Origin of the sequence: Nitrospirillum amazonense (assembly GCF_007828035.1) — a bacterium.
GTDB classification, from domain to species: Bacteria; Pseudomonadota; Alphaproteobacteria; order Azospirillales; family Azospirillaceae; genus Nitrospirillum; species Nitrospirillum amazonense.
In genome coordinates, this window is sequence record NZ_VITV01000007.1 from 113,406 (window position 1) to 170,093 (window position 56,688).

The 56,688-nt window shown below is 67.6% G+C and carries 50 protein-coding genes (2 of these 50 running past the window's edge); 25 read left to right on the forward strand and 25 right to left on the reverse strand.

What is annotated here, in order from left to right:
* On the reverse strand, positions 1-1,484 hold the 5' portion of the coding sequence (locus FBZ87_RS19480) for a glycoside hydrolase family 3 protein (protein WP_145612261.1). It extends 490 nt beyond the left edge of the window; only the first 1,484 of its 1,974 coding nucleotides appear in the window; it begins with the start codon at positions 1,482-1,484; the stop codon falls past the left edge of the window.
* A 101-nt stretch (positions 1,485-1,585) separates the two neighbouring features.
* Entirely contained in the window at positions 1,586-3,931 is a 2,346-nt protein-coding gene (locus FBZ87_RS19485; protein ID WP_186454847.1) for a TonB-dependent receptor, read from the reverse strand.
* A gap of 237 nt (positions 3,932-4,168) precedes the next feature.
* On the opposite strand from FBZ87_RS19485, the gene FBZ87_RS19490 reads away from it, so the two are divergent.
* Positions 4,169-5,086 carry a LysR family transcriptional regulator gene (locus FBZ87_RS19490; protein ID WP_145612263.1) on the forward strand — a complete coding sequence of 306 codons (918 nt, stop codon included), beginning with the start codon at positions 4,169-4,171 and terminating at the stop codon, positions 5,084-5,086.
* A 35-nt stretch (positions 5,087-5,121) separates the two neighbouring features.
* Here the strand turns inward: FBZ87_RS19490 and FBZ87_RS19495 are convergent, their stop codons facing one another.
* The 3 genes from FBZ87_RS19495 to madL are packed head-to-tail and all read right to left on the reverse strand — an operon-like array spanning position 5,122 to position 7,024.
* A complete protein-coding gene (locus FBZ87_RS19495; protein WP_040846232.1) occupies positions 5,122-5,814 on the reverse strand; it encodes a GntR family transcriptional regulator in 693 nt (230 codons plus the stop codon).
* 6 nt (positions 5,815-5,820) lie between these two features.
* Complete coding sequence (gene madM / locus FBZ87_RS19500; RefSeq protein ID WP_145612264.1) at positions 5,821-6,585, reverse strand: malonate transporter subunit MadM; 765 nt, start codon at positions 6,583-6,585, stop codon at positions 5,821-5,823.
* A gap of 13 nt (positions 6,586-6,598) precedes the next feature.
* Positions 6,599-7,024: a malonate transporter subunit MadL gene (madL, locus tag FBZ87_RS19505; protein WP_040846234.1), complete on the reverse strand. Its 426-nt coding sequence runs from the start codon at positions 7,022-7,024 to the stop codon at positions 6,599-6,601.
* A 171-nt stretch (positions 7,025-7,195) separates the two neighbouring features.
* On the opposite strand from madL, the gene mdcA reads away from it, so the two are divergent.
* The 9 genes from mdcA (at position 7,196) to FBZ87_RS19550 (ending at position 15,356) form a co-directional block, all read left to right on the forward strand.
* Positions 7,196-8,842 carry a malonate decarboxylase subunit alpha gene (gene mdcA, locus FBZ87_RS19510; protein ID WP_145612265.1) on the forward strand — a complete coding sequence of 549 codons (1,647 nt, stop codon included), beginning with the start codon at positions 7,196-7,198 and terminating at the stop codon, positions 8,840-8,842.
* An 11-nt stretch (positions 8,843-8,853) separates the two neighbouring features.
* The gene (mdcC, locus tag FBZ87_RS19515; RefSeq protein WP_145612266.1) at positions 8,854-9,168 is read left to right on the forward strand and encodes a malonate decarboxylase acyl carrier protein; all 315 of its coding nucleotides are present in this window, start codon (positions 8,854-8,856) and stop codon (positions 9,166-9,168) included.
* Positions 9,165-10,076 carry a biotin-independent malonate decarboxylase subunit beta gene (locus FBZ87_RS19520; RefSeq protein WP_145612267.1) on the forward strand — a complete coding sequence of 304 codons (912 nt, stop codon included), beginning with the start codon at positions 9,165-9,167 and terminating at the stop codon, positions 10,074-10,076. Before mdcC ends, FBZ87_RS19520 begins: the two co-directional genes overlap by 4 nt.
* Positions 10,063-10,785 (forward strand): biotin-independent malonate decarboxylase subunit gamma, encoded by a 723-nt coding sequence (locus tag FBZ87_RS19525; protein ID WP_145612268.1) that lies wholly within the window; start codon positions 10,063-10,065, stop codon positions 10,783-10,785. The genes FBZ87_RS19520 and FBZ87_RS19525 overlap by 14 nt, the downstream gene beginning before the upstream one ends.
* Positions 10,778-11,404 carry a malonate decarboxylase holo-[acyl-carrier-protein] synthase gene (gene mdcG / locus FBZ87_RS19530; RefSeq protein WP_145612269.1) on the forward strand — a complete coding sequence of 209 codons (627 nt, stop codon included), beginning with the start codon at positions 10,778-10,780 and terminating at the stop codon, positions 11,402-11,404. The genes FBZ87_RS19525 and mdcG overlap by 8 nt, the downstream gene beginning before the upstream one ends.
* The gene (gene mdcB, locus FBZ87_RS19535; protein WP_246134492.1) at positions 11,401-12,270 is read left to right on the forward strand and encodes a triphosphoribosyl-dephospho-CoA synthase MdcB; all 870 of its coding nucleotides are present in this window, start codon (positions 11,401-11,403) and stop codon (positions 12,268-12,270) included. Before mdcG ends, mdcB begins: the two co-directional genes overlap by 4 nt.
* A complete protein-coding gene (locus FBZ87_RS19540; RefSeq protein ID WP_145612270.1) occupies positions 12,267-13,217 on the forward strand; it encodes an acyltransferase domain-containing protein in 951 nt (316 codons plus the stop codon). Before mdcB ends, FBZ87_RS19540 begins: the two co-directional genes overlap by 4 nt.
* A gap of 42 nt (positions 13,218-13,259) precedes the next feature.
* The gene (locus tag FBZ87_RS19545; RefSeq protein ID WP_145612271.1) at positions 13,260-13,856 is read left to right on the forward strand and encodes a nitroreductase family protein; all 597 of its coding nucleotides are present in this window, start codon (positions 13,260-13,262) and stop codon (positions 13,854-13,856) included.
* A gap of 234 nt (positions 13,857-14,090) precedes the next feature.
* Positions 14,091-15,356, forward strand: a complete 1,266-nt coding sequence (locus FBZ87_RS19550; protein ID WP_186454848.1) for an MFS transporter — start codon at positions 14,091-14,093, stop codon at positions 15,354-15,356.
* A gap of 66 nt (positions 15,357-15,422) precedes the next feature.
* Here the strand turns inward: FBZ87_RS19550 and wrbA are convergent, their stop codons facing one another.
* Complete coding sequence (gene wrbA, locus FBZ87_RS19555) at positions 15,423-16,025, reverse strand: NAD(P)H:quinone oxidoreductase (protein ID WP_088874388.1); 603 nt, start codon at positions 16,023-16,025, stop codon at positions 15,423-15,425.
* Positions 16,026-16,240: 215 nt separating this feature from the next.
* On the opposite strand from wrbA, the gene FBZ87_RS19560 reads away from it, so the two are divergent.
* The gene (locus tag FBZ87_RS19560; protein ID WP_246134493.1) at positions 16,241-17,098 is read left to right on the forward strand and encodes a TauD/TfdA dioxygenase family protein; all 858 of its coding nucleotides are present in this window, start codon (positions 16,241-16,243) and stop codon (positions 17,096-17,098) included.
* A 171-nt stretch (positions 17,099-17,269) separates the two neighbouring features.
* On the forward strand, positions 17,270-18,148 hold the full coding sequence (locus FBZ87_RS19565) for an oxidoreductase (protein ID WP_145612274.1): 879 nt from the start codon (positions 17,270-17,272) through the stop codon (positions 18,146-18,148).
* A gap of 72 nt (positions 18,149-18,220) precedes the next feature.
* On the opposite strand, the gene FBZ87_RS19570 is transcribed toward FBZ87_RS19565, so the two are convergent.
* The 7 genes from FBZ87_RS19570 to FBZ87_RS19600 all read right to left on the reverse strand — a co-directional run bounded on the left by FBZ87_RS19570 (position 18,221) and on the right by FBZ87_RS19600 (position 27,612).
* The gene (locus tag FBZ87_RS19570) at positions 18,221-18,934 is read right to left on the reverse strand and encodes a cysteine hydrolase family protein (RefSeq protein WP_145612275.1); all 714 of its coding nucleotides are present in this window, start codon (positions 18,932-18,934) and stop codon (positions 18,221-18,223) included.
* Positions 18,934-19,764, reverse strand: a complete 831-nt coding sequence (locus FBZ87_RS19575; protein ID WP_145612276.1) for a TauD/TfdA dioxygenase family protein — start codon at positions 19,762-19,764, stop codon at positions 18,934-18,936. Before FBZ87_RS19575 ends, FBZ87_RS19570 begins: the two co-directional genes overlap by 1 nt.
* Positions 19,765-19,770: 6 nt before the next feature.
* Positions 19,771-20,880, reverse strand: coding sequence for an LLM class flavin-dependent oxidoreductase (locus FBZ87_RS19580; RefSeq protein ID WP_145612277.1), 1,110 nt, complete (start codon positions 20,878-20,880; stop codon positions 19,771-19,773).
* Between the two features lie 18 nt (positions 20,881-20,898).
* Complete coding sequence (locus tag FBZ87_RS19585) at positions 20,899-23,202, reverse strand: TonB-dependent receptor (RefSeq protein ID WP_246134494.1); 2,304 nt, start codon at positions 23,200-23,202, stop codon at positions 20,899-20,901.
* Between the two features lie 252 nt (positions 23,203-23,454).
* Positions 23,455-24,735: an MFS transporter gene (locus tag FBZ87_RS19590; protein ID WP_186454849.1), complete on the reverse strand. Its 1,281-nt coding sequence runs from the start codon at positions 24,733-24,735 to the stop codon at positions 23,455-23,457.
* Positions 24,736-24,922: 187 nt separating this feature from the next.
* Complete coding sequence (locus tag FBZ87_RS19595) at positions 24,923-26,296, reverse strand: amidohydrolase family protein (protein ID WP_145612279.1); 1,374 nt, start codon at positions 26,294-26,296, stop codon at positions 24,923-24,925.
* Positions 26,297-26,310: 14 nt separating this feature from the next.
* Positions 26,311-27,612, reverse strand: a complete 1,302-nt coding sequence (locus tag FBZ87_RS19600) for a zinc-binding metallopeptidase family protein (RefSeq protein WP_145612280.1) — start codon at positions 27,610-27,612, stop codon at positions 26,311-26,313.
* Positions 27,613-27,886: 274 nt separating this feature from the next.
* Between FBZ87_RS19600 and FBZ87_RS19605 the strand changes: the two genes are divergently transcribed.
* From FBZ87_RS19605 to FBZ87_RS19620, 4 genes are all read left to right on the forward strand, one after another.
* Positions 27,887-28,966, forward strand: a complete 1,080-nt coding sequence (locus FBZ87_RS19605; protein ID WP_145612281.1) for an acetamidase/formamidase family protein — start codon at positions 27,887-27,889, stop codon at positions 28,964-28,966.
* Positions 28,967-29,014: 48 nt separating this feature from the next.
* Positions 29,015-30,202, forward strand: coding sequence for an aromatic ring-hydroxylating oxygenase subunit alpha (locus FBZ87_RS19610; RefSeq protein WP_145612282.1), 1,188 nt, complete (start codon positions 29,015-29,017; stop codon positions 30,200-30,202).
* 146 nt (positions 30,203-30,348) lie between these two features.
* Complete coding sequence (gene ygiD / locus FBZ87_RS19615) at positions 30,349-31,140, forward strand: 4,5-DOPA-extradiol-dioxygenase (protein ID WP_145612283.1); 792 nt, start codon at positions 30,349-30,351, stop codon at positions 31,138-31,140.
* Between the two features lie 14 nt (positions 31,141-31,154).
* Entirely contained in the window at positions 31,155-32,135 is a 981-nt protein-coding gene (locus tag FBZ87_RS19620) for a PDR/VanB family oxidoreductase (RefSeq protein WP_145612284.1), read from the forward strand.
* Positions 32,136-32,214: 79 nt separating this feature from the next.
* On the opposite strand, the gene FBZ87_RS19625 is transcribed toward FBZ87_RS19620, so the two are convergent.
* Both FBZ87_RS19625 and FBZ87_RS19630 read right to left on the reverse strand, forming a co-directional pair.
* Positions 32,215-33,240: an AraC family transcriptional regulator gene (locus FBZ87_RS19625; protein ID WP_145612285.1), complete on the reverse strand. Its 1,026-nt coding sequence runs from the start codon at positions 33,238-33,240 to the stop codon at positions 32,215-32,217.
* A 157-nt stretch (positions 33,241-33,397) separates the two neighbouring features.
* Complete coding sequence (locus FBZ87_RS19630) at positions 33,398-34,354, reverse strand: helix-turn-helix domain-containing protein (protein WP_145612286.1); 957 nt, start codon at positions 34,352-34,354, stop codon at positions 33,398-33,400.
* Between the two features lie 259 nt (positions 34,355-34,613).
* Here FBZ87_RS19630 and FBZ87_RS19635 point away from each other — a divergent pair, with 259 nt between their 5' ends.
* The 6 genes from FBZ87_RS19635 to FBZ87_RS19660 all read left to right on the forward strand — a co-directional run bounded on the left by FBZ87_RS19635 (position 34,614) and on the right by FBZ87_RS19660 (position 42,011).
* On the forward strand, positions 34,614-35,807 hold the full coding sequence (locus FBZ87_RS19635; protein ID WP_186454850.1) for a 4-hydroxybenzoate 3-monooxygenase: 1,194 nt from the start codon (positions 34,614-34,616) through the stop codon (positions 35,805-35,807).
* A gap of 88 nt (positions 35,808-35,895) precedes the next feature.
* Positions 35,896-36,399, forward strand: coding sequence for a MarR family winged helix-turn-helix transcriptional regulator (locus tag FBZ87_RS19640; RefSeq protein WP_246134495.1), 504 nt, complete (start codon positions 35,896-35,898; stop codon positions 36,397-36,399).
* A gap of 31 nt (positions 36,400-36,430) precedes the next feature.
* Positions 36,431-37,147 (forward strand): DUF899 family protein, encoded by a 717-nt coding sequence (locus FBZ87_RS19645; RefSeq protein WP_145612287.1) that lies wholly within the window; start codon positions 36,431-36,433, stop codon positions 37,145-37,147.
* 266 nt (positions 37,148-37,413) lie between these two features.
* On the forward strand, positions 37,414-38,148 hold the full coding sequence (locus tag FBZ87_RS19650; protein ID WP_145612288.1) for a pentapeptide repeat-containing protein: 735 nt from the start codon (positions 37,414-37,416) through the stop codon (positions 38,146-38,148).
* A 118-nt stretch (positions 38,149-38,266) separates the two neighbouring features.
* Complete coding sequence (locus FBZ87_RS19655; RefSeq protein WP_145612289.1) at positions 38,267-41,596, forward strand: nSTAND1 domain-containing NTPase; 3,330 nt, start codon at positions 38,267-38,269, stop codon at positions 41,594-41,596.
* Positions 41,597-41,606: 10 nt separating this feature from the next.
* Positions 41,607-42,011, forward strand: coding sequence for a DP-EP family protein (locus FBZ87_RS19660; RefSeq protein WP_145612290.1), 405 nt, complete (start codon positions 41,607-41,609; stop codon positions 42,009-42,011).
* A gap of 129 nt (positions 42,012-42,140) precedes the next feature.
* Here FBZ87_RS19660 and FBZ87_RS19665 read toward each other — a convergent pair whose 3' ends face one another.
* The 4 genes from FBZ87_RS19665 to pcaH all read right to left on the reverse strand — a co-directional run bounded on the left by FBZ87_RS19665 (position 42,141) and on the right by pcaH (position 46,663).
* Positions 42,141-43,064 carry a hypothetical protein gene (locus FBZ87_RS19665; RefSeq protein WP_145612291.1) on the reverse strand — a complete coding sequence of 308 codons (924 nt, stop codon included), beginning with the start codon at positions 43,062-43,064 and terminating at the stop codon, positions 42,141-42,143.
* An 11-nt stretch (positions 43,065-43,075) separates the two neighbouring features.
* Entirely contained in the window at positions 43,076-45,118 is a 2,043-nt protein-coding gene (locus FBZ87_RS19670) for a Kelch repeat-containing protein (RefSeq protein ID WP_145612292.1), read from the reverse strand.
* A 207-nt stretch (positions 45,119-45,325) separates the two neighbouring features.
* A complete protein-coding gene (gene pcaG, locus FBZ87_RS19675; RefSeq protein ID WP_145612293.1) occupies positions 45,326-45,928 on the reverse strand; it encodes a protocatechuate 3,4-dioxygenase subunit alpha in 603 nt (200 codons plus the stop codon).
* A gap of 3 nt (positions 45,929-45,931) precedes the next feature.
* The gene (pcaH, locus tag FBZ87_RS19680) at positions 45,932-46,663 is read right to left on the reverse strand and encodes a protocatechuate 3,4-dioxygenase subunit beta (RefSeq protein ID WP_145612294.1); all 732 of its coding nucleotides are present in this window, start codon (positions 46,661-46,663) and stop codon (positions 45,932-45,934) included.
* Between the two features lie 154 nt (positions 46,664-46,817).
* On the opposite strand from pcaH, the gene FBZ87_RS19685 reads away from it, so the two are divergent.
* Positions 46,818-47,750: a LysR family transcriptional regulator gene (locus tag FBZ87_RS19685; protein ID WP_145612295.1), complete on the forward strand. Its 933-nt coding sequence runs from the start codon at positions 46,818-46,820 to the stop codon at positions 47,748-47,750.
* Here FBZ87_RS19685 and pcaC read toward each other — a convergent pair.
* Genes pcaC through FBZ87_RS19700 form a run of 3 tightly spaced genes read right to left on the reverse strand, consistent with a single transcriptional unit; the run spans position 47,747 to position 50,292 of the window.
* Complete coding sequence (gene pcaC / locus FBZ87_RS19690) at positions 47,747-48,136, reverse strand: 4-carboxymuconolactone decarboxylase (RefSeq protein WP_145612296.1); 390 nt, start codon at positions 48,134-48,136, stop codon at positions 47,747-47,749. The genes FBZ87_RS19685 and pcaC overlap by 4 nt on opposite strands.
* Positions 48,137-48,147: 11 nt before the next feature.
* A complete protein-coding gene (gene pcaD / locus FBZ87_RS19695) occupies positions 48,148-48,927 on the reverse strand; it encodes a 3-oxoadipate enol-lactonase (protein WP_145612297.1) in 780 nt (259 codons plus the stop codon).
* A 12-nt stretch (positions 48,928-48,939) separates the two neighbouring features.
* Positions 48,940-50,292: a 3-carboxy-cis,cis-muconate cycloisomerase gene (locus tag FBZ87_RS19700; RefSeq protein ID WP_145612298.1), complete on the reverse strand. Its 1,353-nt coding sequence runs from the start codon at positions 50,290-50,292 to the stop codon at positions 48,940-48,942.
* Between the two features lie 283 nt (positions 50,293-50,575).
* On the opposite strand from FBZ87_RS19700, the gene FBZ87_RS19705 reads away from it, so the two are divergent.
* Both FBZ87_RS19705 and FBZ87_RS19710 read left to right on the forward strand, forming a co-directional pair.
* A complete protein-coding gene (locus tag FBZ87_RS19705) occupies positions 50,576-51,598 on the forward strand; it encodes a rhamnan synthesis F family protein (protein ID WP_145612299.1) in 1,023 nt (340 codons plus the stop codon).
* A 134-nt stretch (positions 51,599-51,732) separates the two neighbouring features.
* Entirely contained in the window at positions 51,733-52,803 is a 1,071-nt protein-coding gene (locus tag FBZ87_RS19710; protein ID WP_186454852.1) for a rhamnan synthesis F family protein, read from the forward strand.
* A gap of 36 nt (positions 52,804-52,839) precedes the next feature.
* On the opposite strand, the gene FBZ87_RS30115 is transcribed toward FBZ87_RS19710, so the two are convergent.
* The 3 genes from FBZ87_RS30115 to FBZ87_RS19725 form a co-directional block, all read right to left on the reverse strand.
* Positions 52,840-54,444: a tetratricopeptide repeat protein gene (locus tag FBZ87_RS30115; protein ID WP_186454853.1), complete on the reverse strand. Its 1,605-nt coding sequence runs from the start codon at positions 54,442-54,444 to the stop codon at positions 52,840-52,842.
* A 133-nt stretch (positions 54,445-54,577) separates the two neighbouring features.
* On the reverse strand, positions 54,578-55,945 hold the full coding sequence (locus tag FBZ87_RS19720; RefSeq protein WP_246134497.1) for an HlyD family type I secretion periplasmic adaptor subunit: 1,368 nt from the start codon (positions 55,943-55,945) through the stop codon (positions 54,578-54,580).
* Positions 55,905-56,688 carry the final stretch of a peptidase domain-containing ABC transporter gene (locus FBZ87_RS19725; RefSeq protein WP_246134498.1) on the reverse strand. 1,394 nt of this gene lie beyond the right edge of the window, so the window shows 784 of its 2,178 coding nt (coding positions 1,395-2,178); the start codon falls outside the window, past its right edge; it ends in the stop codon at positions 55,905-55,907. The genes FBZ87_RS19720 and FBZ87_RS19725 overlap by 41 nt, the downstream gene beginning before the upstream one ends.

Consider the following 56,688-nt stretch of genomic DNA (forward strand, 5'->3'; position numbering starts at 1 on the left):
AGTGGCGCAGGGCCGTTGCCCGCCTCCAGCAGCACCATGGCGCGGGCCTGGGCCGCCAAGCCCTCGCCCTTGAAGGCCGGGGCACCCACGACTTTGGCGGCGGCCGCGGCATCCACATAGGGATTCTCGAACAGGCCCTGCTGGAACTTCAGGGCCAGGACGCGGCGTACCGACTGGTCCAGCCGTGACGGCGCCACCAGGCCCTGCCTCACGGCCGCCAGCAGTGGGGCGGGATCATCCACGCCGCCGAACTGGTCCAGCCCGGCCAGCAGGCCCTTGGCGAAGCGCGCCGGGGCGGACAGGTCCTCCACGCCCCAGGCGGTGGAGAACCCATCGAAGGTGGGTTTGGTCCCCGGCGGGAAGCCGCCGCGGCAGGCCTGGTCGCAATCGTTGGCGATGGCCCAGTCGGACAGGACGATGCCCTGGAAACCATAGGTGTCGCGCAACAGGTCGGTCAGCAGCCATCGGCTGAAGCCGGCACCCACCGGTTCCGCCGGCCGGCCCTCCACCACCATGTCCTTCAGGATGGAATAGGTGGGCATGACGCCGGCCACATGGGCCGCGAAGGCGCCCTTGAAGGGCAGGACATGCAGGTCGAACTGCGCCGGCCGCACCACGGAATAGCGGCCATAGCTGTTGTGGCTGTCGAAGCCATCCTGCGCGGCGCCATAGCCCACCCAGTGTTTCACGATCGCCGAAACGCCGGTGGCGCCGGGCCCGTCGTCCCCACCCTGGAAGCCCTCGACATAGGCCTGCACCAGACGGCGATCCAGGTCTGGATCCTCGCCGAAGGTGCCGTTGATGCGGGGCCAGCGCGGCTCCGTCGCCACATCCGCCATGGGCGACAGGGTTTGGTGTATGCCCACCGCCCGGTATTCCTGGCGCGCAATGTCGCCGAAGCGGCGGACCAGCGCCGCGTCACCGATGGCGCCCAGGCCCAAGGCCTCCGGCCATTGCGAGAAGCCGGCGGACGCGATGCTGGCACCGGCGGTCATCTGGAAGTGATGGCGCGGGTCGCTGCTGAGGGTCAGCGGTATGCCCAGGCGTCCACCCTCCGCGATTTCCTGCAACTGATTGTTCTGCTCCGCCAATGCCTGGGGCTTGGCGATCTGCCGGGTCGTCATGGTGGTGACCGCCAGGTCGCGGATCAGGTGCGCGGCGGCGGCGAAATCATAGGGCCCGCGCATGGTCGCGAAGGCGAAGCCGCCCTCCGGCGGCGCCGTGCCGTGCAACAGGGTGCCGGCCTTCTCCTCGACCGTCATGCGGCCCAGCAGGTCGGCCACACGCGCGGTCACCGGCAGGCGCCAATCCTCGTAGGGGTCCAGCACGCCGTTGCCGTTCAGGTCGCGAAAGGCCAGGCCATCCACTTCCAGCAGGGGCTTCACCCGGCTGCCCAGCGCCGGCTGTGGCGGGCCGCCGGCGGCGGGAACGGCCAACAGCAGGGCCAAGGTCACGGCAGCGCTCAGGCGGATGGTGGGTCGCATGGCCCTGGGGCCCCCTGTGACATTGGGAAAAGGGGGCGTGCCGCCCGGAAGGGCAAAGGGCGGCACGCCCAGGGGAAGCGAGGCACAGCCTCGGAGGAAGGTCAGAACCCGGCCTTGACCCGGACGCCCATGTAGCGTTCCCAGTCCCGCGACAGGCCGGCGATGATGACGTGGCCGCTCCAGAACTGGCTGTCGACCAGGCTGCGGTAGTTATGCTTGTCAAAGACGTTGTTGACGAAGAACTCGGCCGACCAGTCGCTGTCGCGGCCGTGGATGCCGGTGCTGAGGTTCAGGATGCCGAAGCCGCCCTGCACCGTCAGCGGGTTGCCCAGCGGGTCGTATTGCACCCGGCTTTGGTATTTGTAGAAGGCCCCGAGGTCGGCATCGAACGGCAGGCTGGGCAGCGGCACGATGTAGTTGGCCGACAGGTTGAACTTCCACTTGGGCGAATAGGGCAGCTGGGAACCGGCCAGGTTCTTCTGCACGCTGCTGCCGCCGCTGCCGACGACACAGCCCTGGGCCACGGTCTGCCCCTTGTAGCAGGGGGCGTTGGGCAGGTCGTCGATGGTGGCGTTGATGTAGGCGACGTTGGCGCCCAGCCGCAGGTCCTTGATCGGCACCGCCGTGACGTTCAGCTCCACACCCTCGGTCTTCACCTTGCCGGCCGCCAGCGTCTTGAACACGGGTGCCGCCGTGGGGTCGTTGGGCGGCAGATAGATGGTCTGGACGGGGAAGTTGTCGTAGTCGGCATGGAACAGGTCCACATCCACCATCAGGCGGCGGTTGAACCATTCGCTCTTGGCGCCGATTTCCACATTGTTGACCACCTCGCTGGCCAGGGGCACCAGCTTCGCCCCGGTGGCGGCGGTGACGTTGTCCTCGGTATCGTAGGATTTGCCGGATTCCGCGTGGGCGTATGTCACATAGGACATGACGTTTTCCACAAAGCGGTGCTGCAGGCTGGCCTCCCCCGACAGGAAGGAATAGGAGGTGTCGCCGACGTTATCGAGGCTGACCTTGGTGTAGGTGGGCCGGAACAGCCAGTTGTAGTCCAGCTTGTCCGACTGGTACCGCAGGCCGCCGGTCAGCGAGGTGTCGGGCAGGAACTGCCAAGTGGCGCGCGCATAGCCGGCCGTGCTTTGCGTTCCCGACGTGCGGTACCAGTCGGTGGGCGCGATGGCGCGGCGGTAGTCGTACTTCACCTCCAGGTCGCTGTAGATGAAGCCCACCAGGTACTTCACCGGCCCCGTGTCGTCGGAGCTGAAGCGCACCTCCTGCACCGTGTTGTCGCTGTTGCCCCGCTGATGGAAAAAGCGATCGGCCGGCGCCACCGGCACGTTGATGGCGACGAAGTCACCCGTGACGTTCTGGTCGCTGCTGGCGAAGGAGGTGAGGGAGCTGAGGGTGCCGAAGTCGAAGTCATAATCCAGACGCAGGGTGCCGCCGCTGTCACGCGCCGCCGCCGTGGAATAGCGCGAGGAGGCGTAGGCGTTGTTGTCCGGGCCGATGGTGACGCCCGGTTCCAGCTGGCCGATGGTCAGCTGCGATGCCGCCGGGGTGGTGTCGAACCGGGACAGCACCTTGGACGACGCGTCGGCATAGACGATGGCGCCGGACGAGGCGGCACCCGTGGTCGACTGCCCGCCAACGAAGTCCGCCTGGGTCAGCTGGTTGAAATAGCTGGCATTGACCGTCAGCTTGTCCGTCGCCTGCCACTTCACCTTCACCCGGGCGCCCCGGGTGTCCTGGCCACCCAGCTTCTTGCCCAAGGTGACGTTGTGGACGTTGCCGTCCCACTTGTCCTCGAAGGCGGACAGGCTGAAGGCCAGGTCATCCGCCAGCGGGCCGGACAGGAAGGCGCTGACCTTGGTCTGGCTGTCGTCCGTCTGCTCCGCGCTGACCGTACCGGTCCAGCGGGTCATGGACGGGCTGCGGGTGACGATATTCACCAGGCCCGCCGCCGCGTTGCGGCCCGAGAGGGTGGACTGCGGCCCGGGCAGCACCTCGATGCGCTCCACATCGCTCAGCTCGTTGGCCAGCGAGGCCCAGGTCGGCTGGGGCACGTCGTCGAGCACGATGCCCACCTGGGCGGGCAGGTTCTGGGAAATCGGCAGGGTGGAGATGCCGCGCATGGCCAGCGAGCGCTGGCCCGGGAGGTTGCCGGTGACGCCGCCCTGCAGCGACGGGGCGATGGCCGACAGGTCGGACAGCTGGCTCACACCCGCCTGGCTCAGCGCCTCCGGCGTCACCACGTTGACGGTCTTGGGAATGTCCTGGACGTTTTCCGAGCGCTTCTGCGCCGTGACGATGATTTCCTGCAGCCCGAGGTCGTCGTCGACCGTACCGCCGGCCGCCTGGCCCGCCGCCCACGCCGTCCCCGACAGCATCAGGGCACCCGCCGCCGCGGACGCCAAAAGCGCCATACCATGCCCGTGATGGCTACGCATCTCTCGATCCTCCCTGAATTTCTTTTTGCCCGCCCCGCTGGGAAGCCCGTGTCCCGGATAAGGCGGTTGATGCCGGTCGCCGGCTGGCCGGTGCCCCTTAGGGGTAGCCCGGACGCCAGTCAGCGGCTGGATGTCCGCATTACAATCGGCTGCTGAATTGTTGTCTAATAATAAGATTGGCATATCTTATAACCTGGAGTTTGAACTTACCCTCCACCTGCCCCGGCCCCTTCCCCCATGAAGATCGATCCCCGCCGCCTGATGGAATTCCTGGCCGTGGCCCGCCACGGTTCCTTCAACAGCGCCGCCGCCGCCTCCCGCGTGTCGCAGCCGGCGCTGTCCAAGAACATCGCGTTGCTGGAACGCGAGACGGGTGTGCGTCTGCTGGACCGGGACCGCACCGGCGCCCGCCTGAATTCCTTCGGCGAAAGCCTGGTGCACTATGCCCAGGCGCTGGAAACGCTGCTGGAGCGGGCCGCAGAGGAATTGTCGCTGAAGCAGCAGGGGATCGAGGGGCCCCTGGCCATCGGCGTGACGCCCGTGGCCGCCGCCGCCCTGGTGCCCCGCGCGCTGGAGGTGATGACCCGGCAGACGCCGCGCGTCATGGTCTCGGTGGTGGAGGGGCTGGACGATGAACTGTCCCTGCATTTGCGGCAGGGACAGCTGGACCTGATCGTCGGCCCCCTGGGCGTGGGTCCCCACTATGAGGATTTGATCGAGGAGCCGCTGTTCATGGACAGGGCGGAACTGATCATGAGGCCGGACCATCCCTTGGCGACGGCCGCCACCCTCAACCTGCGCGATCTGCAGTCGGCGTCCTGGGTGCTGCCCAGCGCGGGCAGCGTGTTCCGTCGTCAGCTGGAAACCTTGTTCGTCACCGCCGGCACCCGCTGGCCCACCGGCGGCATCACCACCAATTCCATCCTGGCCATCAAGTCCATCGTCATGACCACGGACAGCGTCGCCCTGATGTCGCCCCAGCTGACGGCCGTGGAAAGGGCGGCCGGCCGGCTGCGGAGCATTCCCCTGGCCGACGCCCAGGCGGTGCGGCCCGTCGGACTGATCCTGAACGCCAAGGCGCCCCGCAGCCCGCTGGCGGCGCGCTTTATCGCGATCATGCGCGACATCATCCTCAGGGACCTGCATCCGGCCTGAGGTGACGGCGCTGCGGACGGGGGGCCGCCCGGGGCCTATTCGGACGCGGTGTGGTCGGCGATGTAGCGTTCCAGCGCCGTGGCCGCGTTCAGCATGTGGGCGCGCATGCGGCGGGCGGCCGTCTCGCCATCCCCCTCGGCGATGGCGGCCATCACGCTGTCGTGTTCCTGGCGGGAATGGGCCATGCGGTCGCCGTGGCGCAGCTGGGTCCGGCGGAAGGCGTTCAGCCGCTTGCGCACCGCCATCGCCTGTTCCGCCATGAAGCTGTTGTGGGTGGCCCGGTAGAGGGTTTCGTGGAATTCCCGGTTGAAGGCGTCATAGGCGTCGACGTCGCCCCGCTGCACCATCTCCAGGGAATCCCCGTGCAGCCGCATCAGGCGGCTGCGTTCCAGTGGCGTCATGCGATGCGTGGCGAGGCGCACGCACATGGCCTCGATCTCCGCCGTGGCCTCGAACATGTCCATGATGCGTTCCGGGGTCAGCCGCGTCACGACCACGCCCCGCCGGGGGCGCATCTCCACCAGCCCACTGACGGCCAGCTGGCGCAACGCCTCACGCACCGGGGTGCGCGAGGCGCCGAACCGGTCCGCCAGATCCTGCTCGTCCAATTGCATTCCGGCGGGCAGGTCGCCCCGGGCGATCTCGTCCGTCAGCGCGTCACGGATGCGGTCCGAGAGCAGCGCCCGCTCCTCGGACAGGCCTTCCGTCAGGTCGACGACCGCGCTCATGATGTCTCAGCCCCCCACGATGCCCCGGACGATAAGATAAAGGATCGACGGGGCGACAAGGCAACCTAGACCTGTATGGAACGTGGCCGTCAAGGCGCCGTAGGGCACCAGCCGCCGATCGGTCGCCGCCAGCCCGCCGGAAACGCCGCTGACCGTTCCCATCAGGCCGCCGAAGACCATGGCGCTGCGCGGATTGTCCAGGCCGATGGCCTTGGCCACGATCGGCGTGCCCACCATGACCAGCACCGCCTTGAAGACGCCGGTGGCGATGGACAAGGCTATGACCGCCGAACTGGCACCCAGGGCCGCACCGGTCACCGGGCCGACGATGTAGGTGACGGCGCCGGCGCCGATGGTGGTGATCGACACCGCGTCGGTGTACCCGAAGGCGACCGCGATCAGGGAGCCGACGATGAAGGGCAGGATGGTGCCCAGCGCCAGGGCCAGCGCGCCGACCGCGCCCGCCTTGCGCGCCTGGACCACGTCCACCTCGAAGGCCGTGGCGACGATCGCGAAGTCGCGCAGCATGGCGCCACCCATGAGGCCGATGCCGGCGAAGACCGGGATGTCCACGACCCCCTTGTCCCCACCCGTCCACAGGCCGGCGGCGAAGGCGGCCGCCAGCCCGATGACGATGGCGATGGCCGAGCCGTGGACCCGGCCGAACAGAAGATGCTTTGAAATCGCGTTCGACAGCCACATCACCAGGCCGACGATGGCGAACGCGGTCAGCAGGGCATTGGCGGACAGGGCGTGTTTCAGGATTTCCATGACCCGTCCCCCGTCAGACCGTAGGCTCGCCGGCGGACGGCGTGCGCGCCCTGGCCTTGGCTTCGATCTCATCCATGGTCTCACCCTTCTTGCCGATGCGGCTGATCAGGGCGACGGTGGCGAAGCAGACCAGCACGGCGGCCACGCCGGCGATGAGCACCAGCGGCCCGCTGCGCGCCGCCACCAGCACGTTCTGCTGGGCCGCCATGGCCACCACGATGGGAATGTAGAGGGCGCCCCAGAACTCGACCCCGAACTTGACGCCGGCGGTCATCAGCCCCCGGCGGGTGAGCCACAGGCGCGCCGCGATCAGCAACAACATGGCGATGCCGACACCGCCGACATTCGCCTTGACACCCAGGGCCGACCCCAGCAGGTCGCCCAGGAAGCCGCCCAGAAGGGTGCAAATGGCAAGCAAGGCCACACCGGAGATGGTCATGGGAGACCTCCCCCGCGCACCGGTCGATCAAAACGCAAAGCCGCCATCGTATCCCTCCCGTGCATGCAGACTCTGCCGGTCCGCAGATTTAAAAATACACGACATTGAATTTTACGCAATTGAGGATACACTGTCGGCGACAAATCCACCTTGCGCATACGAAGGTCGATCATGCGGGATTGGAACACCAAGGGCCGGGACAGGCAGGCGCGGCTGGAGGCGGGCCTGCGCTTTGCCACGGGCAAGATCGTCGCCGCCCAGGACCTCGTCGCCTTCCTGGAAGCGACCCTGCGCCCCGGCGACCGGGTCTGCCTGGAAGGGGACAACCAGAAGCAGGCGGACGTGCTGGCCAAGGCGCTGGCGAAGGTGGACCCGGCCAAGGTCAACGGCCTGCACATGGTGCAGTCGGGCGTGGTCCTGCCGGAACATTTGGACATCTTCGAAACCGGAATCGCCCGGCGGCTGGACTTCTCATACTCCGGCCCGCAGTCGGCGCGGATCGCGCGCATGATGTTCGGCGGCCAGATCGAACTGGGCGCCGTCCACACCTATCTGGAGCTTTTCGCCCGCTACTTCATCGACCTGACGCCCCAGGTGGCGCTGATCGCGGCGGTCAGCGCCGACAAGGATGGCAACCTCTATACCGGCCCCAACACCGAGGACACACCCACCGTCGTGGAGGCGACCAGCTTCGGCAAGGGCCTGGTCATCGCCCAGGTGGGCGAGATCGTCGACCGGGTCCCGCGCGTCGACATTCCAGCCGACCAGGTTCATTTCGTGGTCGATGCCGGCCGTCCCTTTTATGTCGAGCCCCTGTTCACCCGCGACCCGGCGGCCATCACCGAAACCCAGATCCTGACGGCCATGCTGGCCATCAAGGGACTGTACGCCCCTTACGGTGTGCGCCGGTTGAACCACGGCATCGGCTTCAACACCGCCGCCATCGAACTGCTGTTGCCGACCTATGGCGAGCGGCTGGGCCTGAAGGGCAAGGTCTGCACCCATTGGGCGCTGAACCCCCACCCCACCCTGATCCCCGCCATTGAAAGCGGATGGGTGGAGCAGATCCATTGCTTCGGTTCCGAAGTGGGCATGGAAGACTACATGCGTGCCCGGCCGGACATCTTCTTCACCGGTCCCGACGGGTCGCTGCGGTCCAACCGGGCCTTCTGCCAGACCGCCGGCCTGTACGCCTGCGACATGTTCATCGGCTCCACCCTGCAGATCGACTTGGCGGGCAACAGCTCCACCGTCACCGGCGGCCGGGTCGCCGGATTCGGCGGCGCGCCGAACATGGGGTCGGACGCCCGCGGCCGCCGCCACCCCAGCGCCCCCTGGCTGCGCGCCGGCCAGGAGGCGGACCCGGACGGTCCGCCGCCCCTGCGGCGCGGCCGCAAGCTGGTGGTGCAGATCGGGGAAACCTTCGGCGACGGCAACGCACCCATGTTCGTGGAGCGCCTGGGCGCGCTGGACCTGGCCGACAAGCTGGACCTGGACCTGGCACCGGTCATGGTCTACGGCGACGACGTCACCCACATCGTCACCGAGGAAGGCATCGCCAACCTGCTGCTATGCCGTGACAAGGATGAACGGGAACAGGCCATCCGGGGCGTCGCGGGCTATACCGAGGTCGGGCGCGCCCGTGACCGCACGATGGTGGACCGGCTGCGCGAACGCAAAGTCATCCAGCGGCCCGAGGATCTGGGCATCGATCCCTTGGACGCCGACCGGGGCCTGCTGGTCGCCCATTCCATCAAGGACCTGATGATCGCCTCGGGCGGGCTCTACCGGCCGCCCAGCCGCTTTCGCAATTGGTGAGGCCCCGCCCCATGGAAAACCTGCGCTACGAACTCAGCACCACCAAGCCCGCCGGCGGCACCCGCGCCGTCGGCCTGGTGGGCGTCGTCGCCTCCGGCAATCTGGAAGTGCTGCTGGAACGGGGGGAGGCGCCCGACCGGTGCGTTATCGACATCGCCACCCCGGCCCATGGCTTCGCCGCCCTCTGGCAGGCGGTGACGGCTGACTTCGCCGTCCGCATGGCGGCGGGCGGATTGCGCATCACGATCAACGACGGCGGCGCGCGGCCTGACACGGTGGCGCTGCGCCTGGCCCAGGGGGTGCACCTGATGGAGAAGCCGGAATGACCAGTCCCTCCCCCACCCGCCATAGCTGGTATGAGGAGTCGGCCCGGGGCCGCCTGGCCCACCTGCTCGACCCCGGCAGCTTCACGGAATTCCTGGGCCCCGAGCGGCGGGAGTTCAGCCCGCACCTGGGGCTGTTCAACCTGCCGCACCAGCTGGACGACGGCATCATCGTCGGCACCGGCAGGCTGGATGGGCGGCCCGTCCTGGTGGCCGCGCAGGAAGGCCGCTTCATGGGCGGCGCCATCGGCGAAGTGCACGGCGCCAAGCTGACCGGGCTGCTGCGCGCCGCCCGCCAGATGAAGCGCGACGTGGTCATCCTGTTCGACACCGGCGGCGTGCGTTTGCAGGAGGCCAACGCCGGTGAACTTGCCATCTCGGAAATCATCCGCGCCACGCTGGACGCCCGGGCCGAAGGCGTGCGGGTGGTGGGACTGCTGGGCGGCCGCGCCGGCTGTTATGGGGGCGGCAGCCTGATCGCCGGCTGCTGCTCCGCCCTGGTCATTTCCGAACAGGGCCGGCTGTCCGTCTCAGGCCCGGAGGTCATCGAGACCAACAAGGGCGTGGAGGAGTTCGATTCCCGCGACCGGGCGCTGGTCTGGCGCACCATGGGGGGCAAGCATCGCTATCTGATCGGCGGGGTCGACCTGTTCGTCGATGACGATGTCGCGGCCTTCCGCGCCGGCGCGGTGGCGGCCCTGGAACGACCAGCCACCCTCGACCAGGCGGTGCTAACGGCCGAACAGGCGCGGCTAGAGCGCCGGCTGGCGCGCTTCGGCGACGCCGCTGACGGCACGGAGGTCTGGGCCCGGCTGGGCGTTGCCCATCCCGCCGGGGTCCCGGACCTGGACACAAGCGCCTTCCTGACCATCGCGACCAGAAAACGGGAGGGCGCCGATGCGGCCCGCTAACATCCTTTCCTCGCTTTTCCCGGCCGGTCATGACGTCACGGAGGCGGGCGGTCTTCTCGGCGGCAGCGGCCGGCTTGATCCGCAGACCCCGGTGGACGTCGTCGGCATCAGCGGCAAGACCTACCCCGGCGTCGATGAGGCCCTGGCGCTGGCCGGCCGCATCCTGTCCATCGCCGATCGGCCGGACGCCGCCCCCCTGCTGTTCCTGGTCGATTCCGGCAGCCAGCGGATGAGCCGCCGCGATGAGCTGATGGGCCTCAGCGAAACCCTGGCCCACCTGGCCAAGGCGTTGTGGCGGGCGGAGCAGGCGGGCCACCGCACCATCGGGCTGCTGTACGGCGGCAGCGCCGCCGGCGCCTTCATCGCCACCGCCCTCGCCTGCGGCTCGCTGGTGGCCCTGCCCGGCGCCTGGCCCGAGGTCATGGACCTGCCGTCCATGGCGCGCGTGACCAAGCTGTCGCTCGACGTGTTGACGGAAAAGGCGGCCGGCACCCCCGTTTTCGCGCCGGGCCTGGACAACCTGTTCGCCACCGGCGCCATCGCGGAGATATGGGACCCGGACCAACCGCTGTGCGATCAGCTGAAGGCGCTGCTGGCCACCACCCGAGATGATGACGGACGGGCGGGGTGGGGCCTGGAACGAGGCGGCCGGGTGAAGGCCGCCGCGATCGCGCGGGAAGTGCAACGGTTGGCGCTGGCCCATGGTTGACCTCGCCACCCTGCGCCGCCATGACCTGGTCCACCTGTCCCCCGAGGCGTGGCGTGGCCAGGTGACCGGCCTGGTGGAGGAGGTTGCCGACTGGGCGGATTTGGGCCGCCCCGCCATTTTCCGGCAGCGTGTCTGCGCCGACCCCGATGGCGCCGTCCCGCTGGGCCTGCCCCTGCCGCCGGGCATGGGGCGCAAGCGGCTGGCCCTGTCCTGTCCCCCCGCCGCCGTGGCCCGGGTGGCGCCGCCGCCGCTGCTGCGCGACGCCCGGTCTTCGGCACCCGCCGCCTGGCGGCCGGTGATCGAGGCTTTGTTGGGCGCGGATACGTCCTGGCGCTGTTTCGGCAGCCTGGCGTGGCAGCACCTGACCGGCCTGCCCTACCTGACCGACGCGTCCGACCTGGACCTGCTGATCCCCTGCGCCAGCGGCGCCGACGCAGCACGGATCACGGCGGCGCTGGGCGGAATCGCCGCCTGGGCCCCCATGCGCCTGGACGCGGAACTGGTATCCTTGGATGGCGGCGCCGTGCAATGGCGGGAGTGGCTGTCGGATGCCCCCCACCTGCTGGTCAAGACCCGATCCGGGCCGGCCCTGGTCGCGCGGGAGGCGCTGTTCCCATGACGATGCCGCAGACAGCATTGGCCCAGCCACCCCTCCCCGTCCTGGCTCCTGATCACCGAACCAGCCCGGACTGGATCGGCCGGCAGGCGGTGCAGGCCCTGATCCTGGAGGTGGAAACCTGGCCCAAACCCGGCCTGGTCAGCCATATCGACACCGGCGCGCACCGGGACATGGACGCGGCCCTGTTGCGCCTCAGCGCCCGAACGCTGGAGCCATACTTCGTCGCCCTGGCCGAGGCCGGTGCCGCCGACGCCGGCATGGACCGCCTGCGCCTGATCGGGCTGGAGGCGGAGGCGGCGATGCGCCAGGCCACCGGCAACGTGAACACCCATCGCGGGGCGATTTTCGGCCTGGGCCTGCTGGCGGCGGGAGCGGGGCTGGCCGGGGCCTGCGCCTGGCGGCAGCCCTTGGGAATTCTGGTCGCCGCGCGCTGGGGCCGCGAAATCACCGCCAAACCGCAGGAAGCCGCCAGCCACGGCGGCATCGTGGCGCGCCGCTACCGCGCCGGCGGCGCCCGTGAAGAGGCCGCCGCCGGCATGCCGTCGGTCTACGATGTCGCGCGCCCGGCCCTGCGCGAGGGGCGCCGCCTGGCGGCGGGCGATGAGGAGGCAGCGCGCGTCCACGCCTGCATGGCGCTGATCGCCACCGTGGGCGACAGCAACCTGCTGTATCGCGGCGGGGTCGACGGGCTGGCCTTCGCGCAGGCGGCGGCCCTGCGCTTCCTGCGGGACGGTGGCGTCGGGTGCCGGCACTGGCGCTGGGCGGCCAAGACCATCCATGACGACTTCGTCGCCCGCAATCTCAGTCCCGGCGGCTGCGCCGACCTGCTGGCCATGGCACTGTTCACGGAGGCGCTGGAATCGTGAGTCTGGCCCTGCTCTGCTCCGGCCAAGGCCGGCAGGATCGTGGCACCTTCGCCTTGCTGCCGGATGAGCCGGCGGCGCGTCCCATCCTCGACGCCGCCACTGCTCTGCTGGGCGCGCATCCCGCCGAATTCTGCCGGACGGCGCCGGAGGAGGCCCTGCACGCCAACCGGGAGGGGCAACTGCTGTGCGTGGCCCGCGCCCTGGCCGCCGCGGCCACCCTGTTCCCGCACGGGGCTTCACCGGAAACCATCGTCGCGGGCTACAGCGTCGGCGAAATGGCCGCCTGGGGCATTGCCGGCGTGTGGCCGGCCGCCGACACCCTGGCGCTGGTCGACCGGCGGGCGAAGGCCATGGACATGGCCGGCGGCCCGGACGACCAGCTTGCCCATGTGCGGGGATTGTCGCGCGAGGCGGTGGAGCGGCTGGCCCGGCGGTTCGACTGCGCCATCGCCATCGTGAATCCCGGCCGGCTGTTCATCGTCGGCGGGACCCGGGCGGCGACGGAGGCCTTCTGCGCCGCCGCCCTGGACGCCGGCGCCGCGCGCGCCGGCCCCATGAACGTGCACGTCGCCTCCCACACGCCGCGCCTGGCCGACGCGGTGGTGCCCTTTGCCACGGCCCTGGCGGCGGTGCCAGCCAAAAGCCCCGCCCTGCGCCTGATGACCGCCAGCGGCGCCACGCTGGTGGCGCGGCCGGACCGGGCACTGGCCGGGTTGGCCGGGCAACTGGCTGAAACCATAGACTGGGCGGCCGTGCTGGAGGCCCTGGCCGAACGTGGCGTGACAACGGTCCTGGAACTGGGGCCAGGCCGCGCCCTGGCGGACATGGCGGCGGCGGCCCTGCCCACCGCCGAGGTCCGCGCCCTGGACGATTTCCATAGCCTGGCCGGTGCGCGGGCGTGGCTGAAGGATCGTCTGGGCCGGTGTACGGCCGGTGTCGGGGAATGATATGTCTCCATGGTTCAGCGATTGATTGGAGGCTTCCCAGACATGACGACGGACGTTCCCCAGCGCACCGCCGACCATCCCATCGACCCGGACATCCTGGCGCGCTGGTCGCCCCGCGCCTTTGACGGGTCCACGCTGGACGACGCGACGCTGGCCACCCTGTTCGAGGCGGCGCGCTGGGCGCCATCGGCCTTCAACGCCCAGCCCTGGCGCTTCGTTTACGCCCACCGCGGCACCACGGAATGGGAGTCGCTGCTGTCCGCCCTGGTGCCGCGCAATGCCGCCTGGGTGCAGCACGCCTCCGTCCTGCTCTTCGTCCTGTCCGATACCCTGTTCCTGGCGCCCGGGCAGACCGAACCGGTGCCGGCCACGACCAACAGCTTCGATGCCGGCGCCGCCTGGGCCCTTCTGGCCCTGCAGGCGCAGAAGCTGGGACTGCACACCCACGCCATGGCCGGCTTTGACCGGGCGCGGGCCACCGAGGTCACCGGGGCCGGCGACCGCTTCCGCATCGAGGCGGCCGTGGCCATCGGCCGCAAGGGCGACCCAGATACATTGCCGGAGCCGCTCCGGGCCCGGGAGTTCCCCAGCCCCCGCCGCCCCCTGGCCGAAACCGTCCATCGGGGCCGCCTGCCCTGACCATCAGGGAAGCGGCCGGCACCGCCGCCGCTTCCCAACCGCGCTTCCCATTCCCCGCAAGCAAATGCCCAGGCGCCCCTGATCAAGATCAGCGGACGGCATTTGATATGCTGCACCGCAACGCATAGGCCGTGGCCACCCAGGCCGGGCCGGTAAAAATGCGACGGGCAGTTGGGTCCCGCCGGGACCCTGACGGTGCCGATGCCGGCACCCTTCATAGAGGGGAATAGCGCCATGACCGTCCTCGGCCCCGTGGCGGAGCCTGTTTCGGCCGCGCGCATGACGCCGGCCCAGGCCCGCATCCTGTTCGCCGCCACCATGGGCAATTTCATGAGCGCCACGCCGGTGCTGTACACCGTGTTCGGCATGGTGCTGATCCCCATTTCCCAGGAATTCGGCTGGCCCCGGGCACAGGTTTCGGGCGTGCTGGGCCTGGCGGCGCTCTGCGCGGCGGCAATGGCCTTCGCCACCGGGCCGCTGGTCGACCGTTATGGGCCGCGCCGCCTGATCCTGATGGGCAGCCTGTCGTTCGCGGTGGCGCTGGGCCTGTTCTCCTTGGCGCCGGCCCGGGTGCTGCCGTTCTACGGCCTGTTCCTGCTGGCCGACATCGCTGCCGCCTTCGCCTCGCCCATGACCTACAGCAAGGCGGTGTCCGGCTGGTTCGACCGGGGGCGCGGGGCGGCGCTGGGCTTCGCCGGTGGCGTGGGCAACGGCCTGGGCGCCACGGTCATCCCCATCATCGGCGGTGTGCTGTTGTCGCGTTTCGACTGGCGGGTGACCTATCAGGGCATGGCCCTGATGGTGGGGGCCATCGGCTTCCCCATCCTGCTGCGGTATTTACGCGACCCGCCGCCCGGCGGCCTGCGGGACGCGGGGCCCGCGCGGGCGGAAACGATGACGGCCACGGCCAACGACCTGACCCTGCGCCAGGCGATCGGCACCCGCGCCTTCTGGATCACGGCCCTGGCCATCGGCCTGTGTGCCGCCTGCATGACGGCGATGTTCACCAACGTCGTGCCGGTGCTGACGGAGCGGGGCTTCGCCCTGGCCGACGGGGTGACGGTGGTAACCGTCTTCGCCCTGGTGTGCGCCGTCGCGCAATGGCTGATGGGCCTGGTGCTGGACCGCATCGCCACGCCGCTGATCCTCGTGCCCTTCTATCTGCTGGGCCTGGGCGGCCTGCTGCTGCTGCAATACGGGCCCAGCATGCCCTGGCTGGTGGCGGCCGGGGTCATGATGGGCTTGGGCCTGGGCGCGGAGTACAGCGCCCTGCCCTTCCTGGTGTCGCGCTATTTCGGCTTCCGCAGCTATGGCGCCATCGCCGGCGTGCTGTACGGCGGCATCAATGTCGGCATGGGGCTGATCCCCTTCGCCATGAACGGCATCTTCGACGTCTATCGGTCCTACGATCCGGCGCTGCACCTGATCCAGGGCCTGATGCTGGCCGCCACCGCCGCCTTCCTGTTCCTGCCGTCGTACGGCAGGCCGCTCAGGGGCTGACGCGAGACTCCCGGGGCATGAAAAAGGCGGGGCGCGAACCCCGCCTTTTTCATTTCCGCCTATGCCTCAGCCGAACAGCTTGGCCGCCAGCGTGGCGACATGGGCGCCCTGGAAGCTGGCGATGCCCAGTTCCGCTTCCGACGGCTGGCGGGAGCCGTCGCTGGCCGACAGCGTGGTGGCGCCGTAGGGCGTGCCGCCCTGCACCGCGCCCAGTTCACCCAGGCGGGGCTCGGCGTAGGGCACGCCCACCACCACCATGCCGTGGTGCAACAGGCTGGTGTGGAAAGACAGCAGGGTGCTTTCCTGGCCGCCATGCTGGGTGGCGGTGGAGGCGAAGACGCTGCCGATCTTGCCGATCAGCTTGCCCTGGGCCCACAGGCCGCCCGTCTGGTCCAGGAAGTTGCGCATCTGGGCCGCCATCATGCCGAAGCGGGTGGGCGTGCCGAAAATGATGGCGTCATAATCCGCCAGCTCTTCCGGGGTGGCGATCGGCGCCTCCTGGTCCAGCTTGGCATAGGCCTTCTCCGCCACGTCACGCGGCATCAGTTCCGGCACGCGCTTCACCACCACCTCGGTGCCGGCCACGGACTTGGCGCCGTCGGCCACGGCGTAGGCCATCTTCTCGACATGGCCCCAGGTGGAATAGTAAAGGACAAGGATCTTCGCCATCGTCAGTCTCCAGGCGGGTTACGGGTGCCCGGCATATGCCATGGGCCCCACGGCCCGCCAAGGCATGGGCCGCCAGAGGCAAGTTCCCGGGCAGTTCTGGACAAGACGGGCAGGATGGCCTTCCCTACCCTCACACTCGCGACGGACCTGGTGTCGTGGATGCTGGGACATCCCCATCGGACGGTCCGCGAGACAGGAGTAGTGAGGAGAGGTTGTTGGAAACCCTCGAAGCCCTGCGCACGCGCCCCCTGAAGCCCGGTTTCGGCGCGGAAATTCTGGATGTGGATCTGAAAACGGCCTCATCGGCGGAAGTGGACTTGGTGGTGGAGGCCTTCCACCGCCACGGCGCCATCCTGCTGCGCGGCCAGGATTTGGATCCCGCCGGCCTGAAGGCCTTCCTGGGCCGCTTCGGTCCACTGGAGGGCCACACCCAGAAGCAGTTCACCCTGCCCGACCACCCCGAGGTCTACATCCTGTCCAACAAGGTGGTGGACGGTAAGCCCATCGGCGCCCACAACGACGGCGTGGGTTGGCACACCGACTATTCGTACAAGGCAGAGCCGGTGATGTGCACCATGCTGTACGCGGTGGAGGTGCCGGCCGAGGGCTCGGACACCCTGCTGGCCGACCTGTGCGCCGCCTACGACGCCCTGCCCGAGGAGCGGCGGGCCCAGCTGGACGGGCTAAAGCTGCACCACAGCTATGAATACTTCATGACCAGCCGCCAGTACCTGCGGGTGGACCAGCTGAGCCCGGAACTGAAGGCGGAGAATCCGGACGTCATCCACCCTCTGATCCGCACCCATCCCGCCGACGGGCGCAAGGCCCTGTGGGTCAGCACCGGCACGGTGAAGGAGGTGGTGGGCGTGCCCAACCCCCAGGGGCTGGAACTGCTGGATGAGCTGGTGGCGTTCGTGACCCAGGACCGCTTCGTCCATGCCCATAAATGGCAGGTGGGCGACATCCTGATCTGGGACAACCGCTGCACCCTGCACACCGGCACCCTGTACGACGACAAGAAGTACACCCGCCTGATGCACCGCATGTGGGTCAAGGGCGACCGGCCCTTTTGAATTCCCTCAGACGCCGGGCGGCCACGTCCGTGGCCTTGGCTATCCTCGTTCCGCCTTGCGGTGCTCACTCCGGGGCCGGCGGTCGCCGGCCCTGGGTTCAGTATGGTCGATCTCCGAAGACTGGCCGTGGGCAGGATCCCCACGGCCACTTTTTTACCGATGGGGCGTTTGATGACGACGACAAGACCGCGCACCTGGCTGATCACCGGCGTCAGCTCGGGCTTCGGCCGGGCGCTGGCCCAAGCGGCGCTGGACCGGGGCGATCGGGTTTGGGGCACCGTGCGGAGCGAGGCCGACGCCGACGCCTTCCGCGCCTTGGCGCCGGACCTGGCCCGCGCGCCCATCCTGGACGTGACGGACGAGGCCGCCACCCACCGCGTGGCCGCGGCGGTGGAGGCCGATAGTGGGGGCATGGGTGGGGGCGGCATCGACATCCTGGTCAACAACGCCGGCTATGGCTTGGTGGGCGGGGTGGAGGAAACCAGCCTGGCCGACGCCCGCGCCCAGTTCGAGGTCAACGTCTTCGGTGCGCTGGCGATGATGCAGGCCGTGCTGCCCTACATGCGCGGCCGCCGGGCCGGGCACATCGTCAACATCACCTCCGTCTCCGGCCTGGTGGGCTGGCCCAGCCTGGGCCTTTACTCCGGCAGCAAGTTCGCGCTGGAGGGCATCACCGAGACCCTGGCGCAGGAGGTGGCGCCCCTGGGCATCAAGGTGACCATGGTGGAACCCGGCGGCTTCCGCACCGACTTCGCCGGCCGCTCGCGCAAACGCAGCGAGGCGGACACGGACCGTCCGGACCTGGCCGCCGACTACGACGCCACCGTTGGGGAATGCAAGCGCATCCTGGCCAGCCATGCGGGTCAGGAGCGGGGCGACCCCGCCCGCGCGGCGCGGGCCATCCTGAAGGCCGTGGACGCGGAAACCCCGCCCCTGCGCCTGCTGCTGGGCGAGGACGCCGTGGGCTACGCGACCATGAAGCTGACCGGCCAGCTGGCCGATATCGAGGCCTGGCGGGCCGTGTCGGTGGACACCGATTTCCAGGCGTGACGCCCACGACGGAAGCCAAGCACGTTCAACCGGGAACGCGCTTGGCTCCAGCGCCTTGACCAACGGACGGCGTCACGCCTCGATGCGCGCCTGGCCCCAGGCGGCCGCCACATCCGCGCTTTCCACCAGCAGGGCGCAGTTCTTGGACAGGGCGTGCAGCGCGCCCCAGTGCAGGGCCGGCTCATAGGCGGCGCAGGCGTCAGCTACGATGAAGACGTGGAAGTCGCGATGGAAGGCGTCACGCACCGTGCAGTCGACGCAGCATTCGGTGGTGAAGCCGCAGACCACCAGGGTGTCGATGCCCCGCGCCCGCAGCCGCGCCTCGAAATCCGTGCCGGCGAAGGCGGAGAACAGCACCTTCTCCACCTCCATCTCGCCCGGTTCCGGCGCCACGCCGTAATAGTCGGCGCCAGGGGTGCCGGCGCGGCAAATGCCCACCGCCTCCGCCGGCCAGCCGCGCCGTTCGTAAAGGGCCTTCAGGGCCGCGCCGTCCGTTTCCGGCCGGGTGATGACGCGGATGAAGACGGGCGGCACGCCGGCGGCGCGGGCGGCGGCCAATAACGGGCGGATGCGGTCCAGCGTCGGATCGACCACGCCCAGATCCAGGCCCGCCTGGCCGATGGCGCCCTCGGGCGCGATGAAGTCCACCTGCGGATCGATGACCAGCAGGGCCGTGCGATCCGGCCGGATCATGGGTGCCAGCGCCGCCGCCGGCACCGGCGGGTCCAGCGTCAGGGTGACCGTTACAGGCCCGGCTGGGATGCCCTCTTTCGGGATGGTCGGCATCAGTAGGGCCTGTCCCCGGCGACGGTGACACGGAAGCCGGAGCGGACGTTGGGAAAATAATCCCACACGGCCAGATGCTGCACGGCGCGGTTGTCCCAGAAGGCCACCGAATGGGGCTCCCAGCGGAAGCGGATCTGGAAGTTCGGGTTCTTCACATGGTCGAACAGCAGGCTCAGCACGGCCTTGCTCTCCTCCTCCGGCACGCCCTCGATGCGGGTGGTGTAGGAGGAGTTCACGAACAGGCACTTGCGCCCCGTCACCGGGTGGGTGCGCACCACCGGGTGGCTGTTGCAGGGGTAGCGCTTGTCGTAATCCTTGAACAGCGCGTGATAGACGGGGTTGGCGTCATGCACCGCCGTCAGGCCGTCCAGATAGGCCTTCATGCGGTCCGACAATGCATCATAGGCGGCATACATGCTGGAGAAGCAGGTGTCGCCCCCGACCGGCGGCAGGGTGTGGATGTAGAGGATGCTGCCCAGCGGCGGTTCCGCGTCGCAACTGAGGTCGCTGTGCCAGTTCTCCCCCGCGACGTACTTGGAATTGGCGTCCGCGTGAATGGCCACGATCTCCGGATGGCCGTCGATGCCGGGCACGGCGGAATGGATGGCGAGGCGGCCGAAATGCCGGCCGAAGGCCTTGTGGGCGTCATGCGTCAGGGCCTGCTGGTCACGGAAGAAGATGACCTGGTAGCGGGCGAAGGCGTCCTTCACCTCTGCCACCTGCAGGTCCGTCAGCGGCTGCGACAGGTCGATGCCCAGCAGTTCCGCCCCCAGCGCCACGGCGCTGGGCTTCACGCGGAAGCTCTGATACTCGCGGATGCCGTTGTCCATGGCGCGTCACACCTTAGCGGGAAAGGCCTCACGGATGGCCGGCAGCACCTCTTGGGCGAAGCGCGGCACACCGGTGATGTAGTCGGGGAAGATCAGCATCATGCCATCCAGGTCGCAGCCGCCCAGCATGTCGATCAGCTTGGCGGCGATCGTCGCGGGCGCGCCCACCAGATGGCTGGACATGAAGCCGGACTTGGCCTTGGTGGTGAAGTCGTTCTGGCGTCCGATCTCCACGTCCAGGAAGCCGTAGGCCTTCATCATGCCGCGCCAGGCGCCCTCGTCGAAGCCCTCGACATACCGGGCGGCCAGGGCCTCGGCCTCCGCGTCCGTGTCGCCCAGTACCAGGGTCATCATGGAATAGGTCTTGATGGTGCGCCCGGCCTCTTTCGCCATGGTCTTGGCCATGCCACTGTTCCTGGCCAATTCCTCCTTGCTGGAACCGGACAGGAAGATGGCGTCCATCTCATTGATGGTGAAGGCCATGCCCCGCTTGCTGGACCCGGCGCAGACCAGGAACGGCCGGGAGAACGGCTTGGGATCGGACTGGCAGTCCGTCAGGGTCACGTACTTGCCCTGGTAATCGACCGTATCCTCGGTCCATAGCCGCTTGATGGCGTGCACCCATTCCTCGGCGAAGGTGTAGCGCTCGTCATGGTCCAGCTCATCCCGCCAGGCGCCCATCTGCTCGAACTCGCCCTTGTACGAGCCGTTGACGACGTTCAGGCCGGCGCGGCCCTGGCTGATGTGGTCCAGGGTCATGATCATCTTGGCGGTCACGGCCGGATTCTGCAGCAAGGTGTGGACGGTGGCCCACACCTTGACCTCCTTCGTCACCTCCGCCAAACCCGCCATCATCATCTGGCTTTCCATGGCGTAGCGCCAATGCTCGGTCGCGCCGCCGTAGCCGCGCCACTTGGCCATGGCCATGATGAAGTCGTAGCCGGCACCGTCGGCCAGCTGGGCCACCTGGCGGTTATAGGCGTAGGAGCCGTCGATGCGCGGGGCGGAGGAGGATAGGATCCAGCCGCCGTTGGCGATGGGCAGGAAGATGCCCAGGTCCTTGCCGCCCGCATCGGAGGGCAAGGGCGCGCGCTTCAGTTCGGTCGTCTGCGTCATGATGGAACCAGGCCTCCCTTAGAACGAGTAATTGACGCTGAACAGCATCTGCCGCGGCGGAATGTACTGGTTGCTGACCACGCCGCTGCCGTAAGGGTCGGTGTAGCGCCCGGAGATACCGGCCCGGTCCAGCAGGTTGGTGACGGTGAAGGTGGCCCGCCACGGCCCGCTTTGCGGGGTGTATTCGAAGAACAGGTTCACCTGGCTGTACGATGGCACGTGGTCCACCCCGGCCTCGTTGAACACCCGCGCCTGATAATCGCTGCGGAACAGCAGCTCCGCCCGCGACACCAGGGTACCGTATGCGCCCAGGGTTTGCTGCCAGCTGGCGTTGACGCCGCCGGCGGCACCCGGCATGTCGGGCGGGGTGTTGCCCTTGACGTTGATGGACTGGGCGGCGCGGATGGCGAACCACTGAGCGCTGTAGGGATATGTCACGCCGGCGGCCACGGCCTTGGCGGCGGCGGCATCGGCCAAGCGCCGGTCCAACGCCAGGTAGGTGTCGGGGATCTCCCCGTCCATCAGGGTCAGGTTGGCGCCCAGTTCCAGCCGGTTGTCCAGCAGGCGGTACTTCGCCTCGACCTCCGCACCCCACATGTTCACCTGGGGGATGTTGCCGATGCCGCCGCTGTAGGGCACCGGATCCTCCTCGATGTACTGCATGTTGTTGTACTTGGAGTAGAAGGCCGACAGGTTGACGTTCAGGTGGTTGGCCAGGAAGCGGTTCTTGGACCCCAGCTCAAAGCTGTCCACCGTCTCCTTGTCGTAGCTGCCGGAGACGACCATGGCGCTGCTGGTGCCGGTGTTGACGCCGCCGGGCTTATAACCGCGCGACCAGCTGGCGTAGACCATGTTGTCCGGTGTCAGGTCGAAGTCGGTCTCCGCCTTGCCGGTCAGGGCGTAGACGTTGGTGGAGCGGGGCGACGGCTTGCCGTAGTAGTCAGAGCCCCAGCCGTCATACTGGTCGACATTGTAGCGCACGCCGCCCGTGAGCCGTAGGCGGTCGGTCAGGTGATAGGTCGCCTGCACGAAGGGCGCCACGCTGTCGCGGTCCACCGACGACAGGTTCTCATAGCTGAGGTTGGCCGGCAGGGCGGCCGGCGAGGTGTTGGTGGGCAGCACCGGCGTCGGGTCACTGCCGTTGGTGCCCTTGTATTCCACCACGTACTGGCTGCTGTGGGAATGCATGTAGAAGACACCGCCGATCCAGTCCAGGTCGGTTCCGGGGTTGGAACTGAGCGTCACCTCCTCCATGATCGCGCGGCTCTTGGTGTTCCAGGCCGCCACGGTGTCGTAGCCGCCGAACAGCGCCACGGTGCTGCGGTCGCTGTCGAACGACTGCTTGGCATCCATGTACTGATAGCTGCTGATGGACTTCAGGTTGGCGAACGGCAGGGAGTAGTTGACCGTCAGCGTATCGACATCCATGGCCAGCTTGAACTTGGCCGGATAGTCCTGGGACACCTGGCGCGGGTCGCTGTCGGGATCGTCTAGCGCCTTCAGGGCGGCCCCATGGTGGTCGTCGTCGAAATGCTGGCCCGTCAGGGTGATGGTCAGGTTGTCTGTCGGCTGCCACAGGCCCGACAGCTTGTAGTTCACATTGTTGGCGTCATCCAGGTCATAGCCGCCGGGCACGCCCGTGGCGGTGGAATAGCCGTCGTGGCTGGTCTTCTGCACCACGGCGCGGATGGCGGCCGTGTCCCCCACCGGCACGTTCAACGCGGCCTTGCCCATGGCGTAGCTGTAGTTGCCGAAGGTGGCGGTCGCGTCGCCGGACAGCTTGCCCAGCTCCGGCTGCTTGCTGATGACGTTGATGGCGCCGCCGGTGGAGCTTTGCCCGAATACGGTGCCCTGCGGCCCGCGCAGCACCTCGACATGGTCCACGTCCAGGAAGCCCAGGTTCAGCGCGATGTTGTTGGGGATGTAGACATTGTCGATGTGGAAGGAGACGCCCGGCTGGGTGAAGAAGTTCTCCGGCGTCTGCGAGCCCACGCCGCGGATGGAGACGATGACCTCAGACCCGCCGCTGGGGGTTATCTGCAGGCCCGGGACATAGCCGTTCAGGCCCAGCGGCCCGGTGACGTTGCCCTTTTCCAGCGTATCGGCGGAAACGGCGGTGACGGACAGCGCGGCCTTCTGCAGGTCGACCTGGCGCTTCTCCGCCGTGACGATGATGGGTTCCAGCGCGTCCAGGTCGGCATCGGCGGCACCGGCCGGCGCGTCCACGGGGGCCGGCGGGGTTTGGGCGTAGGCGGAGGCGGCCGTCATCATCGCGGCCGCCAGGAATCCATGCCAATAGCGCAGCTTCACATCTCTCAACATGCCCGACCCCCATTCTTTGGTAGATGACGATGTGCATCGTCTTGAGGTCAAGCATGCGGGCATCCCGCGAAGTATTCTTGTTATAGGACGCCCGGGAATTTGCCTGAATTCACCATTCCCCATGCCCACCATGCACCCCTGCCACAGTTCATTATTTTACTTTTACCGCCAGACGCGCGGGAACCACCCGCAGCCCTTGCCACGGATGGTGCCCACCTCGCCAAATTTAATGTTGTTATTCTTTGAGCGTGCTCAGCTTACGGGCACCTGGGCGACGGCGCCCTGGGACCCGTCATCCGGCGCGGCCGCGCGCCGGGCGAAAGGGCCGGCGCCGGCCAGCACCGGCCGCCCCAGCAGCGCCAGGGGCACGATAGCCGCCACCATCAGCACGGCATAAAGGTAGAAGATGGGGGCGAAGGTGCCGATCTGGTCGGCGATGGCGCCGGCCGCCACCGGCCCTGCCGCCGCCACGGTGGTGATGGTCCACACCATGCCCAGCACCTGCGACCCGATGTCCTTGCCGAAATATTCCAGCAGCAGGACGCTGGCGGCCAGGTAGGCCACACCCCAGCCGATACCGAACGCCAGGGCGAAGGCGCCGATGCCGACCAGGGTGCCGGCATGGGCGAACAAGGCGATGCCGACGACCTGCATAGCCAAGCCCAGGACCAGCAGCCGCCGGGTGGACATGATCTCGCACAGCGGCCCGGCCACCCCCTTGGCCACCGTCATGACCAGGGCCATGGCGGCCAGTGCGAAAGCCGCCGTGTCGGGCGCCACGCCCAGGATGCCCAGATGGTTCAGCGCCACGCTGTTGATGGTGGTGACGCAGGCCATGGTCATGGTCATGGAGGCGGCAACGGCCAGGAACTGCGGCGTGGCGATGGCGCTGCGATAGGTCCAGCCCGTCGCGGTGATTTCGGCCGGGCCCGCAGACGCCCCCTCGGCACCCACCGGCGGCTCGGCCTCGATGGCACGGTCGCGCAGGCACAGCAGGTTGACCAGGGTGACGGCCACGGCGACACCGGCCATCTCCATCCAGTAGACGCGCCAGTCCGCGCTGAACGCGACGATGGCGCGGGCCAGCGGCGGGCCAACCACGCCGCCGAAAGCGCCGATCATGAGGTAAAGGCCGATCATGCGGGCCGAGCGGCGCGGAAACCAGCAGGCGATGGCGTAGATGGCCGGCACGTTGCCGGTCAGCGAATAGCCCAAGCCCAGCAGCAGCATGGCCGCGTAGAAGGCCAGCAGGCCGTGGGTGTACGAGGCCAGCATGTAGGCCGCCACCAGCACGAGCCCACCCAGGGCCATGGTGTAACGGGGCCCGATGCGCTTCATCAGCGTGGTGGGGAAGACGCTGGACAGGCCGCAGGCGATGCCCAGCAGGGAGAAGCTGAAACCGGCCGCCTTGAAGGACCAGTGCAGTTCGCCAACCATGGTGTAGAGCACCACGCCCAGCGAGGCGAACGTCGCGGCGTTGAGGAAAAAGAAGCTCAACGACACCGCCGCCAAGACCAACCACTCTCGCCGCATCAGGAAACTCCCGGGCTCATGGGTGTAAGTCATCACCGAAACGCTATCAGCCGATGCGGTCGCCGCGCTTGCCAACAGGCGAACAAATTCATGCCGAAAACGTTCGCCCACTGTGATGATAGGCACACTTAACGGTTCTATCGCCTAAAAAAACAGCGATCCTAAATTTGCCCAATAATTAACCAAATCAGCGCACGGGCCAAACCGGACGCGGGGTCAGTCCGGCGCGAGCCAACAGCGCGGCCTGGGATGCGCGCGCCTGCCGCCGCAGGGCGTCCTCATCCACCGTCAGGCAGCGCCCGTCCCGCACGACAATCCGACCATCGACCACCACGTCGCGGACCGACCGGCCGTCAGTACCCCACACCAGGTGCAGGGCGGGATCGCCCGCCACCAGGAAAGGGGCGGAAAGGGAATCGTGCACCACCAGGTCGGCCCGCTTGCCCACCTCCAGCGAGCCGATACGGTCGGCCATGCCGATGGCCCGCGCCCCATCGATGGTGGCCAGGGCGAAGGCCGTATCGGCCCCGAAACAATGGGCGTCTAGGCTCATGTCCCGAGCCAGGCCGGCAGCCAAAGCAGCGGCGCGGTGGATGTCCGGCAGGTCACCGGCGTTAGGCGCGTCGCAGCCCAGCGCCACCCGCCCGCCGCGTAAGGCCATCTCCGCATGGCGCCCGGCCCGGCTGACGCCCTGGGCCAGGCGCAGGTAGGCCCAGGGGCAATAGGCCACCGCCGTGTCGCTGGCCAGCAGCGCATCCATCTCGGCATCGTCCAGCCAGACGGCATGGGACAGCAGCAGGTGCGGACCCAGCACGCCCAGGTCGGCCAGGTGCAGCAGCGGCCGCCGCCCCGACCGGCGCAGGTAGGCCGCCACGTCGGCCTCGGTCGGGGAGATGTGCATGGTCATGCCCACGCCCCGCCGGCGTGCCAGCTCTGCGGCACCGGCCAGCAGGGCGTCGCTGGCAAGGTCATGCCCCACCAGGGTCACCCACCCCTCCACCAGCCCGCCTTTCGGCAGGCCATCCAGCACGGCCGCCTGGCGGGCCAGCACCTCATCCGTCGGCGCGGCGTAGGGGGCGTCGGAAACGTCCCAGCCCCAGCAGCCCACCGCCGCCCGGATTCCGGCACGCGTCAGGCCGGCGGCCACGCGAAACGGGTGGGCCACGGTGCCGGCCTCCACCAGCGTGGTGGTGCCGTATTTCAGAGATTCCACGGCGGTGAGCGTGGCTGACAGCTCATCATCATCGGCGGTGTGCGCGCCGTGGATGGGCACCGCCCAACCGAAGATGGACTCGTCCGACGACTGCCGGTCCGGGATCAGGCTGCGCACCAGCGGGTCCCCCGTCAGGTGCTGGTGAGCATTGATCAGGCCGGGCGTGATCAGGCCGCCGCCGGCATCCAGCACCGGGGCCGCCGGCCAACGCGCCCGCAGCGCCTCGGCCTTGTCCACGGCGATGATCCCGCCGTCGGCGATGGCCACCCCGCCCTGGCGCCAGACCGTGCGGCTGGCATCCATGGTGACGACGTCGCCGCCCAGCACCAGCAGGTCCGGTGCCGGCATGCCGGCATCCCGCCTCACGGCGCCCGGCCGCACAGCGCCAGGGCCGCCATGGCGTACAGGCGCGTGCAGTCCACCAGGTCGTCGATGCTGGGCCGCCAGCGGCGCGGCCCCATGGTCACGGACGGGATGCGGTTCATGTTGAAGACATTGTGGTCGCGCCACATGCTGGAATAGACGGAATTGCTGATGGGCTGCGGCCCGCCCCGCACCCGGCCGTGGGCATGGTCCAGCGCCCTTTGCAGCGGCCGCACCGCGGCGGGGTCGGCGGTGAAGCCATGACGCACGGTGTAGGGCTGGATTTTGACGTCGCCGAAGCCGGCCTCGCGGAAGGCGCGCTTCAGGTCGCGGTCCACGGCGGCGATGGTCTGCACCGGGGTCAACGCCACCTGGACATAGACGTTGCACACCTCGCTCGCCGCCCCCATGGCCTGCGGCGTGCCGCCCCGGATGGCGCCGATCTGCACCTTGGGCACGGCGGTGCCGCCCGGCCCCTCGTACCGGTGCTTGACCTCATACTCCCGCGCCCAGCGCTGGATGATCTCGATGGCCGGCGCCACCTTGACCAGGGGACTGGGATGGTCGGCCAAGGCCTCGGGATGGGTCAGCAGGGGCGTGAACACCCCCTGGCCATAAATCGTGACGCGGAAGTCGGCATAGCCGCACGCCGTCCAGTTGACGCCGAAGTCCGTGCCCTCGGCCGAGATGACGTAGTCCGGCGCCACCCCGCCATGGGACATCAGGTAGCAGGCGCCCAGCTCCTTGCCCAGATAGTCGACCCCGCCCCGCTCCTCTGCCGGTTCGGGGCCGATCTCGCCCGGGCAGGCGGTCAGGTATAGGAGGCCGCTGAGGTCAATGCCCGCCTTCTTCAGGGCCTTGGCCGCCATCAGGAAGCAGGCCATGGGGCCGCGGTCGTTGCCCACGGCATGGCCGAAGAAAGTCTCCCCCTCCAGCCAGGCGCCCAGCCATTGCGGGTCCGCCACCGTTTCCGGGCGATAGGTGTATTGGTCCGTCTCATCATAAAACGGACTTTCGGTGTCCAGGTGGCTGGTGAACAGCAGGTTGGGTCCGTCCCCCTTGCCGCCATAGGTGCCGATGACGTTGAAGCGGTGCTCCAGCAGCCCGGCCTTGCGCGGGGCGAAGCCGTTCTCCGCCATCCAGCCGTGGACGAACTCGCCCGCCCGGCGCTCCTGGCGCATGGGCGAGGGGATGCCGCACAGGTCCAGCACCAGTTTCACCAGCTCATCCCGGTCGATGGCCCGGGTGATGGCGGCCGCCTCTTCATCGGAAACCTTCAGCGCCACGTCATGCGTCGTCATGCCCTATCCCCTGCCCCATGCATTGCCTGGATGCGTTACTGGGCCCCGCCCCTGTGCGCGGGTGCCGTCAGGGGATCATAGGCGGCCCCGTTCCCCCCGCTCTTGCCGATTAACGCATGAAAGCTTGCCCGGGCGGAACCATGGGACGGCGGCGGCGTGCTGGCGAAAGCGGCCATGCGCGTGCAGGCAAGATCGCCGCATCGGGCGGCCCTAAGGTTTTCCCCATGAGGGCGCCCCCGGCGGGGCCGCCCGGATGCTTCAACCAGGGGGACCCATGACCGTTCAATTGGATCGCGCCGCTGCGGCGGAACGGCACAAGATCCGGCCGACGCTGCACCTGCTGCCGGCCACGCCGCGCACCGTGCATTGGGGCTATTTCACCCCCGACCAGGCGCCGGCCCTGACGGTCAAGAGCGGCGACATCATCCAGGCGGAGGCCATCACCCACCATGCCGGCGACGCCCCGGACCTGATGATGGACGAGGCGGTGGCCCGCATCTTCAAGGAAATCCCGGAGGCCGACCGCAACCCCGGCGTCCACATCATGACCGGCCCCATCCATGTCGAAGGCGCCAGGCCCGGCGATATGCTGGAGGTCCACTACCTGAAGATGACGCCCCGCACCCGCTACGGTTCCAACCTGGCGGCCAACTGGGGCCATCTGTTCAAGGAGATGGGGGAGAAGGAGCGGGTGACGATCTATGAGATCGACGCCATGAGCCAGCAAGCCCACGCCCTCTACGCCTATGACTTTCCCGGCCGCTATGACGTGCCGGGCAAGATCACCAACTGCCCGGAATGCGACCGTCAGAAGGCACTGCCCGGCGTGCGCGTGCCGGTGCGCCCGCACCTGGGCACGGCCGGCGTGGCACCGAACGTGGCCGGACGGGTCAGCACCATCCCGCCCGGCCTGCACGGCGGCAATATCGACAACTGGCGCATCGGCGCCGGCGCCACGATGTACTATCCCGTCCAGGTCGACGGCGCGCTGTTCTCCATCGGCGACCCGCACGTCTCACAGGGCGATGGCGAGTTGAGCGGCACCGCCATCGAGGCATCCCTGAACGTCATGTTCCAGGTCTTCCTGCGCAAGGACTTCCGCTTCCCCTCCCCGCTGCTGGAAACGCCGGACTGCTGGATCGTGCACGGCTTCGACCCCGACCTGAACGTGGCCATGCGCAACGCCTCGGTCGACATGCTGAAGCTGCTGACCGAGGAGCAGAACCTGAGCCGCGACGACGCCTATTCACTGATGAGCATCGCGGCGGACTTCGGCGTCACCCAGGTGGTGGACGGGACCCAGGGCATCCATGTGCGCATCCCCCGCGGCGTGTTCCCGCCGCGCGAGGACTGAGGCCGCGACGATCAGACAAACAAGGGGCATGGCGTGGGGGTTCAAACGATGAAGCACTCTTTCCTGAATGACGCCTTTTTCAGCGGCCTGGACAGTTCGGCCCTGGGCGTGGAGGCGGCGGAGACCTTGCCGCCGCTGTGCTACACCGACCGCGAATTCTATGAGTTCGAGAAAGAGGCGCTGTTCAATCACGAATGGCTGTGCGTGGGACGGGAATCGTGGGTGAAGGAGACGGGCGACTACTTCACCACCAGCATCATCGATGAACCCATCGTGGTGGCGCGTGGCCGGGACGGCGTGATCCGCGCCATGTCCAGCGTCTGCCAGCACCGCGCCATGCTGGTGGCGGAGGGGCAAGGCAACACCCGCGCCTTCCTGTGCCCCTACCACCACTGGTCCTACGGGCTGGACGGCCAGCTGATCGGCGCGCCGGCCATGGAGAAGACCTGCAATTTCGACAAGAAGGACATCAAGCTTCCCCAGTTCAAGGTCGAGGTCTGGCACGGCTTCATCTTCGTCAACTTCGACCTGGATGCCCCCGCCCTGGCTCCCCGGCTGGCGGCGCTGGAGGGGGTGATGGCGCCCTATTCCATGGCGACACTGAACGGCCCGGCCCCGGACCGGGACATCAAGTTCCCCTGGAACTGGAAGGTGATGTTCGAGAACAACAACGACGGCTATCACGCCAACCGCCTGCATGGTGGCGCCCTGCATGACTTCGTGCCCTCGCGCCTGGCCGCCTTCCCCGATGACCTGCCGGCCGACACGGCGGGCTATTACCGCACCAACGGCACCCTACACGCCGACGCCAGCTTCAACCCCACGCAGAAGGCCATCCTGCCGGTCTTCCCCGCGCTGGGGGAGGCGGAGCGCAACCGCATGCTGTTCGTCAACGTGCCGCCCACCCTGTCCCTGGTCATCACCAGCGACATGATCATCTATCTGATCCTGCGGGCGGATGGGGCGGAGACGCACCTGATGGACCAGGGCTATCTGGTGGCGCCGGGCGCGCTGGAGGACCCGCTGTTCGACGACAAGCTGGCGATGAACAAGCATTCCACCGCCGCCATCATCGCCCAGGATCTGCATGTGGATGAGATGGTGCAGGTGGGCCTGCGCTCCCGCCACGCCATCCGCGGCCGCTATTCCTGGCAGGAACAGGCGCAGCGGGAATTCAACGGCTGGCTGGTGCGGCGCTACCAGGACACCTGGGCCCGCGTGAAACCCACCGCCTGAGCCTGATAAAGCGCGGCACGAGGTCCATCTCGTGCCGCTAGGCTGCGACCGCAGCCGCCGGAACCTTTCGGGCAGCGTAGCGGACCGAAAGGTGGGGATAAGGCAAGCCGGCGGATGCCGGCGCCCGCCGCCTGAGGGACTAAAAAATGACCACTAACCGCCTACCCACCATCTTCTTCGGCCATGGCAGTCCCATGAACGCCCTGGAGGACAACGTTTGCACGCGGGAATGGACCAGGATCGGGGGGCTGCTGGGTGCGCCCAAGGCCATCCTGGTCATCTCCGCCCACTGGTACACACGGGGCACGGCGGTGACGGCCATGGAACGGCCGCCCACCATCCATGATTTCGGCGCCTTCCCCCAGGCCCTGTTCGACGTGCGGTATCCCGCACCGGGCAGCCCGGAACTGGCCAAGCGCGTGGCGGAGGTGCTGGCGCCCCTGCCCGTGATCCAGGACCAAAAGTGGGGCCTGGACCACGGCACCTGGTCGGTGCTGGTGAAGGCCTTCCCCAAGGCTGACATTCCGGTGGTGCAGCTGAGCATGGACGGGACCCAGCCGGCCGCCCACCATTTCGAGGTGGGACGGCGGCTGGCGGCCCTGCGTGACGAGGGCGTGCTGATCGTCGGCACCGGCAATGTCGTCCACAACCTGGGACGCATGAACTGGGACCCCAGCACCCCGCCCTATCCCTGGGCGGCCCGCTTCAACGACCTGGTGAAGCAGTGCATCGCCAGCGACACGCCCCAGCCCATGATCGACTTCCAGAAGGCCGGGCCGGACGCCGCCGCCAGCATCCCGTCACCGGATCATTTCCTGCCCTTCCTCTATGTGCTGGGCACCCGCCAGCCGGGCGACGCCGTGACCCTGGTCAACGACCGGGTGGAACATGGATCGCTCAGCATGCTGACCGTCGCCTTTGGCGACCTGGCCGCCTGACAGGGTATGGGACGATGAACGGCGCTGATGACTGGTTCCCCGTGCGCGTCACCGCCAAGGTGCGGGACGGGGGCGATGTCTTCCTGTTCGACCTGGCCGACCTGGCGGGCGCCCCCCTGCCCGCCTTCCAGCCCGGCGCGCACATTGATGTGGCAGTGGGTGGGGCGGTGGACGGCCCCGGCCTGACGCGCCAGTATTCCCTGTACAGCGCGCCGGCCGATACCCGCCGCTACGGCATCGCCGTGCAGCGGGAGGCCGAGGGACGCGGCGGATCGCGCACCCTGTGCGACATGGTCGCGGCGGGCGATACCGTGCGCATCCGCCGGCCCCGCGCTCTGTTTACCCTGGCGGCGGATGCAACGTCGCATGTCATGATCGCCGGCGGCATCGGCATCACGCCCCTGCTGTCCATGGCGTCGCACCTGGCGGGGGAAGGCGGCGTCACGCTGCACTACCTGGTGCGCCGGCGCGACCGCGCCGCCTTGCTGGACGCCGCCCGCCAGGCGGTGGGACCGGATAACCTGCACCTGCACGTGACGGCGGAAACGGGGCGGCCCGATCTGGCCCGGCTGATCGGATCGCCAGCGCCGGGCCGCCATCTCTACCTCTGCGGCCCCGCCCCGCTGCTGGACGCGGCGACCGCCGCCGCCGGAGGCCTGGGCTGGCCGGAAAGCCATGTCCATCTGGAACGCTTCGCCGCTGATGCCGTGGCGAACGCCGGCGCCAACCGCCCTTTCCTGCTGCGCCTGCGTTCCACCGGTGCCGTCATCCCCGTCATGGCGGACCAGACGGCGGCCGAGGCCCTGGCCGGCGCCAATGTGGAACTGCCCATTTCGTGCGCCGAGGGGGTGTGCGGCGCCTGCATCACCGGTGTGCTGGACGGCACGCCGGAGCATCGCGACTGCGTCCTGACGGAGGCGGAGCATAAGGCGAACCGCCTGTTCACCCCCTGCTGCTCCCGCGCGGTCAGCGAGATGCTGGTGGTGGACCTTTAGGGCCCCAGCCTGGACCCCAACGCCGCAAGGTCCAACGGCGCCCCGCAGGTGGGGCGCCGTCGCCGTTTATGGGCCGGCCCTATTCCGCGAACTGACGGGCGGCAGTACCCTCCGTGCCCGCGCCAGGCGGCACCTGGAAATCGCCGTTGTCGTTATCAGCCAAGCCCGCCGACTGGCGATAGGCGCGCGGGGTGGTGCCATAACGGTCGCGGAAGGCCCGGCTGAAGTGCGCCGCCTCGTTGAAACCCCAGCGGAAGCAGATTTGGGAGATCCCCAGATGGGCGAAGGTGGGATTGATCAAATCATGCCGGCAGCGTTCCAGCCGGCGGTTGCGAACATAGCCGCTGAAGGTCTGGTCGACCTCCTTGAACAGCTTTTGCAGGTAGCGGGCGGAGCCACCATATTCGTTGGCCACGTCCTCCAGCGTCAGGTCGGGATCGCTGAGCCGCGTCTCAATGATCTGGCAGATGCGCTGCAGCGCCATGGAGCGGATGCCGGCCGACCCGCGCGCCGTCTGCACCTGCGGATTGTCGGCCAGGGCCGTCATCAGGAACTCCGACAGCGCCATGTCAATGGGTCGCAGCGGACCTTCGGTCAACGTGCCGAATGTTTCTGCCAAAGCCTTGAGCATTCCCGAAAGCACGTGCCCAATTCCTGACCGCCCCGGCAAATGCAAAACACCGAAAGATAGCGGCGTTATCAATCGAGGGTTGACCGCCGACTTGGGAATGAGAGCGTAAAGGACCTGGAATTTGGTGCTGAAGGACAACGAGGCGGGGATTCCCGTCTGGCCATAGATGATATCCTGCGGCGCCAGTTCCAGTTTACCACCCGGATGAGTCAAGGTGGCGCTTCCCTCGATCAAGACAATCAGCCAGACGGCGTCCACCTTCTTCATCAGGCGGCCGGATATTTCCTGCGGCGAGGAAGTGATGCGGGCGAATTCGATACCAAGAGGTGACTTGAGGCAAAACAATTTGGCGAAGAAGTCTTCGTCTTCCGGCAAATGGTCCAGTGGAAGCTTCAGTTTCTCCAGCGCATCGCGCCATACGTCGCGACGCTGCTCAACGGGGAACTGATCGGTGATCAAGTGCCATGCGGTCATCGGAACCCTCGCGCCCCCGTGTTGTCAGGCGACAGGCCGCCCCTGATAGGCGGCCGCGACTACCGGATTAAGCGCAACATCCATACCGTTAAGAATCAAAATCATTTAGCCGACAGGCGACCGCAAGCGCCAGGCACCGGTCCGGCAAGCCGTTGGCTCACGCATCGGCGATCGGGGATGCCAACGGGTCCGGCGGTTCCAGCGAGGCGGTGTCGGCGACCGGCCATTCCGCCATCAGCCGCCGTCGCCAGACGCGCGGCGCCTCACCGCTCTGCTTGTTGAAAAAGCGGGAGAAATAGGCCGGATCCTCGAAGCCCAGCTCATAGGCCACGGCGGCGATGGTCTGGCCACTGTAAAGGATCAGGCGCTTGGCCTCGGTCATGAGCCGGTCCTGGATCAGGCCGATGGCGGGCCGCCCGGTGACTGCCAGGCAGGCCGCGCGCAGGGTGGACGAGGAGGTGCGCAGCTCCGTCAGGTAAGCGTCCAGCGGCCGGTGGCTGCGGTAGTGCCGCTCCACCAGGGCGCGGAAGGCCGCCACCAGCGCCACCTGGCCGGAACGGCCGCCGGATGCCGCGCCCGTCACCTCGGCCGGCCCCGCCACCCGCAACAGGGCGGCCAACAGCAGCAGCATATGCCCCTCCGCCGCCGCGCGGTGGCCGGCACCCTGGCCGCGCATTTCATGCAGGATGCCATCGGCGGCGGTCAGCACGCCGGCGAAGGCCTGCCCCTGCCCCGCCATATCCAGGCAGGCGGGTTCCCGCGCCAGGACGGCAAAGGCGGGATCGCGCTGGGCCAGGCCGCGCAGGATGCGGTCCGACAGGGTGACGACCCAGCCTATGGTGCCGCGGGCGAAGGCGAAGCCGTGCACCACGCCGGCCGGCACCAGGATCAGGGTAGGCCCGTCGAAGGTCCAGGTGCGCTGGTCCGCCTGCACCCGCCCCCCGCCCTCGCGGATGGCCAGGAACTGCACCAGATCCCCATGCTGGTGCGGGCGGATGCGCCAGTCCACCAGGCTGCTGCGATCCTCGATCAGCTCCACATGCAGGAAGCGGTCCTCGGCCGTGGCCGGCGCCTCGCCATACAGCGAGAAGACAGGAATGTCCGGTCGGCTCATGACCGCCGCGTCGGCGTGGTGGAAAAATGCCAAGGATAGATCGATATGGCCAATAACATGTATCGATGAATTGGATAGTCAGGTTGCGGCGATCCGTGAGGCGGCCAGACGGTTATCTTGGGCGATTGTTGCGAAAAAATCCAATTTTTGTGAACCGCTGTCCATTCCGGGAGGCCTTGCCCACCCCTATCGTTCCGGGGTCGGCCGGCCTGATCCAGGCGGTCCAGGATAAAAACCCAGGCTCGGGAGGGCCCACGCTATGGTCGCAACACCCAAGATCCGCACCCAGGTCGGCATCATCGGCGCCGGTCCCGCCGGCCTGTTCCTGTCGGAACTGCTGCACAGGCACGGCATCGCCAGCGTCATTCTGGAATCCCGCACCCGGGAAGAGATCGAGGGCACCATCCGCGCCGGCGTGCTGGAGAACTGGACCGTCGACCTGATGAACCAGCTGGGCGTGGGGGAGCGCATGATGCGCGAGGGCCATTTCCATACCGGCATCACCCTGCGCTTCAAGGGGCAAAGCCACCATCTGGACATGGTGGAGCTAACCGGCGGCAAGAAGGTAACGGTCTATCCCCAGCATGAGGTGATCAAGGACCTGGTGGCCCACCGCCTGGCCCAGGGCGCCGAAATCCATTTCGGCGTGAGGGACGTGGCGCTGCACGACATCGTCACCGACCGGCCGTTCATCACCTACGCCCAGACCGACGGCACGCCCGCCGTGCTGACCTGCGACTTCATCGCCGGCTGCGACGGCTTCCACGGCCCCAGCCGCCAGGCCATCCCTGCGGCCCAGCGCAAGGAATTCCAGAAGATCTACCCCTATGGCTGGCTGGGCATCCTGACAGAGGCGCCGCCGTCCCACCATGAGCTGATCTACGCCCGCCATGATCGGGGCTTCGCCCTGCTGAGCATGCGGTCGCCGGAGATCCAGCGCCTGTACATCCAGTGCGATCCCAAGGACGACATCGCCCTGTGGCCCGACGCGCGCATCTGGTCGGAATTGCACCAGCGGCTGGAAACGGTGGACGGCTGGACACTGACCGAGGGGCCCATCATCCAGAAGGGCATCATCGCCATGCGCAGCTTCGTCTGCGAGACCATGCGCCACGGCCGGCTGTTCCTGGCGGGCGACGCCGCCCACATCGTGCCGCCGACCGGCGCCAAGGGCTTGAACCTGGCGGTGGCCGACGTGCTGGTGCTGTCCCGCGCGCTGGAAAAATTCTACGCCCAGGGCGATAGCGCCGGCCTGGACGCCTATGCCGCCACCTGTCTGGCGCGCATATGGAAGGGCGAGCGCTTCTCCTGGTACATGACCACGATGCTGCACACCGATGAGGCCGCCAGCCCCTTCGAGCATCGCATCCGCGAGGCCGACCTGGATTACGTCGTCAGTTCCCGCGCCGCCGCCACCGCCCTGGCCGAGAACTATGTGGGGCTGCCCATCTGACCCCCGCGATATGACCCACCCGACGCGGCGGCCACCCGGCCGTCGCGTTGTTCTTGACTCATAGCGTTGATATCAACGTAAATAGGTCATGTCCAAGACGCTCGACATCGCCGCCACGGCCCTGGGCGCCACGATGCCCGACGCCACCGTGCCCTATGCCACCACGCTGCATGTGCGCGACCATTGCCTGTGCCTGCATCTGCAGCGCGCCGCCCGCCGGGTGGCCCGGCGGTTTGACGAGGCCCTGCGCCCGGTGGGCCTGACCAACGGCCAGTTCTCGCTGCTCATGTCGCTCAACCGGCCGATGCCCGCCCGCCTGGGCCCGGTGGCCGAGGTGCTGGCGGTGGACCGCACCACCCTGACGGCGGCGTTGAAGCCGCTGGAGCGGGACGGCCTGCTGACCGTCACCGTGGATCCGGAGGACAGGCGCGGCCGCGTGCTGGCCCTGACCCCTGCCGGGCGCGACCGGCTGGCGGCGGCCTTGCCCATCTGGCGCACGACCCATGCGGAGGTCGAGGGCTGGCTGGGCGCCGGCGATACCGGTCAACCGGGCCCCGACCGCCTGCGGGCGGACCTGGCCGCCCTTTCCTGAACGGCAAAAACCGACGGAGGAGTTCGTGACCATGGATGCCCCCACTCTGATACCGGCCGACCAGTTGGCCCGCGACAATCCTGTGCGCTTCCCCAACGAAAGCGCCGAGTACCGCGCTGCCCGCACCGCCCTGCTGGCGGAGGAGATCGAGCTGCGCCGCCATCTGGAACGGGTGGCGGCGCAGCGCCGCGCCCTGCCACCCGGCGGCCCGGTCACCGGCGATTACCGCTTCGTGGGCGAGGATGGTGCCACCACCGACTTCGCCGGCCTGTTCGGGACCAAGGACACCCTGGTGCTCTACAGCTACATGTTCGGCCCCCAACGCCAACGCCCTTGCCCCATGTGCACCAACCTGCTGGGCGGTTGGGAGGGCAACGCCGCCGACATCGGCCAACAGGTGTCGCTGGCCGTCATCGCCCGCTCACCCATCGACAAGCTGCTGGCCTGGAAGCGGGAGCGCGGCTGGCGCCACCTGCGGCTCTACAGCGACGCCGACGGCGCCTACTCCCGCGACTATTTCGGTGTGCTGCCCGACGGATCGGAGGTCCCGGCGCTGAACGTCTTCACCCGGCGCGACGGCACCATCCGCCACTTCTGGTCGGGTGAGATGACCGGTGCCACCGCGGATCCCGGCCAGGATCCGCGCGGCGCGCCCGACCCGGCGCCGTTGTGGATGGTACTGGATTGCACACCCGGCGGCCGGCCGCCACACTGGTATCCCAAGCTGGATTACACGCCTCACGGGTAATTCGGCTGATACCGGAAGGACGGGTGCATTGGCGAACACACGGCGGGTTCTACTTCAACATCCTCCCGCCCCCAGCCGATGTCTGCCCCATGTCCCGTCCCCTCCGCCACGCCGCCACCGGCCTGTTGCTGGCCTTGGTGCTGACCCAATGCGCCCTGACCGCGGTAGTGCGGAACGAGCCGCCGCACCTTGCGCAGAAGGCACGATGACGACAGCCCCGCCCACGTTATCGTAAAGCCCTCCCCGTGGTTGACGAGGCTGGCCGGATGGACATCGACACCCTGGAAGACCTGCTGGCCACCGGCATGGTCCGCGACGCCCGCCTCACCGCCATGGACTGGCGCGACCTGGACGCTGCCGGCTGCCAGTTCGAGAACTGCGTGTTCGAGGACGTGCGCTTCACCGCCGTCGACTTCAGCGACGCCCGCTTCCACGATTGCCAGTTCATCCGCTGCCGCCTGTCGCACGCCAAGCTGCGCGACGCGGTGCTGGAGGAGTGCCGCTTCATCGACCCGGAGGACAAGACCGCCGGCTGCACCCTGGCCTTTAGCGACCTGCGGGCCGCCCGCCTCAGCCGCTGCGACCTGTTCGAGGTGGAGGCGGAGGGCTGCACCTTCCTCGGCGCGCGCTTTCACCTGGTGGACTTCCACCACGCGCTCAGTCGTACGCAGACCTTGCATCGCGCCACCTTCCGCGACTGCACCTTCGAACTGGCCGACCTGTCACGGCTATCGCTGCGCGACGCCGTGATCACCCGCTGCCGCCTGCGGGAAACCGACCTGCACGCCACCGACCTGACGGACGCGGATCTGCGCGACAGCGACCTGTTCCAGGCCATCGTCACCGACGCCAAGCTGGATGGCGCCGACCTGCGTGGGGCGGAGGTCAGCGGCCTGGATATCCGTCAGTTGGCGGGATACAGCGGCTTGAAGATCGCGGGCGACCAGCAGCACCTGCTGCTCGCCGCCGCCGGCATCGAGGTGTGCGGAGACGGTGCCTGATCTGCCCCCTCGGCGACGCCATCCGCCGCTGGCCGGCCAGTACGAGCAGTTCCCAAATACTTCCTCTATTTAACGCATTAACCCTTTTGGGGATGTGCTAAAAGCACCCCAGGGGCAGATGCCCACACGGGAATGGGTGTGGGCCCAGCGGGGGGAAGAATTGCAAACGAAGAGCTTTCACTTCGGTGAGTGGCTAGTCGATGCGCAGACCTGCACATTGAGGCAAGACCGGGGGAGTCATGAGTCCGCCCTGCAGACCTTGAAGGTCGAGCCGCGGGCCATGGACGTCCTGCTGGCCCTGTGTGAGCGCTCGGGCCAGATCCTAAGCGCGGAAGACCTGTTGCACCTGTGCTGGGATGGTCTGGCGGTAGGGGAGAACCAGGTTCATAAGGCGATCACGCAGTTGCGCAAGCTGCTGGGCGATACCGCCGGTGACCCCAGGTACATCGAAAACATCCGCAAACGCGGTTACCGCACCGTGGCCACGGTCACCCCCGTCGCAGCGGATGGCAAGACAGCCGTCCTGGACATGTGGATCGACACCTCGCCCTTCGTCGGCCTGGACGCCTTCGATGAGAGGCACGCGGCCGTGTTCTTTGGCCGGGACACGGCGACCGCCCAATTGCGCGCGACCGTGGCCGCCCAGGTCGCCGGCGGGCACGACCTGGTACTGATCCTGGGGCCCAGCGGCAGCGGCAAGACATCGCTGGTGCAGGCGGGCCTGATTCCGTCCCTAAGGTCGCGGGACCGGCTTTTCCCCTTGCTCGGTACCAGCGTCCTGGATCTGGGCGATGTCCAGGACATTCCCCTGCCTCTGGCCGTCGGCGGCGCTCTGCTGGACCTGGAAGTTGACGGACGCCCCCTGCTGCAGGGGCTGAGCGCCGACGCCATCGGAACGGCCCTGACCGGGGTTGACCGCCCCCTGTTCCTGGACGAAGCGATCGGCCCCCCTCGGGACGGCCGGGCCATCCTGTTCATCGACCGCCTGGAAGCGGTGTTCCATGACGCCACCGTTGGCGAGGCGCAGCGGTTGCAGTTTTTTACCGCGCTGGGTCATTTGGCGCGCAGCGGACATATCCTGGTCATCGCCGCTTGCCGCAACGATTTCTACCCTGACGTCGCCGGCGAACCGTTGCTGATGGCCGCCAAAGCCCGAGGGGGACATTTCGACCTGGGACCGCCCACGCGGGCCGAGATTATCCACATGATCAGGTTGCCCGCCATCGTCGCCGGTCTTCGTTTCGGTACCGATCCGGAAACCGGTGAGCGGTTGGACGACATGCTGTGCGACGCGGCGGCGGACCAGCCGGATGCCCTGCCCCTGCTGCAATACACGCTGCACGAACTCTACCTGCAACGCAGTACCAGCCGCGAACTGACGATCGCCGGCTATCGCGCCCTGGGTGGCCTGGGTGGTGCCATCGGCAGGCGGGCCGACGCCACGCTGGAGGGGCTTCCCGCCACCAGCCGGGCCGCCCTAAGCCGCGTCCTGTCGCTGGTCGTCACCGTGGGCGCCAGCGACGAGGCGGCGCGTAGCCGGCGCATCCCCTGGAGCGCCCTGGCCACACCTGAGGAACGGACCCTGGTCGACACCTTCGTGCGGCAACGGCTGTTCGTCTCACAAGTCTATGACGGTGAACCGGTGTTCGGTGTCGCCCATGAGGCCATGCTGCGGCAATGGCCTCGGGCCGCCGCCTGGATCGCTGACCACCGTCGCTTCCTCAAAGCCCGCAGCCGAATGGAGGAGGCGGCGAAGCGCTGGACGGCGGAGGGGCGCCGCGTCGATCTGTTGCTGCCCCGGGGCCAGCAACTGGAAGAGGCGCGGGAATTGGCCGACTTCGCCCCCATACCCCTGGATGCCGGGGTGCGCGCCTACATCGACGCCTCGGCGGCGCGGGCACGGCAGGCCGAACGACGGCGCCTGGTGGCCATGGCCAGCTTCGCCGTCATCGCCGTCATCGCGGGCACGCTGGGCCTGGTGGCCCATCAGGCGGAAAAGGCGGCAGACCAACGCAAGCGCCAGGCCGTGGACCTGATGAACTTCATGGTCGGCAACTTCGCCGACAAACTACGCCCTTTGGGCCGACTGGATCTGCTGTCGGACATCGGGGAAAAAGCCCTGAGTTATTTCAGTCAAGAAAACTTGTCATCACTCACCGCAGAAGACCGAAACCAGCAGGCGCGTGCCTTGCAAACCTTGGCCGAGGTGGCGCGATCGCGCGGCGACCCGAAAAGCGCGCAGGTGGCCTTGGCCAGGGCGAAAAGCTTACTTGATACAAATTTGGCAGAGGGCCTGGAAAGCCAGGAGCTGCTGAAGGACCTGGGCGCCGATGCCTTCTGGATGGGCCAGATCAGTCTGGACCAGCGTGACGTGGCGCAGGCCGAGACCTTCTTCCTGGACTATGAACGCTATAGCCAACGCATGGTGGCGCTGGCTCCCGACGATGTCGACGCGTGGATCGAACTGTCGTACGCCCGCACCAATTTGGGATCGACGGCCCAAGCGCGGGGCGACACCCAGGCGGCCCGGACGCTGTTCGAATCGTCCCTCGCCCTGAAACGCCGCGCCCTGGAGCGCCGCCCCGAAGACCGCAATCTGCGCAGCGGCATCGCCAACACCCTGTCATGGTTGGGATCGGCCAATGAGACGGAGGGGGAGTTGCGGGAGGCGCTCTCTTTCTTCGGCCAGGAGAAAGAGCAGTTCCAGTCCCTGCGGGCCACGGCACCGTCGGAACTGCTATGGACCTTCCGCCTGGTGACGTCGCTGTATCGCCGGGCGCGCCTGCTGTACGCGCTGGGTGATCTGGATGCGGCCGCCGAAGAGCTTGGCCAGGCGCAGTCCCTTATCCAAGACCTGACGGCCCGCGACGCCAGCAATCAACTTTGGCAACAGACGCAAATCAAGCTCCGCGTGTTCGCGGCCGAGATTCTGAATGGCCGTCAGAAGTTTGACGAGGCTTTGGTCATTCTCCGCGCGAACGCCGGCGTATTGGCGCAATTCGCCCGGAGTTCAGGGACGGCGGAATGGCAGTTGGCCGAAACCGACAACCAACTTCATGTCGCGGGAACTTTACTTCGCTTGAACCGGATAGATGAGTCGGTCCACGCCGTGGAATCCGCCTTGGGCAAACTACGCATCATGCCTGAGGACCGGCAACAGGACCTGAATTACCGCCAACAAATGGCACGCGGTTTGCTGCAAAAAGCAATGGCCCATATCGCCAGAAACGAAAACGACTTGGGGAAAAAGTCATGCGAAGAATCCTTGCCCCTTTCTCGTTATCTTATTGAGAACAATCAAAAGAGCTATTATAATATAGACACTTGGATTCGCGTTAATTTATGCATCGACAATGGGGCTTCTGTTTTAGATAACATCTCCAAGCTCGAAAAAATTGGATACCGCGATCCCAGTTACTTATATTTTCTCTCTCAGTTTAAAAAATGAGGAAACCGCGATGGCCACGACTGTCATTCCGATCACTGTCACGATTACGCCCGATGAGGCCGGTTACACCTGGACGTATGATGGCCCCGGCGTCGATCCGTCGAGCGGCAATATCACGCTTTCGGATCAGAATCCGACCCAGATCGTCTATCAGTTGGCCGATGGCCTGCAAGACACCTACAATCTCGTCTTCGCCAATTTGTCCCCGGCCCATTGCGTGACCGCTCAGGTGACCCAGATCACTTATGGTGATTCAGTGATCACGATCGATGACGCGAATGTCTGGGGTGCCACTGGTCGCCAGCCGTTTGGCTTCATCCTGGTCGCCCGGCTGAACGACGATACCGGGACGGCCATTCTCAGCCCCGATCCGGAGGTCGACAACAATCCGCCAAGCCGTCCGCCTGCGGAATGAAATAATGCGATCCCTGCCTCCGGTGTCACCGGGGGCAGGGATCGCATGAACGCGAGCTTTTCCGATGCGGCAACATTGGACAGCGAATAAACCGGGACCGACGGGGGGGACTATCGCGTCAGCACGGAATCAGTCTGGAACCCAGCGCAATACCGGTTCGGCGAACTCGATGCCGGCCATGGCATCAGCCCAGTCTGCCAGGCGCTTAAGACCAACGGTGGCCCATTCGGCCGATGTGCCGGCATCGATCACGGCACGCACCTGTCGACAGTCGTTCCGTACCACCGCCAAGGCGTCCATAGCGGACGACCGCGGGGCGGTGGTTTCGACCAGCCTGTCAATCAACAGCGCCAACTGGGCGGCCTGACGTAGCGCCGGCCCAGCGCCAGCCCACCACTCCAGCGCCAAGCCCATCGTCGCCAGGGTGTCCACCGGAATGGGCGCAGGCTTGGCGGTGGCTAGTCCGACCTGGGCGGCACCGCGCAACAATAGGCCCGCCTCTTCGCTCCCCTCGGCCCCAGCCAAGCCGATGTTGGTGATGGCGACCGCAATGGGCCCGCCCTGGGCCAGCAGGCCTTCCGTCAGGCCCTCCGAGACCGCGTCCAACTGACCATCCACCATGGTCACCATGGCCCGGAAGTGCGCGAGATCCGCCTCCGCCGCCGGACCTGATTGGCTGGCGATGCGCTGCAAAGGGCCGATATAACTGGCCCCGAACGCCAATTGGTTGACCACCCCATCGCAGAGGGCGCAGATGGCTGGCCCTGCGGCCCCCGGCCGGGTGATGAGGGCCCGGTAACTTCCCTGGTCGCTCCGCCCTTCCCGGACCAACTGCCGGCAGTTCAGCGCCAGGGCGATGATGCCGTGGCCGACCAGGCCCTGGTGAAACCCTTTCCACAAGGTGTTCTGCCAAAACCGATATTCGGTCGCCAAGCCCGGCGCCTGCCGGGCGACGACCCCCGGCAGCCGGCCGTTTCTGAGAGCACTGAGGCAGCGGGCGAGCGCGATCAGCCGGTTGCACAGGTCCAGGATGGGAAGCGCCATGCCGCTCATGAGGGCACCGCTCATAAAGGCAGGGACGGCAGCCGAACCATACCACCGTCTGGCGTCATGCGGTGAAGGTCCCCCTTGCCGTCACAGTGGTAGGCCACGTCCGTGTCACTGGCGAAGACGGCCGTCGCTTCCGAGGTCACATAGGTTCGGCACGGCGGCTGCACCCTCGTATCAATATGCCAGAGGGCCCCCGCCCCGGAGGCGATGCCCAACTGCTCACCGGTCGACAACTGGGCGATGGCGTTAACGCAGGCCCCCACCTGCCGGGGGGGGCCACCAGCCAGCGCGTCGTAAAGGTAGGCACGGTTGTCGGCATCCACCATGCCCAGCTTGTTGCCATTGGCCCGGATCGACAGATAGGCGGCGCGCCCCACCCGCCCCCAATTCTGTCGGGCGGGATTGTAGCGGTAGAGCGTCTGGCTGTTGTTGGTCAGGGCGAAGACGACGCCGCCCGCGACGGCGATCTGGGCGGCGACATCCGGTCCCGGCAGCATGGGCAGGGCTGTCCAACTTTTGCCCATGCCGTTGTAGCGGTGCACCCGCCCGTCCCCCGCGGCCTGATTCACCGCGTAGATCGTCCCCTGCCCTACGGCGACGCACGACGCGGGGAAGGCGGAGATGGTGGTCCAGACCTGGGTGAAGCGATCATACAGCTTCACATGATAGCTGGAGGGAGCCCCGGCGTCGGATTGAACGGAGGCGACCGGCGCGCCGTCGATCGCCACCAGATCATAACCGTCGCTGACACAACTCAGGGCCGTGACCTGCATATCGGTCCAGCCGGGCGCCGACGGCGAATGATGGTACATCCGCCCCGAGGCGGCGATGCGGAAAACGTCGTCCCCTGCCACGGCGACGGTGGACGGCGCGCTGAGATGCGTGGGCGAGGGCCACAGGTACAGGGACAGCGCATCGGACAGGCCCGCATCGGCCATGGCGGCGCCCCACTCCCCCCGCGCCGCCGAGAGATCATCGTCGTCCAGCGCGGTCGACACCTCGGACGGCAAGCGCCCCAGCAGCCAGGCCAGCGCCGCCAATTCCTCCTGCGCGGCCTGCACCATGGGCGCCACGCCCATCAGCTGGACCCGCATTCCGGCCAGGAGCATCGCCGCGGCCTGCTCCTGCCGCCACCGGTCGAGCTTGACCTCGATCAGCGCCTCAAGCTTGCCAAGCTGGCCTTGGAGGAAGGGCAGGTCGATGGCGCCGTTGTGCGTACCGACAACCCCACCGGGGATCATCGACCAGCCCAAGGGATTCCAGCACATCGTCAATCCCACCACCCCCACGGCCACGGAGGAGGCGCCGCCCAGGCCGGCGTCAATGATGCGGCTGGTCTCGGCCGCGATGCAGGCCTGGGCATGGTGGACGGCCATGGTCATGGCCTTGGCCTCGCCACCGTGGGCCGCCAACAGTTGCCCAAGCACACCGGCTTGGGCGGCGGCCGCCAAGGCCGTAGCGGTGGTCGCCAGCCATTGCCCCTGCTGGGTGACCATGCCGAGCAGGGCGGAGACCGCTTCGCTCCGTCGCCGGACGGCCCTTTCGCACGCCTTCAGGGGATGGGCGCAAGGCAACCGGCCGGCACCTTGGCCGGACCGCCCCGCCAGGGCGTCGTCCAGAACACGGGTCATGTCCGCCAGCAGACGCGGCAACGACGCCAATTGGGAAAAGACGCTGGGCAGTTCGGCGCCCCGCCGGGGCGTGATCCAGGTCCCGGCCTGCGCCTGAAACGTCGCGAACTGATCCCGGAAGGCATCATACGACGCTTGTGGTGACGGCACCCCGGATTGCGGGAAGGGGGATTGCGGTACGGGATAGGCGTCCCCGAACAGAATGGCCGGCATCGACGCCTGCGTCAGTGCGAAAAGATAGCTGCTGGCCGCCGCCAGGCTGAAGGTCGCGGCCGTGGTCCGCTCCGCCAACGTCTGGGCAATGCGGCCCAGTCTGGTCGCGGCCGGCTTGCGCGCCGGCAACCGGGCATGGACACCAGGGCCAACCAATATGCGGCGCCCCAGGGTCGCCTCGGGCGTCATGATGGCCGGCATCGTCGCGTTCATGCCCAATTCCCCTCCGCTGCAGTCCCTGCCGCTTCCCAAGGAAAGCTGACCGATGGAGGTTAAGTCGGCTGTTCGCGCGCCAGTCCTTCTGAAATTCTTCTCTATGATAACAAGTTGATTTTATTAATGATTTTTCAGGGCAGAAAATCATGCAAAAAAGGCCCGGTCGGGCGGACCGGGCCTTTCCAGCACCTCGAAGAAAAACGGTCAGCAGTCGAAGAACACCGTTTCCTTGTCGCCCTGCAAATGGACGTCGAAGCGGAAGGTGGGCACGTCCGATCTTCCCTGGCCCCCGGCCTGGCGCGCTGCGATCAGGGTCTGGCGGCGGTTCACCAGCTCGATGGACAGCAGCGCCGGATCGGCGGCGTTGGCCTCGGGCCGGTCATCGAAATAGATGCGGGTGTGCAGGTGGATGTTGATGCCGCGCGCGAACAGCAGCAGGGAGCAGTGGGGCGCCTGCGGCCGGCCGTCGACCCAGGGCGTGGCGCCCGGGCGGATGGTCTCGAATCCCCACAAGCCCGTCTGCGGGTCGGCGCCCACCCGGCCCCAGCCCCGGAAGCCGGGTGCGTTGTAGGTGCCGCTGCCGTCGGCCTGCCACAGCTCCAGCATCACGTCGCGCAAGGGGTGGCCGGAGCCATCCCACACCACGCCCTCGATGCGAATCTGCTCGCCCGGCACGCCACCGCCCGCCAGGACGTGCAGCTTTTCCTGGGTGCGCAGGTTCAGGCCGGCGAAATGCGGCAGGCAGCCGATGTGGACATAGGGGCCGCCGGTCTGCGAGGGGGTTTCCTTCAGGTACTGGACAGGCATGGCTCAGTTCCCTTCCGGCCGGTTCTCAAAGAAGGTGGAGCGGCGGCCGCGCAACACGATGTCGAAGCGGTAGACCAGGCTGTCGAAGGGCACCATCTCGTTCATGTCCAGTTTGGCCACCAGCATGTCCACCGCCGCCTTGTCACGGATGGTGCCGATGATGGGGCACAGCGGGATCAGCGGGTCGCCCTCGAAATACATCTGGGTCACCAGGCGCTGGGCGAAGGCGTTGCCGAACAGCGAGAAATGGATGTGCGAAGGGCGCCAATCGCTGTTGTGGTTCATCCAGGGATAGGGCCCCGGCTTGATGGTGCGGAAGAAATAGCGCCCGTCGTCGTCGGTGACGCAGCGGCCGCAGCCGCCAAAATTGGGGTCCAACGGCGCCAGGTAGCGGTCATTGCCATGGCGGTAGCGGCCGCCGGCGTTGGCCTGCCACACCTCGACCAGGCTGCCCTTCACCGGGCGCCCCATCTCATCGACCACGCGGCCGTGGACGATGATGCGCTCACCAATGGCTTCGCCGCCGGTGGTGATGTAATTGCGGATCAGGTCGTTGTCCAAAGGGTCCAGGTCGCCGTGGCCGAACACGGGGCCGGTGCGCTCACCGATCGATTGGCGCAGGGACACCAGCGCCTTACCGGGGGAGCGCAGCACGGATGTCTTGTACGGCGGCGTGAAGGCCGGCGGATGCCAGGCACGGTCGCGCCGGGTGAATTCTCCAGTATCGCTACTCATCTCAGGTGCCGTCCTCCCGGGATTGGTTCTTGAGAGGGGGCACGATGCGGCGCCCCCATCTTTCACCCCCACCCTAGACCAATCGATAGTCCTGAAAATCCCATGCATGGGCATATAATCCATCGATACGATTCATGGATAAGCCGAGGCCAGCGTGGGCAGCTTCGATCATCTGGGCGTGGACGGCCACCTGCTGCGCCTGTTCGTGACGGTGTATGAGGAGGGGTCGGTCTCGGCCGCCGCGCGGCGGCTGGACATGGCGCAGTCGGCCGTCAGCCACGCGCTGAACCGGCTGCGCCGCCTGGTGGGCGACCCCTTGTTCGTGAAGTCCGGACGGCGCATCGTCGCCACCCAGCATGCGGAGCGCCTGGTACCCCAGGCGCGACTGCTGATGGACGGGCTGAAGGCCCTGACGGCCGGCGATGGCTTTGACCCGGCGCAGGCCCGCTTGTCCTGGACGGTGGCGGCCAACGACTTCCAGCGCGACCTGCTGCTGCCCCGTTTCTACACCCGGGCGGCGGCGCAGCTGGCCGACCTCCGTCTGCAAGTCATCCCGTCCGGCCGGCCCACCAGCGAGATGCTGAGGGAGGCGCGCTGCGACCTGCTGATCTCCCCCGCCCCGCCGGAGGGGCTGGACATCATCCAGAAGCGGCTGTTCGACGACCGCTACGTCTGCGTCTTCGACGGCGCACGGCGGGTTGCCCCCACCAGCGCCGCCGCCTTCCTGGCCGGGCGCCACGTCACCGTGGTCCACCCCTCGGCCGACCCGCTGAACTTCGACAAGGCGCTGGAGGGGCTGGGCATCCACCGCGACGTGGTGGTAACGGTCGCCAACTTCTCCGGCCTGGCGCCCTTCCTGCGCGGCACCGACCTGGTCGCCTGCGTTCCCAGCCGACTGCACGGCCTGGAACTGCGGGAGTTCCAGGCCGCCCCCCTGCCCGCCGACCTGCTGGCCGCCGCCCCGCCGGGCACGGACACCCTGCGCATGTACATGGCCTGGCACCTGCGCGGCCAGCACGACCCCGCCCAAGCCTGGCTGCGCGGGCAGCTGGAGGCGGTGGCGCGGGAGATGGGGGACGATGCCTAAGCTGCCGGGGCCTCGAGAGCCGCGAATACCTCCGCCGCCTGGTGGAAAGCGGTGTTGGCGGCCGGCACGCCGCAATAGATGGCGCTCTGCAGGATCACTTCCTTGATCAGGTCCTTGGACACGCCGTGCTGCAGAGCGGCGCGGACGTGCATCTTGAACTCCTCCCCCCGGTTCAGGGCGATCATCATCGCCAGGGTCAGCAGGCGGCGGGTGGGGTGGTCGATCGCAGGCCGCGTCCAGATTTCCCCCCAGGCATAGCGGGTGATGAGGTCCTGAAACTCGGTGTTGAACTCGGTGCGGCCGGCCAGCGCGCGGTCGACATGGGCCTCCCCCAGCACGGACTTGCGGGTGGCGAGGCCCAGGTCGAAACGGTCTTGCTCATCCATGGGTCTGCTCCTCAGGCCAGGAAATCGATCAAGGCGGCGGTAAAGGCCTGCGCCTGCTCGACATTCGACAGATGCGCGGCCTCCAGCATCACCAGTGTGCTGCCCTTGATGCCGGCGTGCAGTTCCTGCGCCTTTTCCGGCGGCGTGGCGGGGTCCTGGGTACCGCCGATGACCAGGGTGGGCACGGTGATGGCAGCCAGTTGCGGCCGCTGATCCATGTCGCGGATTGCGGCGCAGCAGCCGACATAGCCCTGCGGCTTGGTGGCCAGCAGCAGGCGGCGCACCCGGTCCACGGCATCCGGCTGGGCGGCCACGAAGCCGGGGGTGAACCAGCGCTGGATCACCGCCTCTGTGACGGCCGCCATGCCCTGGGCGGCCACCAGATCCATACGACCCTGCCAGCTTTCCGCCGGGCCCATGTAGGCGGCGGTGTTGGCCAGCACCAGACGATCCAGCCGATGGCCGGCGTTGATGCCCAGCCACTGACCCACCATGCCGCCCTTGGACAAGCCGCAGAACCGGACGCGATAAATGTCCAGCTCATCCAGCAGGCCCAGCACGTCCTGGCCCAGCCGCTCCATCGTATAGGGTCCGGCCGGCGCGTCGCTGGCGCCGTGGCCCCGGCTGTCATAACGGATGACGCGGTAGTGTTGGGCCAGGGCCGCCATCTGCGGTTCCCACATCGCGATGGCGGTGCCCAACGAATTGGACAACACCAGGGGCGGCGCATCGGCGGGACCGTCGATGCGGTAGCTCAGATTGCAGCCATCATCCAAGGTGATCAGGGGCATGGCGCGGTTTCCTCATGCGTCACGGGAAAGGGTGCGGGCGGCCAAGGCCCGGCGGACGAACTGCGGCGCCATGCCCAGATAGCCGGCGGGGTCCAACGCCGCCGCCAGCTGGGCCGGCGACAGGTGGGCCGTGACCTCCGGCAGGGCGGCCAGCACGTCGCCCAGGCTGCGTTTCTCGGCCACGGCCAGGCGGCTGGCCCTTTCCACCAGGCTGTGCGCCGGGCCCCGGCCCAGGGCCTGCCCCAACGCCATGACCACCGATTCCGACATCAGCAGGCCGCGGGTGACATCCAGGTTGGCGCGCATACGGGCAGCATCCACTTCCAGCCCGGCCATGGTGTCGGCCATAACGCGGAGGCTGCCGCCCACCAGGCGGAAGATTTCCGGCAAGGTTTCCCACTCCGCATGCCAGCCGCCCAGGCCGCGCTCCTGCTCCTGCGGCAGGGCGGCGAACAGGGTGGCGACCAGGGGCGGTACGCGGGTGGCGGCGGACAGCGCAACGGCGCAGGCCACGGGATTGCGCTTGTGTGGCATGGCGGATGACCCGCCCTTGCCGGCCTCCGCCGGTTCGAACGCCTCGCCCACCTCGGTCTGCATCAGCAGCGACAGGTCGCGGGCCATCTTGCCCAGCGCGCCGGCCACCAGGCCCAGCGCCGCGCCCAGCGCCGCCAGCCGGTCGCGGTGGCCGTGCCAGGGCAAGTCGGGCAAAGTCAAATCCAGGTCAAGCGCCAGGGCTGCCGCGACATCCAGCCCCCGGTCCCCCAGGGCGGCCAGGGTGCCCGCGGCGCCACCGAACTGCAGTACCAGGCAGTCCTGCCCGGCCGTGGCCAAAGCCCGCCGGGCGCGACCGACGGCGGCCATCCAACCCGCGGCCTTCAGGCCGAAGGTGGTGGGCAGGGCCTGCTGCATCCAGGTGCGCGCGGCCAAGGGCGTCTCGGCATGGGTCGCCGCCAGACGGGCCAAATGCCCCTCCAGGATGTCCAAGTCCTTGTCCATCAGCGGCAGGGCCTGGCGGATTTGCAGCACCAGGCCGGTGTCCATGATGTCCTGGCTGGTGGCGCCCCAATGAACGAACCGGCTGGCGTCGGGATCAGTCGCCGCCACACGCGCTGTCAGCGCCTTGACCAGGGGAATGGCGGTGTTGCCGGCCTTGGACGCGGCATGGGCCAGGCCATCCAGGTCGAAACGGTCGGCCCGGCAGTGGGCGGCGATGGCGGCATCGGCACCCAGGGGAATGATGCCCAGCCCCGCCTCCGCCCGGGCCAAGGCCGCCTCAAAGTCCAGCATGCCCTGCACGGTGGCGGTATCGGTGAACACCGCGTCCACCGCCCCGCCCCGGAACAGCGGGTCCAGCAATCCAGGCATCTCTCATTCCTCCCCGCCAATCTTGAAGGCGGTGGCCACGATAGCATCGGATCGGCAGGAATGAGCCATGCCACGCATCAGGAACAGCTGTGCATTTGCGAACAAATGTTCGACAGACGAACATCATAGCGATGCCGTGGCCAGCCCCGGGTTCTCGACGTTGTTTGGCCCCACCGTCTCGGGCATAAAGGAACTGACGCTTCCCTTGTTGATCAGACCTTTGGCGACCGACGCGCGCCAGCCCGACAAAGGCGAGCCGGATGTGTGGTTAGGATGTCTTTGAGTGCGTGACCTGTTTCGCCGTATCGCCCGCCAAGTCGCTTATCGCAGCCGCCTGCTGATCACACGCACGGCCGATTACGCCGAGTTGCTGCTTTTCCCCCCACCCCGCGCGGTGGGCCGCATCGAGAAAAGCTGGACCGGCCAAGTGCCGCTGGAGGGCGCAGCCCGGGTGGCCGTGTTCATGCACTTCGCGCGGACCGATACCATCGCCCCCTATGTCCGCTATCATGTCCGCAAGCTGCGGGAAGCGGGCTTCGCCGTGGTCTTCGCCAGCAACACGCCCTGCCTGAGCGACCAGACGGTGGCGCCCCTGCTGCCGGACGTGGCACTGGCCTTTTCCCGCCAGAACATCGGCTGGGATTTTGCCGCCTATCGCGAGGCCATCTCCTTGGTGCCGGCGTTGGAAGAGCGCGAGATGCTGCTGATCACCAACGACAGCGTCTTCGGCCCCCTCTATGACCTGGAACCCCTGATCGCCCGCGCGACACCGGCCGAAGCCGACATCTGGGGCAGCACCGACAGCTGGGAGCGCCATTATCACCTGCAAAGCTTTTTCCTGCTGTTCCACCAGCGGGCGTTGCGCTCCGAAGCGTTCCGGCGGTTCTGGGATGGCGTCCGCTGCTTCCGCCGCAAGCATTGGATCATCGAGAAATATGAGATTGGGTTGACGCGGATGCTGCAGGACGGCGGGCTGCGCTGCAAGGCGCTGTTCCCCTACAACACCGTCACCGAAACATTCATGCGCTCCCATACGCCGCGAACCGCACCGCCCAAAGCGGACAGGACATCGCCGGCCGCGTACGCGCAAATGCTCGCCAACCGCATCAAGGCTTCCATTCCCATCAACCAGACCCATTTTTTCTGGTACGAGCTGACGGTGGGACTGGGCTTTCCTTTCATCAAACGCGAATTGCTGCAGAAGAATCCGGCCAACATTCCCAATGTTGGTGATTGGGAACACGTCGTATCCAGGGTTTCCAACTATGATACCGGCCTGATCCGCGAGCACCTTTCACCACGGTAACGTAGAAGTAGCGACGTTTCTTTCATGCACCGACCTGCCGGGTTTGGAGCCTGCGTGATAGTCGACAGCTTTGCTTTCAGAACGCCAGCGTATCGCCTATAATGGGTATTCAAGGCGGGGGATTTATCGGTTTCATGTCTGACACGTTCCTTAAGATGCTCAAGAAGGGTGTCCGACTGCCGATGCTGTTGGTCGATGGCGCGGATTTGGCGCGCTGCCTGGCGACTCCCGTCCTGCCCCGGCTGGCCACGGTCAAAGCCAGCCTTCCCGGCCACTTGCCGCTGGGCGGGGCCCGCAAGGTTGCCGTCTTCAACCATTATGACCAACGCGGCATCGTTCACGACTATGTCGTCTATTTCGTCGCCAAGCTGGCGGAGGCCGGCTATGCCGTCATCTTCGCCAGCAACTGCCCCAAATTGTCGGCCAAGGAAACCGGCAAGGTGCTGCCGCATGTCGCCTGGGTGCTGAAACGGCGCAACATCGGCTGGGACTTCGGCGCGTTCAAGGACGCCATCGCCCTCATCCCCGACCCCGGGGCCCTGGACCAGCTGTTGATCACCAACGACAGCATCTATGGCCCCCTGCAGGATCTGACGGAGGTGGTCCGCCAGGCGGACCCGGCCCAGGCGGGTATCTGGGGATTGACCGACAGCTGGGACCGCCACTTCCACCTACAGAGCTATTTCCTGATTTTCCATCACGCGGCGCTGAAGCATCCCAGCTTCCTGAAGTTCTGGAAGAAGGTTCGTTATTACCGGCGCAAGCGCTGGGTCATCCGCGATTATGAAATCGGCATGACGCGCTTCTTCCTGCGTGCCGGCATCCAGTGCCGCGCCCTGTTGCCCTACCGCAGCGTGGTTTCAGAAATTTCGAAGCCGCTGAACGAGGCGCTGGACCGGTCCAAGCAGCAGGACGCCGTGGTCGACAACCATGGCAACAGCCAAGGGCAGATCCTGCCCTATCTGCGCCAGCTGCAAAAGGCCATCAACCAGGGACGGCCCCTGAACCAGACCCACTATTTCTGGGATTACCTGGTGGCCCGCAAGGCCAGCCCGTTCATCAAGCGTGATCTGCTGCAGCGCAATCCCGTTGGCATCCCCTGCGTGCAGCGCTGGGAGGAGGTCATCCGCGCCTCCTCGCCCTCATACGACACCAGCCTCATCCTGCATCATCTGCAGCTGTCGATGCGCAACCGGGTGCATTAAGAGGGCGGGTGCATTGAGGGGGCAGGTGCGTCCCTGTCAGCGGACCTCACCATGGAAGGCGCGGGCCTCCAGGGCCTCCACCACCTGCGGCGCGCGGGGGTCGCCCGCCTTGGCCGCCCGGCGAGCCCACTGCAGCGCCGTTTCCACGCCCGCCGCGCCGTCATGGGCGGCGATCAGCTCGGCCAGGGTGCTCATGGCTTCACCGCTGCCGGCAGCCGTGGCCCTTTCCAACCAAGCCCTGGCCTCCGCCACGGCGGCGTCCCGTTGCGCCCCATGCGCTTGGCCCCCATGCCCCTGGGCCAGGAGCATGCGCGCCAGATTGACCTGCCCCGGCACGTGCCCCTGTTCCGCCGCCCGGCGCGTCCAGACCAGGGCGGCGGCATCGTCTTGCGGCAAGCCAGCCCCGGTGGCATAGGCGCGCCCCACCCGGAACTGGGCCGACGCGCTGCCCTTCTCCGCCGCCTGGCCGTACAGGATCATGGCCTGGGCCTCATCCTTTTCCAGGCCATAGCCGTGATAGTGCAGGACACCCAGGTTGTAGAGGGCGTCGGCATGGCCGGCGTCAGCCGCCATGCGGAAATACTGGGCGGACTTGGCATAGTCCTGGGGAACGCCCTCGCCCCCCAGGTGACAGATGCCCATACGGAACTGGGCCGGAACGAAGCCGCTATCGGCCGCCTTGGTGAACCATCGCACCGCTTCGAACACATCCTTGGGCAAGCCACGCCCGCCGGCGTAGGCCAGCCCCAACGCCATTTGCGCCCCGGCATGGTCGCGGTCGGCCGCCGCCTGGTACCATTGCGCCGCCTCGATATCGCTGGGAACGCGCGCCAGCCGCCCGGCGTGCAGGTCCCCCAGCAGCGCCATGGCCTCGACATCGCCCTTCACGGCGGCGCGACGCAGCCAAGTCTCCGCCGCCGCGCCATCCTGGGCAACGTTCTGGCCCCGCATGTACATGACGCCCAGCGACCGCTGGGCCCCCGCCACCTGCAGGTCCGCCGCCTGTTTCAGGGTGGCCACGCCACGGTCCAAGTCCTGGGGCGTGCCTTCGCCCAGCATATAGGCCATGGCCAGGTAATAGATCGCGGTGGGATTGCCGACGGCCGCCGCCTCTTCATACAGGCGTACGGCGGCGGCCGCGTCCGGTTCCCCCAGATCGCCGCTGGAGAGGATCATGGCTAGGCCCACCTTGGCCGCGTGGCTGCCGGCGTCCGCGGCGCGGCGGTACCACTCGGCGGCTTGCACCGGGTCGCCTTCCGGCCCGCTGCGCCGTGACAGCAGCCAGCCCAGCAGCACCTGGGCCTCGACATGGCCCTGGATTGCCGCCTTCTCCGACCACAGGCGCGCCTGCGTGATGTCCATTGGCAGATGGAAGGTGCTGCCGGTGTCGCCATCCGCCGGTGCGCGGCCAATACCGTTGGCGTAGAGGGCGGCAAGGCGCGCCTGAGCATCGGCATCGCCCGCCCCCGCGGCAGCCGTGATCCAACGGACCGCCGCCGCCGGGTCCGGCAGGACGCCGCGTCCCTGCATCAGCGCATCCGCCAGCCCGCGCATCCCCTCGATTGAGCCCGCCCGGGCCGCAGCCGCCAACGCCCGCGCCGCGGCGACATCATCGCCGCGGGCGGCCAGGCGACGGGCCATGGCTAGAGACCAATCAGCGGATGACCGGCCGATCCGCCACGTCGCCACCCGGTCTATCAGCGTCGAAAAGCCGACCATGACCCGCCGCGTGCCGCAGTAGTGATCCCCCAGATGCCGTTCAAACGGATGCCGATCAAGGCTCGCGCATCCCCTCGGACGCCTGACGCAGCACTGTCTCCATCAGGTACATCAGGATAGTGCGGCGCCCTACCATGATGTCGGCGCTGAGCGGCATACCCGGCACCAGGTGCACGCCGTCCTTGCCGACATTGTGAAGCTTGACCTCAGTGATCTCGATCCGCCCCCGGAAGAATCGCCGCGTGGTCGGCTGGCCGTTATCCTGGCGGGTGAAGCTGTCGTCGCTGACGCTGCGCAGGATGCCCTTGGCCGTGCCATGCTCGATGAAGCGATAGGCGTCCAGCTTGATCTCGACCTTGTCGCCCAGCTTGACGTGGCCCTGGTCGGCACCGTCCAGGTCGACCTCCGCCTCCAGGGGCGCATTGGCCGGCACCAGGGTCACCAGCATATCGCCGGTCTTGGCGACGGAACCTACGGAAATGTCACCCACGGACAGGATGGAGCCGTCCTCTATGGCGCGCATCTCGACCAAATCGTTGCGGCGTTCCGCCTTGGACAGGTCGTCCCTGGCCTTCTGCAGGTCCGTCCGCTTGCTGGACAGATCCTGGGCCAGATCCGCCTGCCACTGATGCAAGAAGGACTCCCGCTCCGACCGCAGGGCTTCCAGGTCGTGCGACGCCGAGCGCGCCTGCTGTTCGGCGCTGGCCAGGTTGCGCATCATCTCGGTGCGGCTGTCCTGCGCCAGCAGGGTGTTCAAACGGCTGCCGTATTCCTTCTTTTCCAGCTTGGCGCGCATGTCCTCGATCTCCGAGGTCACCGCCACGCGGGATTTGAAGTACTCCATGTCCCGCTGGCTGCGCACCATGGTGGACTGGGCTGATTCGATCTTCTGGTCGTAGTTCGCGAGCTTGGCCTTGTACTCCGCCTGGCGCGACCGCCAGACGGACAGCTGCAACGCCGCCTGCGTCGTCGGCTCCGCCCCGGGGTCGTAGACCGCCTTGGCCTGCTCCGCCTCCAGGCGGGCGACCTCGGCCGCCAGCGACGCCACCTGGTCGCGCAGCTGCGAAGCGTCGGCGGACGCGAAGGTCGGGTCCAGCGTCACCAGCAGGTCGCCCTTCTTCACCTCCTGCCCCGGCCGCACCATGATGGACCGGACGACGGAGGTGTCTAGCGGCTGCACCACGATGCTGGGGGTGCGCGACACCACCTTGCCGGGGGCCGTCACCACCTCATCCAGCTTCACCACGGAAACCAGGATCAGGGCGACGGCCACCATGGCCGACAGGGTGTACAGCGTGCTGCGCACCGGCTTGGGATACGGGGCCCCCACGACCGCAGCGATTTCCGACTGGAAGTCGTTGATCGCCTGGGCGACGACGGCGTCACTCCCGCGGGGCGTCGGGACCAGAGAGCGCGCGCTCATTGGGAACTCCGGAAGATTGATGGCGATTCTGCTGGAACCAAAGGTGACGATAGATATCGCACCGCTGGAGCAATTCTTCATGGGTGCCGACGTCGTAGACCCGTCCGCGCTCCATCACCACGATCATATCGCAATCCACCAGCGAGGTCAGGCGATGGGAAATGACCACCATCGTCCGGCCTTCGGAGATGCGCTGCAGGTTGCTGTTGATGATGGCTTCGCTGTCCGGGTCCAGGGCGCTGGTCGCCTCGTCCAGGATCAGGATGGGCGGATCGACCAGCAGGGCACGGGCGATGGCGATGCGCTGGCGCTGGCCACCGGAGATATTGGTCGACCCCTCGGCCAGGAAGGTGTCGTAGCCGCGCGGCAGGCGCTCGATGAACTCCTCGGCGCCGGCCATGCGGGCGGCCTCGATGATCTCTTCGAACGAGGCGTCGGCCCGGGCAGCGCCGATGTTCTCACGCACGCTGCCGCTGAACAGGAAGTTGTCCTGCAGCACGACGCCCAGGTTGGAGCGCAGGTGGCTGATGTCCATCTGGCGCAGATCGACACCGTCGATCTTGATCAGGCCGTCGTAGTCCTGGTGCAGGCCCTGCAGCAGGCGGGTCACGGTGGTCTTGCCCGAACCGCTGCGCCCCATCACGCCGACCACACTGCCCCGCGGGATGTCGACGGTGACCCGGTCCAGCGCCTTGTTCTGGGCGCCGGGGTAGCGGAAGCTGACATCCTCGAAGCTGATGTGC

Excerpts from the sequence above, each read along its gene's own strand:
- FBZ87_RS19485 (WP_186454847.1), bottom strand. The coding sequence starts at position 3,931 with ATGCGTAGCCATCACGGGCATGGTATGGCGCTTTTGGCGTCCGCGGCG.
- FBZ87_RS19490 (WP_145612263.1), top strand. The coding sequence starts at position 4,169 with ATGAAGATCGATCCCCGCCGCCTGATGGAATTCCTGGCCGTGGCCCGC.
- FBZ87_RS19495 (WP_040846232.1), bottom strand. The coding sequence starts at position 5,814 with ATGAGCGCGGTCGTCGACCTGACGGAAGGCCTGTCCGAGGAGCGGGCG.
- madM (WP_145612264.1), bottom strand. The coding sequence starts at position 6,585 with ATGGAAATCCTGAAACACGCCCTGTCCGCCAATGCCCTGCTGACCGCG.
- madL (WP_040846234.1), bottom strand. The coding sequence starts at position 7,024 with ATGACCATCTCCGGTGTGGCCTTGCTTGCCATTTGCACCCTTCTGGGC.
- mdcA (WP_145612265.1), top strand. The coding sequence starts at position 7,196 with ATGCGGGATTGGAACACCAAGGGCCGGGACAGGCAGGCGCGGCTGGAG.
- mdcC (WP_145612266.1), top strand. The coding sequence starts at position 8,854 with ATGGAAAACCTGCGCTACGAACTCAGCACCACCAAGCCCGCCGGCGGC.
- FBZ87_RS19520 (WP_145612267.1), top strand. The coding sequence starts at position 9,165 with ATGACCAGTCCCTCCCCCACCCGCCATAGCTGGTATGAGGAGTCGGCC.
- FBZ87_RS19525 (WP_145612268.1), top strand. The coding sequence starts at position 10,063 with ATGCGGCCCGCTAACATCCTTTCCTCGCTTTTCCCGGCCGGTCATGAC.
- mdcG (WP_145612269.1), top strand. The coding sequence starts at position 10,778 with ATGGTTGACCTCGCCACCCTGCGCCGCCATGACCTGGTCCACCTGTCC.
- mdcB (WP_246134492.1), top strand. The coding sequence starts at position 11,401 with ATGACGATGCCGCAGACAGCATTGGCCCAGCCACCCCTCCCCGTCCTG.
- FBZ87_RS19545 (WP_145612271.1), top strand. The coding sequence starts at position 13,260 with ATGACGACGGACGTTCCCCAGCGCACCGCCGACCATCCCATCGACCCG.
- FBZ87_RS19550 (WP_186454848.1), top strand. The coding sequence starts at position 14,091 with ATGACCGTCCTCGGCCCCGTGGCGGAGCCTGTTTCGGCCGCGCGCATG.
- wrbA (WP_088874388.1), bottom strand. The coding sequence starts at position 16,025 with ATGGCGAAGATCCTTGTCCTTTACTATTCCACCTGGGGCCATGTCGAG.
- FBZ87_RS19565 (WP_145612274.1), top strand. The coding sequence starts at position 17,270 with ATGACGACGACAAGACCGCGCACCTGGCTGATCACCGGCGTCAGCTCG.
- FBZ87_RS19570 (WP_145612275.1), bottom strand. The coding sequence starts at position 18,934 with ATGCCGACCATCCCGAAAGAGGGCATCCCAGCCGGGCCTGTAACGGTC.
- FBZ87_RS19575 (WP_145612276.1), bottom strand. The coding sequence starts at position 19,764 with ATGGACAACGGCATCCGCGAGTATCAGAGCTTCCGCGTGAAGCCCAGC.
- FBZ87_RS19580 (WP_145612277.1), bottom strand. The coding sequence starts at position 20,880 with ATGACGCAGACGACCGAACTGAAGCGCGCGCCCTTGCCCTCCGATGCG.
- FBZ87_RS19585 (WP_246134494.1), bottom strand. The coding sequence starts at position 23,202 with ATGTTGAGAGATGTGAAGCTGCGCTATTGGCATGGATTCCTGGCGGCC.
- FBZ87_RS19590 (WP_186454849.1), bottom strand. The coding sequence starts at position 24,735 with ATGCGGCGAGAGTGGTTGGTCTTGGCGGCGGTGTCGTTGAGCTTCTTT.
- FBZ87_RS19595 (WP_145612279.1), bottom strand. The coding sequence starts at position 26,296 with ATGCCGGCACCGGACCTGCTGGTGCTGGGCGGCGACGTCGTCACCATG.
- FBZ87_RS19600 (WP_145612280.1), bottom strand. The coding sequence starts at position 27,612 with ATGACGACGCATGACGTGGCGCTGAAGGTTTCCGATGAAGAGGCGGCC.
- FBZ87_RS19605 (WP_145612281.1), top strand. The coding sequence starts at position 27,887 with ATGACCGTTCAATTGGATCGCGCCGCTGCGGCGGAACGGCACAAGATC.
- FBZ87_RS19610 (WP_145612282.1), top strand. The coding sequence starts at position 29,015 with ATGAAGCACTCTTTCCTGAATGACGCCTTTTTCAGCGGCCTGGACAGT.
- ygiD (WP_145612283.1), top strand. The coding sequence starts at position 30,349 with ATGACCACTAACCGCCTACCCACCATCTTCTTCGGCCATGGCAGTCCC.
- FBZ87_RS19620 (WP_145612284.1), top strand. The coding sequence starts at position 31,155 with ATGAACGGCGCTGATGACTGGTTCCCCGTGCGCGTCACCGCCAAGGTG.
- FBZ87_RS19625 (WP_145612285.1), bottom strand. The coding sequence starts at position 33,240 with ATGACCGCATGGCACTTGATCACCGATCAGTTCCCCGTTGAGCAGCGT.
- FBZ87_RS19630 (WP_145612286.1), bottom strand. The coding sequence starts at position 34,354 with ATGAGCCGACCGGACATTCCTGTCTTCTCGCTGTATGGCGAGGCGCCG.
- FBZ87_RS19635 (WP_186454850.1), top strand. The coding sequence starts at position 34,614 with ATGGTCGCAACACCCAAGATCCGCACCCAGGTCGGCATCATCGGCGCC.
- FBZ87_RS19640 (WP_246134495.1), top strand. The coding sequence starts at position 35,896 with ATGTCCAAGACGCTCGACATCGCCGCCACGGCCCTGGGCGCCACGATG.
- FBZ87_RS19645 (WP_145612287.1), top strand. The coding sequence starts at position 36,431 with ATGGATGCCCCCACTCTGATACCGGCCGACCAGTTGGCCCGCGACAAT.
- FBZ87_RS19650 (WP_145612288.1), top strand. The coding sequence starts at position 37,414 with ATGGACATCGACACCCTGGAAGACCTGCTGGCCACCGGCATGGTCCGC.
- FBZ87_RS19655 (WP_145612289.1), top strand. The coding sequence starts at position 38,267 with ATGCCCACACGGGAATGGGTGTGGGCCCAGCGGGGGGAAGAATTGCAA.
- FBZ87_RS19660 (WP_145612290.1), top strand. The coding sequence starts at position 41,607 with ATGGCCACGACTGTCATTCCGATCACTGTCACGATTACGCCCGATGAG.
- FBZ87_RS19665 (WP_145612291.1), bottom strand. The coding sequence starts at position 43,064 with ATGAGCGGCATGGCGCTTCCCATCCTGGACCTGTGCAACCGGCTGATC.
- FBZ87_RS19670 (WP_145612292.1), bottom strand. The coding sequence starts at position 45,118 with ATGAACGCGACGATGCCGGCCATCATGACGCCCGAGGCGACCCTGGGG.
- pcaG (WP_145612293.1), bottom strand. The coding sequence starts at position 45,928 with ATGCCTGTCCAGTACCTGAAGGAAACCCCCTCGCAGACCGGCGGCCCC.
- pcaH (WP_145612294.1), bottom strand. The coding sequence starts at position 46,663 with ATGAGTAGCGATACTGGAGAATTCACCCGGCGCGACCGTGCCTGGCAT.
- pcaC (WP_145612296.1), bottom strand. The coding sequence starts at position 48,136 with ATGGATGAGCAAGACCGTTTCGACCTGGGCCTCGCCACCCGCAAGTCC.
- pcaD (WP_145612297.1), bottom strand. The coding sequence starts at position 48,927 with ATGCCCCTGATCACCTTGGATGATGGCTGCAATCTGAGCTACCGCATC.
- FBZ87_RS19700 (WP_145612298.1), bottom strand. The coding sequence starts at position 50,292 with ATGCCTGGATTGCTGGACCCGCTGTTCCGGGGCGGGGCGGTGGACGCG.
- FBZ87_RS19710 (WP_186454852.1), top strand. The coding sequence starts at position 51,733 with ATGTCTGACACGTTCCTTAAGATGCTCAAGAAGGGTGTCCGACTGCCG.
- FBZ87_RS30115 (WP_186454853.1), bottom strand. The coding sequence starts at position 54,444 with ATGGCCCGTCGCCTGGCCGCCCGCGGCGATGATGTCGCCGCGGCGCGG.
- FBZ87_RS19720 (WP_246134497.1), bottom strand. The coding sequence starts at position 55,945 with ATGAGCGCGCGCTCTCTGGTCCCGACGCCCCGCGGGAGTGACGCCGTC.